This is a genomic window from Cryobacterium sp. N19, from assembly GCF_002929595.1.
Classification (GTDB): Bacteria; Actinomycetota; Actinomycetes; order Actinomycetales; family Microbacteriaceae; genus Cryobacterium; species Cryobacterium flavum.
On record NZ_PJJR01000044.1, the window covers coordinates 57,672 to 113,295 of the forward strand.

Sequence of the window (55,624 nt, forward strand, 5' to 3'; positions counted from 1 at the left end):
TCGTGGTTGATGATCGTATCCGGGATCCTGTCAATCCTGATCGGAGTCTTCCTGTTCCTCACCGACGGTACCGCGAGCCTCGGCGGAGTTTTGACCATCGGAGATCAGTTCGCTACCGAGGCCTGGGTACTCGATATGTCCTCACTCGTGACCAATTTGGGATTCGGGATCGCCGCGATCGTCGTGCTGGGCCTCATCGCGCTGGCCTACGCGGCTCGGAACCGTCGCACGCGCCGGCAGCGAATACCTCAAAAGCAAGAATGAGACGCGCTGCCGGAGCCGCAGCCGCCACGCTCGTTAGCGTTGTGTTGCTGGCCGCGTGTTCCGGACCTTAGTCGCAGCTCGGCGCTCATTGTGTCTCCGACGACGTCTCGCCCGCGGTCATGCTCAGCGCGCACGACGGTACTGTCAGTGTTGCCGAAGACGCGACGGGAGCGTCAGCGATCGAGTAGGGAAGTAATGGCACCGGCCTCATCGAGACGGCAGGCGTACTCACGGCTGTCGACACCACCACCGGAGAAATACACTGGGACGCGAACGCACTCTCACGCCCCACGGACGTCGAATCTTCCTCAGCGGTCTCGGGTGCCGTCAACGCATCTCAGGGCGGTATTGTCTTTCTGGACTGGGTCAACCCCGCGGGCGACACAGTCGTGAGCGCCCACAATCCGAGAACTGGCGCTATTCTCGCGGAATTTTCGGGGCATCTGGCCGGACCGTCAATCATTAACGAGTCATCAGAAAACCTCGCCGTGTCCTCCTTCCGTCCACCGGACGGGGCGACGATGCTCACCGCAATTGATCCGGACTCCGGAACGCTGTGGGAGCATGTTCTGGAGAGCGCCACTGCCCCGGTATCTGCCTCTGACAAAGTGATTACCTTCGTGGCGGGATGGGAAACGTTACGATCACCTCGTCCGACGGTCACCAGCAGCAACGCGGTCAGGAACGAATTCCGATGGCTGTTCTCCCTAACGGAACCGGGCTCTTTCCCACCCGGGACCCCTACGAGTACGTCCTGGCCATCCCTCAGCTCGACGGTCTTGAGGCTGACCGATAAAGACTAAAGATCACCGGGGTGAGAATGATGTGGTGACCGCGAAACGGTCGCCACGGACGACAGTCTCCCGCCATTCCACCGGACGTCCCGCCGCACGACCACACCGTTCAATGAAGAAAGCGGCAGTGCCGACCGGGCAGTCAAGAACTCGCGCCTGTTCGGCGGTAACGGTAATCGCTGTCAGGGTCTCCTGTCCGCCATCCAGCGTGATCCCACACCGGAGCGTCAGCTCCTGATAGAGAGCAGTGTTGCTGAAATCGACGTCGAGAAGACCGGCAGCGCGATCGGCAGGCAGCCAGGCGCTGTCAACGGCAAAGACATAGTCGTCAGCGAAACGACGGCGCTCAATATTGACCAGCGGAGCGTCGCCGGGCAGGTCGAGCCGGTCAGCAATCCGCGCGTCGACACGGATCTCGCACCGGATCAACTCGCTGTGCTGCCTCATCCCAGAGGCCTCAACTGCCGCAAACAAGCTGTAAACCGGCCCAAAGCGATGTTCTTCGCCGTGGTTGACGTGCACCACCGGGCGTTTACCCCGACTTGATGAAACCAGCCCCTCTCGACGCAGAGGGTTCAGCGCAAGTCGAACGGTACTCCGGCTCACCTGATATTCCGCGGTTAGTTGAATTTCACCGGGGAACGTGTCCGCGAATTCGCCCGAGGTTATCCGGTTGAGAATGTCGTCATGGACGCGCAACCAGAGTGGCTGGCCAGGCAATCTGGCCAGTCGTGCCCGGTCTGCTTCAGCCGCAGTTGACATGTGAGTTCCGCTTCTCCTCGGGCAATAGGTGCGCCAAAATGCAATTATCCCTTGCGTGCACTACGAGTGTGGGTCGTAACACCTATTCGACGTTGCTGCCACGAAATGCCGGTCAATATCGTGGGATTGGGTGGGGCGCTGGATGGGTGGACGTCACGGGCTTCGAGCTCTGCGTCGATCTCGTGCGGATCGAAAACAGGGCCAGTGCCGGGCCGCTTTCGCGGGTTGCCTGCCTTAGGGTCCGGTTTTGCAGCCCGCTGGTCGTCGGACTTTCCACAACCGGCTTCGGGCGCTTCGGATGGCCGCGCCCGTGGAATTAATTCCGCGATGTGATGGAAAAGTGATCTGGCACGACCTCCGAGTCCCGCGCCAACAATGCGAATTAGGAATTACGTGAACTACCCGCAGCCATTCGAACCCCTGAATCCCGTGAACACTGGGACTCAGGGGTTTTCCTTTGCCCTGTTCACGCTCACCGAAATGCGGTGCTTGCGGCAAATCCTCAGACTCGGGTCAGTCGATCCCCGTATCCTCATATCAGCAAGGGGAGTATTCCGACACGGTCGGCTCGTCATTACGGATGCTTGGTGCATCCCGGGCCACCGGTTCTCGTTCGCGGGAATGGAAAAGACCTTGACGTCGTATCAGCGTCAAGATTGGAGCCCCCTGATGAACGTGTCCCTGCTCATCTGGACCATCACTATCCTCGTCACGATCGCCTTCTTCGTATTCGAGTTCTTTGCACATGTGCGAACCCCGCACGAGCCGACGATCCGGGAGTCCGCCTGGTGGTCGGCCTTCTACATCGGCCTTGCGCTGATGTTCGGCGTCGGAATCGGCATCGTCTCGGGGTGGACCTTCAGCGGTGAGTACTTCGCCGGCTACCTGACCGAAAAGGCCCTCTCGATAGACAACCTCTTCGTGTTCTTGCTCGTCATGACGGCCTTCGCCGTCCCGCGCGCCTATCAGCAGAAGGTTCTACTGATCGGCATCGCGCTCGCACTTGTCATGCGCGGAGTCTTCATCGCGGTCGGCGCGACCCTGATCGCGAACTTCTCCTGGATCTTCTACCTCTTCGGAGCGCTGCTGCTGCTGCTGGCCTACCGCCAGGCCTTCACGCATAGCGAGTCGAACCCGGCCAACGGCCGTCTCATGCGGTTTGTCAGGCGTCACCTGTCCGTGACCGACGAGTATCACGGCGACAAACTCTCGGTCCTGAAGGACGGCCGCCGGTTTGTGACCCCCCTGCTGCTCGTGCTAGTCGCGATAGCCTTCGTCGACCTGATCTTCGCTGTCGACTCGATCCCAGCGATCTTCGGCCTCACCGACGAGGCGTACATCGTCTTTACCGCGAACGCCTTCGCCCTCATGGGTCTGCGCCAACTGTACTTCCTCATCGGCGGCCTGCTGCAGCGCCTGGTCTACCTGGCTCAGGGACTCGCGGTGATCCTCGCATTCATCGGAGTGAAGCTCGTGCTGCACGCGCTCAAGCTCAACGAGCTGTCGTTCATCAACGGCGGCCAACCGGTGCCCTGGGCCTTCGACATCCCGATCTGGTTCTCGTTAGTATTCATCGGCACCACGATTGCGGTGGCTACCGTCGCAAGTCTCGTGAAGACCAGAGGCCAGCGAGCCCCCGTCACCGAACCCGTTGCCGCCGAGGTGAGCGACCGTTGAGCACCTAGGCAGCTCGCAAAACCTGCCGGCGAGCCCGCTACCCCAACCTGTTGAGCACATCCGCCTTCTATTCGCTGGACTACGCCATGTGGGCAGCAGGCACGGTATGCCACCCTCAATAGCAGAGAAAATGTTTGGTCAGACGCAATGGGTTCGTGTGGGGACGGCGGCTGACCGGTCGGGTTGGTGGTGCTTCGCCACGACCGCACCCGCTTGCCGCCAATCTGACGGCGAGCCCGATGATTGGCATTCCAATGATGTTCTCCCGATCCCTGCACGGAGGTCGACATCGGCTCCGAACCAGCCTCCGTGTCTGGGTCATCGGTCGAAGATCTCGACCAACAATGGCGAGATAATCGCCAAAGCTGGGAGCTTGCCACGCTGATTGCACTATGTGCGTCGTTGCACTTAGTGTAAGCACGTGACGTTTCAGAACACCGCCCCCGACCGCCGTGCCGAACTCAAGGCACGGTACCGCCAGGCGATTCTGGATGCCGCTGACGCGCTCATCCGCGAACGTGGTAAACCGCAATTCAGCGTTGACGAGCTTGCCGAGCGCGCCGACGTCTCCAGGCGCACCGTCTTCAACCACTTTGCATCACTCGACGACGTGATCATGACCACCTGCACCCGGGTTCTCAGCGCCACCGTTGATGAATTTCGTGCAGCGACAGCATCGACTCCAGCAGGCGATGGCAGCCGCGAAGGCCTGTTCGACGAACTCACGACGGCCCTTCGCAACATCGATCTGCCGCCGGTCGTCGCGTATCTAGCGGGGGTACTCAACGCGGAGGGCGAGAACGGTCGATCCCAACACGGCATCAGCGATGTTTTCACGCGCACCACCGAACAGCTCTCGACCGAGATCGCCGCTCGTACGGGCGCAATGGACGAATTCGAAGTTGCGATTCTGGTCAGCTCGGTGATGAACGGCATCGCCATCGTATCCGCCCACTGGCTGGTCCGAACGGGCGGCGCACTCGACGCCTCGTCGCGCGCAGTGTGGAACGAACTGCTCGACCGCCTCATGGTCACCGTCCGCACCGGCTACGCACCTTCCAACTGAAGTACTCGACTTGCCTGCTCGACCCCACAGCTCGATTCCCGATGATGCGACGCGAGACGCCACTCCGGTCACCCGACCACAACCCGACCTGCAGAAAGAACTTGAGATTATGGCATCGCTTCTCTACCGACTCGGTCGGTTTTCCGCTCGCCGAGCGTGGTTAGTCATCGTTTCGTGGGTGGTCATTCTTGGCCTAGCTGTGGGTGCATTCGCCCTCTTCGGCGGAACCCTCACGTCGTCCGTCAGCATCCCGGGCACCGCGACTCAGAAGGTCAGCGACGAACTTGCCGCCAAGTTTCCCTCCGCCAGCGGCGGCCGTGGCACCGTCATCTTGACCACGACGGATGACTCCGCCTTCACGGACGCGCAAAAGACCGCAATCGGCGACCTGCTCACGCGCACGGTCGACCTGGCCGACGTGAAAGCGGCGACGAACCCGTTCGATACCCAGGCCCAGATCGACGATCAGACCCAGCAGGTCGTCGACGGTCGCCGGAAGATCGCTGCTGGAACGGCGCAGCTCGACGCGGGGCAGGCGCAGATCGACGCGGCGACGGCCCAGGCCAAGGCCGGTCAGACGCAGCTCGATGCCAGCCGCGCGCAGGCCGAGGCAGCGGGACAACTCGCCGCCGCCCAGTCGACGCTGGACGCGCAGCAGGCGCAGATCGATGCGGGCACAGCCGCGATTGCTGCCCAGCAGACGACACTCACGGCGAGCCGCACCGCACTCGCCTCCCAGAGCACCACGCTCGAGCAGGGAGCCGACCTGCTCGACCTGGCCTCCGGCATCCGTCAGGTATCGACCGACGCGACCACCGCGGTCGCGAGCGTGCAGTTCGACACCCCGCTCAACCTGGTTCCGGCCGAGTCGAAAGAAGCCGTGGTCGCTGAGATGACCGACGCGGGGATCGACGGCGTCACGGCTGAAGTCTCCAACGACATTGCCTCCAGCATTCCCGAGATTCTCGGTCCGGGCGAGATCGGCGGCGTGATCGTTGCGGCCATCGTGCTGTGGGTCATGCTCGGCACGCTGATCGGCGCGGGACTCCCGCTGCTGAATGCCCTCGTGGGCGTGGGCGTCGGAGTGCTCGCCTCGCTCGCTCTGTCGGGAACCGTCGAGATGCTCTCGGTCACACCTGTTCTGGGTGTGATGCTTGGGCTCGCGGTCGGCATCGACTACTCACTGTTCATACTCAACCGGCACCGAACCCAGCTGCGCAACGGCCTGCCAGTGCAGGAATCGATCGGGCTGGCCAACGGCACCTCCGGCAACGCGGTCGTGTTCGCCGGTGCCACCGTTCTGATCGCCCTGCTCGCACTCAACCTCACCGGTATCCCCTTCCTCGGCCTCATGGGCACGGTTGGCGCCGTCTGCGTCTTCGTCGCCATTCTCATTGCGATCACGTTGACGCCGGCGGTGCTGGGCCTGGTCGGCGCGAAGATTCTCACTAGGAAAGCCCGCGCCAAGGTCGGTCACGCCGAGCACCACGCCAAGGTTCCGTCCAAGCCCATGAATACGGTGCGAGCGGTCGTCACCGTGGTCGTGGGCATCATCGTGCTGCTCATCGTGGCTATGCCCGCGCTGTCCATGCGCCTCGGACTGCCCGCCGGCTCGTCGGAACCGCTGAGCTCGAGTGCGTACCAGGCCTACAAAATTGCTGACGAGAAGTTCGGTGCCGGCGTGAACGGCCCGCTGCTCGTGGTTGCAGACCTCGAAACCGCTATAACGGATGATGCGCTCCTCGCGGAACAGGTACGTATCGGAACCGCGCTGAAGGCGGAGAACGACGTGGTCGCGGTCGCGCCGATCGGAGCCTCCGATGATGACCTGCTGCTCGCGTTCCAAGTCATTCCGGCTGAGGGGCCGACCAGCGAATCGACCGAGCAACTCGTGCGGGACCTGCGCGGTCTGGACATCGACGGTGTCACCTCCCTCGGTGTGGCCGGCAATGCGTCGGGAAACATCGATGTGAGCGAGAAGCTGGCCGCAGCGCTTCCGCTGTACCTTCTCGTTGTCGTCGGGTTGTCGTTGATCATCCTGATCTTCGTGTTCCGGTCGATCCTGGTACCGATCACCGCGACTTTGGGTTTCGTGCTGTCGCTGTTCGCAGCGTTTGGCGCAATCACGGCGGTCTTCCAGTGGGGCTGGCTCGGGGCGGTGTTCGGCATCCACGACCCGGGGCCTATCCTGAGCTTCCTGCCCATCCTCGTCGTGGGTGTTCTGTTCGGGCTTGCCATGGACTACCAGCTGTTCCTGGTCAGCGGCATGAGGGAATCGTACGTGCACGGTGCCTCGTCGCGCTTGGCCGTGCAGCGCGGGGTTCATGCCGGGCGCACCGTGGTGATCGCGGCCGCGCTCATCATGGCCTCGGTCTTCTCCGGCTTCATCTTCTCGAACTCGGTGATGATTCAGTCGATCGGCTTCGGGCTCGGCATCGGCGTACTGCTCGACGCGTTCGTGGTGCGGCTGCTCATCATCCCGGCCGTAATGCACCTGCTCGGTGACGCGGCCTGGTGGCTGCCGAAGTGGCTCGACCGCATCCTGCCCAACGTGGATGTGGAGGGCGGGTCGCTCGAGCGAACGCACCCGGTGCCCCTGCCGAGCGAACCCGAGCGCGTCACGACACCGATCGTCTAGCCGGGCGGTCGGGCGACGGACCTGAGGTCTGTCGCCCGACCTGCACGGTGTCTAGAGGTCGACCTTGTCGTTCTCGCCCCCGTCATAGGGCTGGCCCGTGACTTTCGCCTTGACCAGGCTGATCACGGAGGCGATGCGCCCTCCAGGGGTGTCCCAATATTCCGCGCCGTCCGCGGTGAATTTGATGAGCACAATGTTGGGGTCCTCGGGACCCTCCGGGAACCACGCTTCGACCCACTGGTTCCACAATTCCGCCACCTTCTGCGAATCGTCGATCATTTCCGCGGTTCCCGAGAGGGAAACCCAGGTGTCGTTGGAGGCGAAAGACGCTCCCACGACCGGATCAGAACCGATCTCCGTCACGGTGTGCGAATCGCGGGTAGCGATAAACCACAGGTCACCGTCGAACTCGACCTCTTGTACCGTCATCGGGCGAGCCACGAGCTTGCCGCCCGGGCTCGTCGTGGTGAGCATGGCGAAACGAAACTCCTTGACCAGTTTTGCTACTTTCTGCACATCACGCGGGTCACTCATCGTTGCTCCTTCTTCATCGGTCGTGGCGCACCTGCGCCATCGGCGTCCACCGTACCCAGATTGTGAATTTGCGCGCGAGCGGGGGATGGTGAAGTAGTCGAGTGATCTGGCGGTCGGAGGCGATTCGCGGGGCAGGATAAAATGAAATTCACCTGCACGAGGAAGTGGTGGCGCAATCATTTGGAATCGGTCCCGGCGTCGTGCTGACGCTCACGAACACGTCAGTGAACCCGACGTGAACGCTGAGCTGCCCGACCTCGAGCGCACGGTTGACGAAGGCCTGCTGATCGCATTGTCGGCCGTACGAATGGCCGTGAAGAACGACATCATCGTGGGGGCACTGCGGGAGCACTTCGACTACGACTCCGGGCGGTACGCCGACAACGCCCGCAGCGAACTGCATCGGCTGGCTCGGCAGAACGAGGAGTATGCCCGGCGGGTCAGCCGAATGGGCCGCGACCTGGCAGCGATGAAGTGGCGCCTGAGCTTTACCGATGACCAACGCCACGATCTCAAGCAGTTTGCCCTGAGATTTCGCGTGCACGAACGGTTGACGCTCGCCCTCGACGCTGTTGCCGATGACAACGACCAGGTGGCCCGCATCGTGTCGAGTGCGCAGCGGTCAGCAAGCGAAGAGGTCAGCTCGGCGGTCTCGTCGAAGCTCATCGAGCTGGCCGTCGATCAGCGCGAGCCCGACTATGCCGAACATCGCGGCGAACGCCTGGAAGCGTTCGTGCTGATCAACCTCGCCATTCTGAGGGCCAAACACGACGCGGCGACCAGCCCGGAGTTCAACGAATACTAGTTGATCGCCTGGGCGACCAGCCGGTCGAACGTGGGCGTACTGACGACGACGAAGAGCACGACGTTGAAGAAGACCGTGACCCAAAACGCCTCGCGAAAGCTCTTCTTCTGGGTTTTGTGGCGCAGTACCTGCTGCGCCACGATGGCGCCGGGCCAACCGCCGATGAAACCCCAGAACAGCAGGGTGCGTTCCGACACCCGCCACCCGCCGAACCGCGCGCGACGCTTGTCGATCGCGTAGACGGCAAAACAAATCATGCTGGTGACCAGGTACGCCCCGGCCACCCAGAGCGGCCGGGGCCAATACACGGCGCCGACCAGATAGACGACGGCAAAAGCGGCAATCGCGAGGTAGCTCCCGCGTCCCGCAGCACGGCGGGAGCGGGTGATGGCCATGACCCCATGCTAGGTGCTACAGGTTCGGCAGAAACCGTTGTCAGACGCGCCGGCGCTCGCTGCGGGGGTCGGCTTCGACCCGGTCGACGACGTCGATGATCAGGGTCAGGCGATCTGATTCGGTATACCGCGGCGAGTTGCTCTCGACGATGCCGGTGCAGGCGAAGTGCAGCCAGTGCCGGCGCCGGCTCGACTGAACGGTTCCCGGCCACCCAGCGCCGTCATCGTGCGGGCGAACGGGGAGTCGACCTGGTCGAACAGGGCATACATTTCAATGCCGTGCGTGGCATCGAGCCCGAGCCCGAGCCCGAGCAGGTGCATGAGCCGCGGAGCGATGTCGAAGCGGTAGAAATGCACGGGGGCGAACCGAGAGTGCAACCCGGCGACGACGATGCTCGGATACCAGAAGGCATAGTCACCCCCGAAATCGGCGGCGGCGCGGCTGATCGGCAGGCCAGGATAGGCGGCCCGCATCTCGTCGTGGCTATCTTCGGGGGCGTGGTTGAACAGGGCCTGGATACGCCACGGCGAGCGGGGGAGCACGTTGGCCCGGCCGCGAAAAAACGCACCCTCGCGATCATTCGTGCCGATGATCAGCGGTACCCGGTGGGCGCGGCCGTCGCGAAAAGCGTCGAACGGATGCTCCGGCAGGAAGGTGCCGCCAAATGAGCGGATGTTCGCTCGCACCCACTCGAGGGCGGCCACCTGATCGCGCAACCCCAGATTGTTCTCAATCGGGCGGTCCGGCGTGGAATACCGGCTGAAGTCGAGGTATCTTAGGGCGCCGAGTCGGTAAATCAAACTCACGTAGACGACGCGGCCACTGCTCACGAAGCCCTCGCCCTGGCCAGGAAAATCCTGGGCAGAACCGGTGTTGTAGCCGCCGCCGTGCACGAACACCATGACGGAAATCGACAGCCGCTTGCGCCGGGGAACAGCGGGGGAGAGCACGTTCACCGTCAGGTAGTCCTCGCTGGAGCGCACGCGTGGGCTGGTTCCCTTGAACTGGCCGCGTTACGGCTGCGGGGCGACGTCGCCGTAGCGGGAGGCGTCCCGCACTCCCGGCCACGCGATGACGGGCTGCGGAGCGCGAAAGCGTCGATCACCGACCGGCGGAGCGGCATAGGGAATGCCGCGCCACGCCAGAACAGCACCTTCACGGATGCCGCGCACCATGCCGCCGGTGACGCGCACGTCGAGCGCGCTCGGCGCGGGTACAGGTGGAACCAGGGAAGACTCTGTCGAAAGTGTTTGGAGTGCCACTGGGTTCCCCGATCTGTTGAATTTTGCTGCTGACTCTTACCTATATTCCGGGTTCGGCTCAAACCCGAAGCGTTCGCCGCGGTCCCAGTCCTGGCGCAGGTTGCCGAAAGCCGGGATGCCGCCGTTCTTCTTCAAGATTGAGGCGAGGTGCATGAGGTTCCAGCTCATGAAGGTGGTGTTGCGGTTGGTGAAGTCGTTCTGCGGGCCGCCGGAGCCCTCGTCGAGATAGCTCGGGCCTGGGCCTATTTCGCCGATCCAGCCGCTGTCGGCGGCGGGAGGAATCGAGTAGCCAATGTGTTGCAGACTGTACAGCAGGTTCGACGAGCAGTGTTTCACGCCGTCTTCATTGCCGGTGATGATGGCGCCGCCGACCTTGCCATAGAAGATGTACTGGCCCTTGTCATTGAACTCGCCCGAGTGGGCGTAGAGCCGTTCCACGATGCGTTTGGTCACCGAGCCGTTGTCGCCGAGCCAGATTGGCCCGGCCAGAACGAGGATGTCGGCAGCCTGCACCGTCGTGAACAGCGACGGCCAGGCATCCGTTTGCCAGCCGTGGTCGGTCATGTCGGGGTAGACGCCGGTGGCAATGTCGTGGTCGATGGCGCGAATCAGGTAGACCTGCACGCCCTGCTCCCGCATGATGCGCGCGCTGAGGTCGACAATGCCCTGGGTGTTGCTGACCTCCGGGCTGCGCTTGAGGGTGCAGTTGATGAAGACTGCTCGCAGGCCGGAGTAGTCAAAGGATTCTCGTTCGGCGGGGCTCGTCTTGTTCACCCGGTTATTAAATCACTCGACTCGAAAGGATGACAGGGGTTGATTTTGGCGTCGCGGGCGCGCCACAACCGGGCGATTCTACCTGGTGGTCGAAGCGTCCGGCGGCCATGAGCGGATGCTGCTGGCTAGGCGGTGCCACCTCCACGCGCAATCAGGCCGCGTGCAATCAGGCCACGACCGGCCAGGCCAAGTTCGGCCAGGGCGAAAAGGAGGCCCAGCGCGAGGAATGGCAGTGGCGTTGTTCCCGTGCTCGCCAGGGTGGAACCGGCCAGCGTTGACCCGAACAGCGGCGTCAGTCGCAGCGCGGCGAGAGAAGAATTACCCGTGCCTCGTGCGGATGAATCGGTGCCGAGGAGCGTGAGCGGCACGACCTGAGTGCCACCGAGAAAGCTGTCGGTTCCCGTGGTGGTCGAAGCGACGGAGGCGGTAGCCCCGCCCGGGGTCGATGAAGCGTTCGTTGCCCCCTCGGACTTGGAACCGCCCCCCACGCTGATCGCGTTGCCCTGCACCGTGACCGGCGCGGCCAGATTCGCGAGAATCTGTGTGCCGCCGAGCGTGCTGTTTGAGCCGGTCGTGGTCGGCGCGACCAGGTCGGTTACGCCCCCCCTTTGTGGGTATCGATTTGGCCTCAGGTGAACACTTTCCCCGAAAAGCGCCATCGAATCTGAGTCATTCCCAGAAATCTCTTGAACATCGACAGCCCAATGGCGCTAAAAGATCGGCTGCCGGCACCCTGCTGCCCACCCGGATGGAACGGGAAGTCCTCGATAGCTGGTATAGTTTTCAAGTTGTCTCCGGGCGTTACAGTTCGCGAGATTGGCATGCGCTCGTAGCTCAACGGATAGAGCATCTGACTACGGATCAGAAGGTTGGGGGTTCGAATCCCTTCGGGCGCACAGGTAGCCCCCGTCTCATCAGGCCTTAGGCCTGTAAGGCGGGGTTTTTTCGTTTACACGCCTTGCAACGAGGGTTGGAATAGTACCCCGTCAAGGGTAGAGCGAAACTTCCTCAAACCGGCGGGTTCCTTCGCTGACGGGAGCTCAGCGAAGAACGTTCAAAATCTCACGAAACAGGTACTCCTCTGCAACGTGGTCATGTCATTGTCGATGACAAGGCCACATGTGCGTTCATTTATTGACGACATCGTCAAAATGCGGCACTCTTGGATACATGCCGGTTCGACCAACAAGGAACCCAGGGTCGCAGAGCGCCCTACGACTGTCGAACCAACAGCGAATCCTATCCAACTTGGTCTCCTCCGGACCCACGACGCAGGCCGATATCGCCCGCAATACGGGGCTCTCTAACGCCACGGTCTCGAACATCGTCAAAGTGCTCGTCGAGCGCGGACTGGTCTCGACGTCGCCCACGACGAGCTCCGGCAGGCGTGCCCAGCTGGTCAGCCTGAAGTCGACCGACGGCGCGGTCTCGGTCGGAATTGATTTCGGGCGCCGCCACGTGCGTATCATCGTGGCCACGGTCGATTACCGGGTGATCGGCGAGAAGGACGTCGAGATCCCGCTCGGCTACACGGCGGCCGAGGCGCTCGACATCGCAGCCAACCTGCTCACCTCCACGCTCCTGCAAGCTGGCGTGCAACGCTCGGCCGTGCTCGGCGTGGGCGTCGGCGTGCCCGGGCCCATCGATAGCCGCACGGGCACCGTCGTCAAAGGTGCCATCCTGCCCGAGTGGGTCGGCGTCACGGTCAGAATGGTGGAGGAGAGCTTCGAGCTGCCGGTGTACCTCGAGAACGACGCCAACCTCGGCGCCCTAGCCGAGTCCACCTGGGGTCCGCACGCCGGCACGCCCACCGTCGTCTTCATTAAGGTGGGCACCGGCATCGGCGCTGGCCTCATCTTCAACGGAAGACCGTTCCTTGGACACATCGGTCTGACCGGTGAAATCGGCCACACTCCCATCCATGAGCACGGACTCCTGTGCCGCTGTGGCAACCGCGGATGCCTTGAGACGGTGGCCTCGACGGCCATCATGATTGACATGCTCTCGCGTGCCCTCGATCGGCCGGTGCGCACGCGCGACATCGTGCGCCTCGTGCTCGCGGGCGACGAACGCGCCATCCGCGTGGTCGACGACGCCGGCTTCGCCGTCGGCCGGTCGATCGCTGCGATAGCCAACCTCGTCAACCCGCACACCATCATTGTCGGCGGTCCGCTGGCCGATCTGGGGGAGATGCTGCTGAGTCCGATCCGCCGCGGACTCCAGCGCTACGCCGTGCCGATGATCGTGGAGACCACGGAATTGGTGATGTCGTCGCTGGGCGAGCGAGCCGAGGCACTCGGCGGCGCGGCGCTCGTGCTGCAACACTCGGGGATTCACCCCACCCTAAGCTGATCGTTGCCATGTTTTTGTGTTCACAAGTTGACGACAACGGGCGTGGGGTTTAGATTCTAAAATGGGGCCACAATATCGTGGTCCTGCCAGACGAGGAGGTCAGACGTGGAGACGTCTCACAACAGTCACCCCACCATCCTGGAGATGCAGTCCATCACCAAGGAGTTCCCGGGCGTGAAGGCCCTCGACAAGGTGTCTCTCACCGTCAGAGCCCAAGAGATCCACGCGATCTGCGGCGAGAACGGTGCGGGCAAGTCCACGCTGATGAAGGTGCTCTCCGGCGTGTACCCCTTCGGAACCTACGACGGCGAGATCGTCTACGAGGGCTCGGTCGTGCGCTTCCGCGACATCAAGCAGAGCGAGGCCGCCGGCATCGTCATTATCCACCAAGAACTTGCGCTCATCCCTGAGCTCTCGATCACAGAGAACATCTTCCTTGGCAACGAGCCCGGCCGAGGCGGCATCATCAACTGGGTTGAGGCCCAGCGCCGTTCGGTCGAACTGCTCGCCCGTGTCGGACTCGATGACGACCCAGACACCCAGGTCAAGAACATCGGCGTCGGCAAGCAGCAGCTCGTCGAGATCGCCAAGGCTCTCAACAAGAACGTGAAGTTACTCATCCTCGACGAGCCCACCGCCGCGCTCAACGAAAACGACTCGCAGCACCTGCTCGACCTGATCCTCGGTCTTAAGGGTAAGGGCATTTCGTCGATCATGATCTCCCACAAGCTGAACGAGATCGAGCAGATCGCCGACCAGATCACGATCATCCGCGACGGTAAGTCGATCGAGACCCTCGACGTGAAGGCCGACGGCGTCGACGAAGATCGCATCATCCGGGGCATGGTCGGGCGTACGCTCGGGAATCGTTTTCCCGAGCACTCCGCCAAAATCGGTCAGGTCTTCTTCGAGGTGCGCAACTGGACGGTGCAGCATCCGCTCACCACCGAGCGTCTCGTCGTGAAGAATTCGAGCTTCACCGTGCGCCGCGGCGAGGTCGTCGGGTTCGCCGGGCTGATGGGTGCCGGCCGCACCGAGCTCGCGATGAGCTTGTTCGGCCGCTCCTACGGCAAGTTCCTCTCCGGCCAGGTCTTTAAGGACGGTGAGGAGATCAAGTTGCGCACCGTCTCCGAGGCGATCGGCCACGGCATTGCCTACGTGAGCGAAGACCGCAAGTCGCTCGGCCTCAACCTGCTCGACACCATCAAGCGCTCCATTGTGTCGGCCAAGCTCGGCAAAATCTCCCGCGGCATCGTGGTGAACGAGTTGCAGGAGACGCGGGTCTCTGAGGAGTATCGCAAGAGCCTGCGCATCAAAACCCCCACAGTCGAGGAGGGTGTCACCAAGCTGTCCGGCGGAAACCAGCAGAAGGTCGTGCTGGCGAAGTGGATGTTCACCGATCCAGACCTGCTGATCCTCGACGAGCCGACCCGCGGCATCGACGTGGGGGCCAAGGCCGAGATCTACCAGATCATCCGCGACCTCGCGGCGCGGGGCACTGGCATCATCATGATCTCGTCTGAGCTGCCCGAACTCCTCGGCGTCTCCGACCGCATTTACACGATCTTTGAAGGAAAAATCACCAACGAACTCCCGGTCGCCCAGGCCGATCCCGAAACCCTCATGCGCAGCATGACCTCGGACTCACAGAAAGTAGTCGCGTAATGAGCGCATCCGATACTGAGAAAAGCGGCCGATCCAACATCCGTGACCTGAAGAAACTGTTCGGCGGCGGTGGTTCCCTCAAGCAGTTCGGCATCCTCGGTGCCCTCGTCGTCATCATCATCATCTTCCAGATTTGGACGGGGGGTAAGACGCTGCAGCCCGGCAACATCATCAACATCGTGCAGCAGTACTCCTACATCCTGATCTTGGCGATTGGCATGGTGATGGTGATCATCGCCGGCCACATCGACCTCTCGGTCGGCTCGGTCGCGGCTTTTACCGGCATCATCGTTGCCCTCGCCATGCAGGACTGGAACTTCCCGTGGTGGGCCGGGATTATCCTCGGCATCGTTGTCGGTGCGCTGATCGGTGCCTGGCAGGGATTCTGGGTCGCCTATATCGGGGTCCCGGCGTTCATCGTGACACTGGCCGGCATGCTCATCTGGCGCGGTGGCAACCAGTTCATCGGCGACTCGGCCACTGTGCCCGTCGGCACGGGCTTCCAGGGCATTGGCAAGGGCTACCTCCCCGAGTTCGGGCCGAATTTCGGCGTCAACAATGCCACGATGCTCCTCGGCATTCTCGTCGTGTTGATCCTCATCGGCCTCGAGGTGCGTGGCCGCCGCACCCGCAATGTGATGGGCGCGAAATCCGATCCCGTCTGGCTCAGCGTGCTCCGCGTCCTCATCCTCGGCGGCGTCGTCCTGGTGGCCGCCTACCTGTTCGCCACCGGCCGCGTTGGCACGAGCTTCCCGGTTTCCGGCATCATCCTCGCCGTGCTGGTCGTGGCGTACTCGTTCCTCACGAACCGTACGACCATCGGACGCCACATCTACGCGGTCGGCGGCAACAAGCACGCGGCTGAGCTGTCGGGCGTCAATTCGAAGCGCGTCAACTTCTTCGTGATGATGAACATGTCGGTACTGGCCTCGCTGGCCGGCATGATCTTCGTCGCTCGCTCGCAGGCCTCCGGACCGTTCGACGGAACCGGTTGGGAGCTCGACGCGATCGCCGCGGTGTTCATTGGCGGCGCGGCGGTCTCCGGCGGTATCGGAACCGTCGCCGGCTCCATCATCGGTGGACTCGTGATGGCCGTGCTGTCGAACGGGCTGGCGCTCAAAGGCATCCAGTCCGACCTCGTGCAGATCATCAAGGGCCTCGTACTCCTGATCGCCGTCGGCGTCGACGTCTACAACAAGTCACAGGGACGTCCGTCGATCATCGGGCTGATGACGCGCAACAAGAGCGGCCAAGGGCTAACCGACAACTCCACCTCAGCGCAGGTCACGCCGGGCGGCGGAACGCCGGACACCGCGGTGCCGGCCGACCTCAAGAAATAATTCTCACCCACTGATTCAGACTTCCACCCTTCACCACCACACACAGAAAGAAAGACAACCTCATGAAGAAGATCCTTCTTGCTGCGACCGCCGTCATGGCAGTTGCAGCACTCGGCCTCACCGGCTGCTCCTCCGACACCGGACGCGGCAGCGCGGCAGGAACCGACGCGCCTGCCAGTGGCTTCAGCGCCGACTCCCTCATCGGCGTCGCACTTCCCGACAAGACCAGTGAGAACTGGGTCCTCGCCGGCAGCCTCTTCGAAAAGGGACTAGCCGACGCTGGCTTCAAGGGCGACGTGCAGTACGCCGGTGCCAGCAACGCGGTCGCCGACCAGCAGCAGCAGATCTCCACCATGGTTACCAACGGCGCCAAGGTCATCATTATCGGCGCCAAGGACGGCGCGCAGCTCAGCACCCAGGTGGCTGACGCCAAGGCCGCGGGCGTGACCGTTATCGCGTACGACCGCCTCATCCTGAACACCGACGACGTTGACTACTACGTCGCGTTTGACAACTTCAAGGTTGGGCAGCTCCAGGGACAGGCTCTCCTCGACGGCATGGCCGCCAAGTTCCCGGACAAGACCAGCTACAACGTGGAGCTCTTCTCAGGTTCCGCCGACGATTCGAACTCCGCGGTCTTCTTCAACGGCGCCATGGACGTACTCCAGCCGAAGATCGACGACGGAACCCTGAAGATCGTCTCCGGCCAGACTGACATTGGCCAGACGGCAACCGACGGTTGGAAGCCGGAGAATGCCCAGCGTCGCATGGACACCCTCATGCAGGGCACGTACCAGACCGAGTCCGTCGACGGCGTCCTCTCGCCGAACGACACCCTCGCCCGCGCCATCATCACCTCGGTGCAGGATGCCGGCCAGGCTGAGCTCCCCGTCGTGACTGGTCAGGACTCCGAGGCCGCCTCGATCCCGCTGATCATGTCCGGCGTACAGTACTCGACCATCTACAAGGACACCCGCGCGCTGGTCAAGGAAGCCATCGCCATGGCATCCGCTTTGCAGTCTGGCGACAAGCCCACCGTCAACGACACCAAGTCTTATGACAATGGCAACAAGATCGTCCCCGCTGACCTGCTCACGCCAGTCATCGTTACCGCGGCTAACGCTGTCGAGGCGTACGCGGAGAACCCCGAGCTGTCTCAGCTCACCAAGTAGCACCCGTTAGTTACGAAGAGACCGGTCGACCCCCCTCGGGGCTGGCCGGTCTCTCCCGTTAACGCCATCGCGCACTCGACGCTCTGTGGTTGCGGAAGTTTTTCGGGCGCAGCGGAATTTATCAAGGTGCATGAGGCCAGTGGGAGTTTAGGCGGCTAGTTCGAGCCCGTCGTTCTCGGCGGGTTTGTCGGCGGGTTTGTTGATCCATGCCGTCGCGGGAATGGTCAGAATCTTTGGTGCTTGGCTGGTGCTGAATCGCTCGGGGAAGCGTGCCCTGGCCGCGTCCAGGGTCGCTGCACGTTCGACGGCCTTCGCCTCGGCGAGGCCGTAGTGCACGTCGGCGGGCGTATTCAGGCCGATCCCGGAATGGCGGCGGTTCTCTGGGGGTTGCGGGGTTTCGAGAGACCTCGCGGTCACTTTTTTCCCAGATCGGAGGACAAATATGTGGTCGTCACGTGCGCGACTGATGTTGCGCACGTGGGCTTGGTGTGGTCAGGTTTGGCCTCTGCTGGTGTTGATTTGCGTCATGATTTCGCGATTGGCGCCGCGGGTAGCGGCGAGGTCCTGGTGGCGGTCGCTCGGGGCATCCCGACCAGGTCGGCCGCGACGCGAGTGGAGGTTCCTCGGCTGGCCAGTTCGCGGTAGGCGGTCAGTACGGCAACGCGCACGGTGTTTCGTCCCGCGAGCTCTTCGAAAGACTTTCGAGTAGCTCGTGCATTTTTGACATGATCTCCAACGCCACCCCCGTCATTTCCAGACGCTGCTCGGTCTTGCTCAGCTGGCGGCGCAGCCGGACGATTTCCGCCTGCTCCGGCGTTAACCGGCCAATCTTCTCACCGGGTTTCTTCCCCGCAAGAGCACCGGCGTCACGCAGCTTGCGCCACTCCGTGATCTGCGAGGTAGACAGCCCTTCGGTGCGCAGATAGGCGCCGCCCTTGTGGTTCTTGATAGCCGCGTCTTACGCGGCGAGGTGCGTCAGCTTCTGCGCTGGGCTGAACGACCTTCTCGAGGTCGGACCACCAGCTCGGGGTCCCATCCTGGGAGGTGATGAGGTCGATGTCGAGACTGATTTCGCCTCCGACTCGAACGAACGTTGCCCACCCGCCGATGAGGATGGATGGCTCGAGGTCGTGACCCAGCCGGTCGACGAGTGCGCGGATGACTCCGTGCTCGTCTTCGTAGAGGTTAGGCACTGGTGCGTTGCTCCCAATCGGCGTCGGCGAATAGTTTTGCTTTCAGCGCACGGGTGAACTCGGCCGCCTGCCATCCCGGTCTCGCCCACAGGTCGGCGTAGGTTTGCGCGAGGCTGGCGTATCCGGAGCGCCAGGTGCGTGCCGCGACCGGATCTTCGGAGAGGATGATGACCTCATCGCCCACAGGAAAGTCAGGCTGCGCAAGTGCTTGGGTGGTGTAGACGATCCGTCGGCCGAGATCGGCGACGGTGTTGCGGCCACCGAGGTAGTGCACAGCAGCTCTGCTGCCGCTCAGTGCGTAGTCGACCGTCACATCGTCCAAAAATTCTTGGGTAGCGGGCAGGGTTGTCGACACCATCGTGTCGGCTCGCAGGCTGCGATGGGCGGCGAAGGCTTCGAGAAGCTTTCCCGGGGAGACGACGGTGTATCCGCGACGCGAATTGGCGCGAACAGCTCCGATGTCGAGAAGTCGGCCCAGCGCCTGATGAGTGGTGGACGGCGCTACGGCAGCCGCGTCGGCGAGAGCGCCGATGCTGGCCCAGTCTCGTTGATCGTCCAGCGCGGCGTCGGCCAACGTGCGCCAGACTATCTCCACGTTCTTCGTCGCACCATCATTGCCTTTTTCATAAAAATACGGAAGGCAATATCCGTATTTACATGGAAGAGACCATGGGTCTTGGAATCCCGATGTTGGCGGGCGCACTGCTCGAATCCCGTATTTGCTACCGTAAGCGTGACGGCGGCTGGCGATGTCGCCGTCGCGGCAGCAGTGCCGCAATTGGCAACGGGAGTCCACAAAAGCCTGATCAAACCGCTAAACCTGAACGCTGCTGATCGGTATTCAATAGTGGAAAAAACCACGACCCTAGATCAGAAGGTTGGGGGTTCGAATCCCTTCGGGCGCACAGATTCAGCCCCGTTTGACGTTACGTCGAGCGGGGCTTTTTTGTGAGAATCCGGCCAGGCCGACGCAACCTACGTAGAATCGGTCTCGTGTCCCTTCCCCGCTTCCTGTTCGCTGACCAACTCGGCCCGCACTACGACGACGGCGGGCCGATTGTGCTGGTTGAGGCGTCTGCCGTTCTCGAGCGTCGCACGTATCACCGGGCCAAGGCGCACCTCATCTTGAGTGCGCTTCGCCACCGAGCCCGCGAGTTGGGCGATCGCGTCGAGTTCCTGCGGGCAGAGCACTATCGGGACGTTCTCGCCGGTCGCGAACTGGAGGTGATCAACCCCACGTCGTGGGGTGCGCGCGCCCTGGTCGCCGAATTGGGGGCATCCGTTTTGCCCAGCAGGGGGTTTGTGACGAGCGAGCAGGACTTTGCTCGCTGGGCTGACGGACGACCGGCATCCCGACTCGTGATGGAGCAGTTCTACCGACACGTGCGAGCGAAAACGGGCGTCCTAATGCGGGGACCGGAGCCGGAGGGCGGCCGCTTCAACTTCGATCACGACAATCGACAGGCGCCCCCGCGAAATGCGGTCGGTCTCGGCCTGCCCGACCCGTGGGCTCCGGTGGAGGATGACATCGACGACGACGTTCGTCGCGACCTCGACGAGCTCGTCAGGGACGGCCGAGTGCACCTGATCGGAGCGGATGGTCCGCGTCGTTTCGCGGCGACCCGCGCGGAAGCGCTCGCGGCGCTCGATGATTTCATTGACACCCGTTTGTCAGACTTTGGGCCCTTTGAGGACGCGTCGCTGACCGGAGACAGTACGATGGCACACTCGCGGCTGAGCGTGCCACTCAACCTGGGCCTCCTGCACCCGCAGGAGGTCATCGACGCTGTCGTCGCTGCCTACGGTGCCGGTGGCGTGCCGCTGGCGAGCGTTGAGGCGGTGGTGCGCCAGATCATGGGCTGGCGGGATTGGGTCTGGCACCTGTACTGGCACCTCGGTGAGAACTACGTTGCCCGGAGCAACTTCCTCGCCGCCCACGAGCCCCTGCCGCCAGCGTTCCTGCAGTTGGATGGTGCTGCCGTCGAAGCGCGGTGTTTGAGTCACGTGCTCGATGAAGTGTCCCGCACCGGGTGGGCGCATCATATTCAACGTCTGATGATTCTCGGCAACTGGTCGCTTCAGAGGGGATATGAGCCGTCGGCGCTGTCGGATTGGTTTATCAATGCTTTCGTCGACGGAACGCCGTGGGTTATGCCGGCAAACGTTGTGGGTATGTCCCAGCACGCGGACGGCGGAATAGTCGCCACGAAGCCTTACGCCTCGGGTGGCGCCTACATTGCGAAGATGACGGATTTCTGCGGCAGCTGTCGGTTCAATCCGAAAATCAGGCTGGGGCCACAGGCCTGCCCATTCACGGCTGGCTACTGGGCGTTCCTCGATCGCGTGGAACCGCGCATCCGGGGTAATCACCGCATGGCTCAGCCACTAGCCGGTCTGAGGCGGCTCGCGGACCGCGACGCGGTTGTCGCCCAGGAGCGTGCGCGCACCCGCTGGTAGGCCTACCCGGCGAAAGCGGTACTCGGCAGGTCGCGCTCGCCGGCGATGATCGCGTCGACCAAGCGACGGGCGACATTCGCTGGGCTGTATCCCGTGGGCAGCCGTGGCGCTGACCCCTGGATCGGCCGGGTCGCCAGTCCGGTTTCGGTATGCCCGGGTCGGGCATCGAGAAAGCGGATGCCGTCCCGCCGCAATTCCCGGCCCGCCGCCTTGCCGAATGCCGCGAGGGCGGCCTTCGACGCCGAGTACGCCGCCATGTTCGCAGTCGGACTCTCGCTCACCACGCCGCTGAGAGTGAGGAAGAACGGATCGCGATGCGCGCCGGAGGATTCGACCAGGGCGGGATAGGCGGCCCGAAGCAGGCGCATGGGTGCCGTCGCGTTGACCGCCAGAAGAGCATCGATCGTTTCGTCCGAGACCTCAGCCATCGGTCCGAAGGCGACGAGTCCGGCGGCGTTCACGATTCCGTCGAGGCGGCCATGAGCGGCCAGGGCCGCGGCCACGAGCTGGGCGGCCGTGCCCGGATCCCGCAGGTCGCCGGTGATGGGGGCTCCGGCGATTCCGGTCTCGCTGATGCGTTCCGGATGGCGACCGTGCAGGGTGAGCAGGGCGCCATCCGCGCTCAGGAGTCGCGCGATCTCACGGCCCAAACCGCCGGTGGCACCGATGACGAGAATGGATGAGCCGGCGAGAGAAGTCATAGTGTCAGAGTAGACGGGATGCTGTGTGGTTGCGCAAGATTAGGCTTTCCACCCCCAAGCTGGGATACGATCGGCAGACGTGAGCAAAACTCAACGAGTCTGTATTCGTTTTATCTTTCAAAGATCCGATACGTGCTTGCGCCTGAGTTTCTCACCGGGCAATGTTCGGGCGCCCGGTGAGGAAGGCATTCCTGCGAGGGACTGCCTCGGTGGGACGAGGGGTAGGGCCCTCGTTCCATCGCCCCACCTTTCGCCTAGCCCTGGCCCGCCCCGTCGTCGCTGGGACAATCGATGCGCAGCTTGTCGCACAGCACGGTCAGCTGCTCCAGCTCGGTTTCGCTGAGCGTCTCTCCGATCCGCTCGGCAATCGACCTCATGTGATCAACGGCGACCCGCCGAAACAGCGCGAGGCCGGCATCGGTCAGCTCGATGATGGCGCCGCGCCCGTCGGTCGGGTCGGTGTGCTTGTGCACATAGCCGCGCGAGACGAGGCGGTCCACGAGCCGGCTCACGCTCGGCTGCGTCAGCAGCACGTGCTGGTTCAGATCACGCAAGCGGATGCGCCGGTCCGGCTGCCGAGACAAGTTAAACATCACGTCGTACTCGTTGAGGGAGATTTCCTTGGAGGGAAAATTCGACGCCAGACTGCGCATGATGGCGACCTGGGCCCGAAACAGGGACTCCCACGCGCCCACCGCGATCGTTCGATCCACCACCTGCGCCTCCTTGCCTCGTTTACCACGTCGTTCTCCAAGAATAGAGACTCGAGCGGGGGCGCGGGCACCGTGCGGGCCGTGGGCCAGCATCTGCGAGGCCGGACAACAGTTAGGTTCTTGGCATGAAACTCGCAGGTGATTTTGTTGACGAAAGGTGGCGCCCGTTACCTATTCGTTATATGTTTTAGGTGCGTCAACCGTTTGCTGTGGCGGAAGACGTGAAATGTGATTGCAGGACACTCTTGGTGCAAGGGAAGAGGGTCAGTCGTAGCCTCTGCGACTGACCCTCAGTCCGTTAACGCGGCATCACGCGATGTCCGCCAGACCGGCTTAGAACAGGTCGGGGCTCGGCGTGGTCGACTGGCGGATGGCGACGTCCGCGTGGCGGTCGAAGCGATAGCCGACGCCGCGCACGGTGCGCACGATGTCTTCGTAGCGCCCGAGCTTGGAGCGCAGGCGACGAACGTGCACGTCGATGGTGCGCTCGTTCGGGGTGTCTTCTTCATCGGCGGAGTTCCAGAGCGCGGAGATGATCTCGGCCCGGTCGATGGTGCGGCCCTCGCGCAGTACGAGGTACTGCAGCAGTTCGAACTCCTTGTAGGTCAGCGCGGCCGTCTCGTTGTCGAGGATGACGCGCTTGCGGGAGATGTCGACGACTACACCGCTGCGAGCGCGGTCGAGCTCTTCGGGCTCTGCGCGGTGCGCAGCAAGTGCGGACGGGTCCTGCAACGCGAGACGCACGACGTCCACGTCGCGTCCGCCAGCACCCTCCGGTGCCAGTGCGACGGCGGCATAGGTTTCGGCGGAGGGAGCGATGCCGGCGGCCAGGGCCTTGAGCGCCTCAACGATACGGTTCAGGCTCGTGCCGGCTGCGGCCGCCTTGGCCTCGTCGATGCCGACGTAGAGCACGAAGCCGCGAGCCTCGGTGCCGGTCGGTACGGCGCGAATGCGCGGTGCGGCAACCGGCGGAGCCAGGGTCAGCTCGGGGCGGTTGAAGTGGGCGGGGCGAGTGGCGTGGATTTGTGCGAGAGACATGAGGGGTCCTTGACTGTTCGATCGAAGGGAGCTCGACGGATGCGCGAAAGCGCTGCTCCGTGGTGGCTCCGGATGGCCCGTGGGGCCGGAGGGGGAGTGCTTCAAACAAGCGCTCGGGGCGTCGGTCTGACGAATGAAATCAGTCAGGAACAGGACGCCTAGGGGGAAGTCTCGGTTAGCGGCACATTCGGCAACAGCGGATGGCGGGGGTGCCGGCCATCATCATGGCGGCAGTCCCGGGGGCCTCGAGGGAGGTCAGGGGGCGTGCGCTGGTTGTCATAACTGCGAGTAAAGCGGAATGTGACGCCGTGTGTCAATTTGGCGTCGCGGTAAGTCGCCGCATGACGCGCACCACGTTCGCGGGGCACCGCCCATTTAGGCGAATCCGTGCACAATCACGACTTTGTGAAATATTCCATGCTCAGGATCTACTCAATCAAAGATTATTGATGTGAACCGGGTCTGGCGTGTTGCCGGTCGCAGAACCTGCGCGCGCCGGCCGGGTCTCGTCGATCAGGAGGAAGGCCGGGGCGTCAGACCAGGCCGTACAACCGGTCGCCGGCATCGCCGAGGCCGGGCACGATATAGCCCTGCTCGTCGAGCTTCTCGTCCACGGCACCGAGCACAATCGTCACTTCGCGGCCGGCCAGGGCTTTCTCCACGGCGGCGAGCCCTTCCGGCGCGGCCAGGATGCAGATGGCCGTCACGTCGACCGCGCCGCGGTCGAATAGAAAGTTGATGGCGGCAATGAGCGAACCGCCGGTGGCGAGCATCGGGTCGAGAACGAAACACTGCCGATCCGAGAGATCGTCGGGCAGGCGCTCGGCGTAGGTCGTCGGCTGCAGAGTCTCTTCGTTGCGCGCCATGCCCAGAAAGCCAACCTCGGCGGTCGGCAGCAACTTGACCATGCCCTCGAGCATGCCGAGGCCGGCGCGCAGAATCGGCACGACGAGCGGTTTCGGGTCGCTGATGCGCACGCCTTGGGCGGCAGACACGGGGGTCTGCACGGTGACGGCCTCCACCCGCACGCCACGGGTGCCCTCGTAGGCGAGCAGCGTCATGAGCTCCTCGACGAGCGATCTGAACAGCGGTGACGGCGTGTTCTTATCGCGAAGCACGGTGAGCTTGTGCGTGATGAGCGGGTGGTCGGCAACATGGACTCGCATAGGCTCAATTCTACTAGAGGCAATCCCCCGGCTTAAGGTGACACATGCGTGCACAAGATCAACACGAAGAGTGGATGCTGCTCGCCCTCAGCGAGGCGCGCGCGGCGCTCTCCTCCGACGACGTACCGGTGGGAGCCGTCGTCATCGATGCTGCGGGCGTGGTAATCGGGCGCGGCCGCAACGAGCGGGAACTGCACCAGGACCCGACCCTGCACGCCGAGGTCGTCGCTATCCGGCAGGCCGCCGCGCACACCGGTGACTGGCACCTGACCGGCGCCACTCTGATCGTCACCCTCGAGCCCTGCGTGATGTGCGCGGGCGCGATCCTCGCCGCCCGGGTGCCCACGGTCGTGTTCGGCGCCTGGGACGCGAAGGCGGGCGCGGCCGGATCGGTCTACGACGTGCTGCGCGACCGCCGGCTCAACCATCGGGTTGAGGTGTTCGCCGGCGTCAATGACGCCGAGTGTGGCGAAGTTCTGCGCGAGTTTTTCGAGAACCCGGCCCGTCGGGCCGCGCGCTGAGGCCTACTCCAGGCCCTTGATCACAAAGGTGTCGGTGGGCGGATTGGCCAGGTTCGGGTCGAAGAAGATGTCGGGTTCGAGATAGATCGTGCGGGCCAGCGGCACCGCCGCGCGTATTCGGGTTTCAACGGCATTGATGTCGGTTGCGACGTCGGCGAACCGGTGCTCGCCGTCGAAGGCCAGCTTGGCGCCGACCAGAATCTCGTCCGGGCCGAGGTAGAGCGTCTTCAAATGGATGATGCGCTTGGTCTCCGGACCGTTCAGAATGGCCGCTTCTATGGCGTCGAAGTCCTTCTTGCTGGCGCCCTCGCCCACGAGCAAACTCTTGGTCTCAATCCCGAGAATGATCGCGACCAGAACGAGCAGTGCGCCAATCAGGAGAGTTCCCACGGCGTCCCAGAGCGGTTCATCGGTGAGGATGGTCAGGCCGACCCCCACAAAGGCGAAGGCGAGGCCGGTGAGAGCCGCGACATCTTCGAGCAGCACCACGGGCAGCTCTGGCGCCTTGGCGTGCCGAATGAACTGCACCCAGGACTGTGTGCCGCGGGTGTGATTCGACTCCCGAATCGCGGTGCGCAGCGAAAATCCTTCGAGCACCATTGCGATGGCGAGTACCAGAATCGGCAGCCAGGCATTTTCGAGCGGATGCGGATGCTGCAGCTTGTCGAAACCCTCATAGAGCGAGAAGACCCCGCCGATCGAGAATAGAATGATCGACACCACGAAAGCGTAGACGTAGCGTTCCCGGCCATAGCCAAACGGATGCTCCAGGTCGGCCCGCTTCTTCGCCTTGCGACCGCCGAGCAACAGGAGCAGCTGGTTCCCGGCATCCGCTACCGAGTGCACCCCCTCGGCGAGCATCGACGACGATCCGGAGAAGCCCCAGGCCACGAACTTGGTCACTGCGATGCCCAGATTTGCCGCGAATGCTGCCACGATTGCTTTGTTTCCGCCGGATGCGCTCATGAAAACATCTTAGAACCGCGCGTCTGCGGTCGAAGGCTGCGCCCGGGCTGGCCGTTTTGGGCGTCCCGGGGGCGCAAAAAAGTAGACTGGTCGGATGACTTCTTCCCAGAACGTGACTCTGCCCACGATCGCCTTCCTCGGCGCCGGTTCCATGGCCCGCGCCATTCTGGCCGGCCTGCTGAAGCCCGGTGTGACCGTCACGGGCGGCATCCGGGTCACCAACCGCACCGCGGTGAAGGCCGCTGAGCTGGCCGACACCGAGGGGGTCACCGCGTACGCGACCGAGGTCGACAAGGATGCGAACCTCAAGGCCATCGATGGCGCTCAGATCGTCATCATCGCCGTCAAGCCTTACATGGTCGCCGATCTGCTGGCCGAAATCGGCAGTTCCCTTGCACCCGGCACGCTCATTCTGAGTGTCGCGGCCGGCGTGACCATCGACACCTTTGAATCGCTCCTGCCCGAAACCGTGCACGTCATCCGCACCATGCCGAACACCCCGGCAGTGGTCGGCATGGCCGTCACCGGCATCAGCGCAGGCACCCGATCGAGCGACGCCGACCTGGAGCTCACCCGCGCCCTGTTCGCCACGGTCGGCGACGTGCTGGTCGTGCCCGAGAGCAAGCTCGACGCCCTCAGCACCATCTCCGGTTCCGGCCCGGCCTACGTGTTCTACCTGATCGAGCAGCTCACCGAAACGGCTATTAGCAAGGGCTTCACCCCCGAAGAGGCCGCCGTCATGGTCAACGGCACCTTCCTCGGCGCGAGCGCGCTGCTCGCCGTCTCCGACAAGTCGCCGAGCGAGCTGCGCCGCCAGGTGACCAGCCCGGCCGGCACCACCGAGCGTGCCGTCTGGGAACTCGAAAAGGGCGGCCTAAAGGAGCTCTTCGACGCCGCAACGGATGCCGCACTCGCCCGTGCGAAGGAACTCGCCGCCTCGTAGGCCTCCCGCTAGAGCCGTGCGCGCATTACAGCCCTGCGCGCCTTACAGCCCTTCCGCGATGGCCGCCGTCGCTTGCAGCCACGCTGCACGGGTGCGCGGTGCCAGGGCGTCAATGTTGAGCGGGCCGCCACCGACCAGTGAGGCGTCGTAGGGCACGTCGACGACCGTGCGGGTGAGTTGGCGAAAGTGGTCGTGCAGACGCTTCGACAGTTGCTCGTCAGCGGTTTTCGACGGCGAGGCGAGCACGGTGACCGCCTGGGCAACCTTGTCCGCGTGGCCCTTCTGTCGCAGGCCGTCGATCAGTGACGCCGCACCGTAACCGGTGTCCTCCCGAATGGTCGACACGATCACCAGCTGGTCGGCGGTATCGACCGCCGCCTCCCAGTTGCTGGCTCGCATGTTGTTGCCGGTGTCGATGACGAGAACCCGGTAGAAACGGCTCAGCGTCGTGTGCAGTTTGCGAAAAGCGTCGTCGTCGATGCTCGCTGCACCCGCCGGGTCGAGGTCGGAGGCGAGCGCGTCGAACTGTGCGTCGCCCTGCGAGCGCACATAGTTGTCGAGGTCGCCCACCCGGGAACGGGCATCGCCAAACCGGTCGAGGTCGCGCAGCAGGTCGACGGCGGTATTGGTGTGTCTGGCCGCTTGGGCGCGAACGCCGAGCGTGCCCATGGTTTCGTTGTTGTCCCAGGCGAGCGTGTAGCCGCCACGGTAGATGCCGAAGGTGGCCGCAATGAGAAGCGTCGCCGTGGTCTTGTGCGCTCCGCCTTTGGGGTTGAGCACCACGATGGTGCGCGGGCCGTTCAGGCTGCGCTGCACGGCCGCGATGGCGGTGCGCTGCCTGCGCTCGGTGGAACTCGGCGTGGGTGAGACCAGGCCGCCGCTGAGGCGGCGCACGGCGCCCTGCCAGCCGTGCTCGGCCGGTCCGGCTGGTGCCGGTGGCCGGGAGCTGAGAAAGTCGGCCAGGTTGGGCGCAACGGGTGACGCTGCGGGTGATGGCGGCGTGGCATCCGCTGGGGGCGCCAACAGCGACTCGAATAGCGCGCTCGCCGGCGCTGCGACGGGCGGCTGCAGCAGCGTGGCAAACGGCGTCGGTTTCTCGATGTCGCTCACAACGGGCAGGGGCGCAGTTTTCGCCGGCTTCGGGCGGCCGACCACGACGACCGGTCCGGCGGATTCGACTCTCCCGTTGGGATGCACGGTCAGCGGCCAGTCTCCCTGCTCGTCACTGACCTGCAGCAGAACCGACTTTCCGCGGCTCCGGGCAGTCTCGACCACGAGGCCGATGATCTCCTCGCGAACTCCGGCTTCATCGGTGCCGGTGACGCGGCGGCGGGAACCATCGATGGTCACCTCGCCCGTCGTGTCGGTCTGAACTGCGGCGACAATATCGGCCGGGGTGTTGGCAAGAGCGGGCACGTCGGGTGACATGGGTGAGCCTTTCCGTTCGCGCACACGTCGTCAGCGCGCAACCTCGGGTGAGCTGCTGCGAGAAATGTCCGTAAATAGGAGACTAGCCGGTCGTCTCCCCCAAATAGGGGGAGAGCTAGGAACCGAGCGCGGCGAACCGCTCGATATCGGCCTCGGCCCCGGACACGATGATGAGGTCGTGGTTGGAGACAACGGTCTCCGCTGTCGCGTAGGTAAACGGTTTTCCGGGGCTCTTGACGCCGACGACGGTCACGTTGTACTTGCGGCGCACCCCGGAATCAATGAGGTTGAGGCCGCGGATCGGCTTCGGCGGGTACATCTTCACCAGGGCGAAATCGTCGTCGAACTCGATGAAGTCGAGCATGCGACCCGACACCAGGTGGGCGACCCGTTCGCCGGCCTCGGCCTCGGGGTAGATGACGTGGTTGGCGCCGATGCGTTCAAGAATCTTGCCGTGCGACTTGGAGATGGCCTTGGCCCAGATCTGCTGGATCTTAAGGTCCACCAGGTTGGCCACGATGAGCACGCTGGCTTCCACCGATGAGCCGACGGCGCAGACCGCGATCGAGAAGTCCTGCGCGCCGATTTGTTGCAGGGCCTCGAGAGAACGGCCATCCGCTTGAACGGCATGAGTGACGCGCTCCGACCACTTGGATACGAGCGCCTCGCTCGTGTCGACGACGAGTACTTCGCGGCCCAGTCGGTCGAGCTGGCCGGCCGTGGCTGCGCCGAACCGTCCGAGCCCGATGATGAGCACGGGGGCGTCGTGTTTGATGCGATCAACCAACGATGGGTCTCTCTTCCGGGCGTTTGAACAGTTGCCTGCTGTGGCTTGCGGCCAGTGCTGCCGCGAGAGTCACTGTACCAACCCGGCCCATGAACATCGTCGCCGCCATGACGTAGACGCCCTCAGGCGGCAGGTCCGCTGTAAGTCCGGTGGACAGTCCGCAGGTCGCGAAGGCGCTGATCACGTCGAACAGCACGATGTCGAAGGGTTGCTTCGAGATGTGCAGAATCAGGATGCTGGCGACGGCGACGGTGGTCGCGCCCCACAGCACGACGCTGACCGAGAGGCGCAAAATGTCGCTCGGAATGCGCTTGCCAAACGCTTCCATCTCCTGCTTGCCGCGTGCTTCGGCAAAGGCGGCGAGAAAGAGGATGGCCAGGGTCGTCACCTTGATACCGCCAGCGGTCGACGCCGACCCGCCACCGATGAACATGAGCATGTCGCTGAGCAGCAGGCTCGACCCGTGCAGGTCGCTGATGTCGATGGTTGCGAAACCGCCCGAGCGCGTCATCACCGACATGAACAACGATTGAAAGATGGTGTCGCCGGCATTCAGCGACCCGAAGGTCTTCGGATTGTCGAACTCGAGAATGATGTAGAAGATCATGCCGAGGATCATCAGGGCGATCGTCGTGACCAGGGTGAGCTTGACGTGCACCGACCAGCGGCGCGGCCTGCGCCAGCCGCGCGCAAAGGCGTAGATCACCGGAAACCCGAGGCTGCCGAGGAACACACCGATCATGAGCGCGCCGAGAAACCAGTAGTCGCCGGCGAACTGGTCGAGTCCACCGGAGTTCGGGTTGAACCCGGTGTTGGTGAACGCCATCGCGGCGTAATAGAAGCTGTGCCACAGAGCTTCGCCGATCGCGACGCCATCAAGCAGCATGCGGGGAAAGAGCAGCGCTGCAACGCCGACCTCGATGACGAGTGCGCTGATCGCGACGGTCAACAGCAGGCTGCCGACCTCGCCGAGCCGAACGGTCTGGCCCTCGTTGACCGGGCCGGCATGGATGCGGGAGGGGTTGGAGTCGCTGGCCGCCATTAGCTTGGCGCGCAATCCGAGCCGCCGCGAGATGACCAGTCCCATCAGGGACGCGAGCGTCAGAACGCCGATGCCGCCGATGTTGACGCCGACGAACACGAGAATGTTGCCGAACGCTGACCAGTGCGTTGCCATGTCGACCGTGGTGAGGCCGGTGACGCAGATGACAGAGACCGCAGTGAACAGGGCGTCGTGCAGGGGCGTGATCGTGCGATCGGCCGAGGCGATCGGCAGCGAGAACAACACCGTGAACACCAGGATGAGCGCGGTGAACACCAGAATGGCGAAGCGCGATGGCGACTTGTGGGCGAGCGCATCCACGCCATCGCGGAGGCGCACCAAAATGGAGAGTGGGCGCGGAAAAAATGGTTCAGTTCCGGTTCGAGACAACACCTGGAACCCCCGATTGACCTGCGACTATTGCCAGTTTGAAATGGTACTACGCAGCGGTGGTGATTACCCAGCAGTAATGACTACCCTGAAGTTATGGCAGACATCTTTACCGTGGTGGCGGATTCGGCAAGGCGGGACATCCTGCGCATCCTCTTGGAGCGCGCTGTTCCCACGGGCGAAATTCGCGGTCCCTCCGGGGATGTTCGCGGCGAGCTGAGCGTGTCCGACATCGTCGGGCACCTCGGCCTGAGCCAGCCGACCGTCTCCAAACACCTCAAGGTATTGCGCGAAGCAGGCCTGGTCACCGTGCGTGAAGACGGGCAGCACCGGTTCTACCGGTTGGAGTATTCACCGCTCGAAGAGATCGAGGACTGGCTGATTCCGTTCCTCAGCGTCGACTTCGACCAGGCCGTCAAGAACGCCGATCTCGAGGCCGACGCTGGCCTGAAAGAAGAGCAGCGTGCGTTCGCTTCGGCGATCGGCAAGGCCTTCGCTGACGCTTCGCAAATGTCACACGTCGTCAAAGATGCCACCGCGAAGAAGTGGCGCAGAAACGGCTAGATCAGGCCCGATCCGCCCCCTGAGTAGTTGGAGCGGGTTTTGTCCGGTAGAATGGTGTTTTCGTGTCAGTCGCGGGCCCCGCGACTAAACCAATACTTGTGAGGTCCGTGTGGGTTCTGTAATTAAGAAGCGACGCAAGCGTATGGCGAAGAAGAAGCACCGCAAGCTGCTTCGCAAGACTCGCCACCAGCGTCGTAATAAAAAGTAGATCGACTTCGTAGTTTTTTAACTGCTCATCGAGCAAAGCGCTAGCCCCTCGGGACTGGCGCTTTTTGCTGTCTCCGACCGTTCCTTGGTCGATGCGCCACCGTGCCCGTCGTCTCGAGGTGCAAGTCACCCTAGGCTGGAACGATGGCCACCGCACACCTGACCCTGATCGGCAAGCCCGGTTGTCACCTCTGCGACGACGCACGCGACCTGGTCGGCAGTGTCGTCGCCAAGCTCGCTGGCGACCCTGGCGCGCCCACTATCACGTTCGAGGAACGTTCCATTCTCGATGACGCCGAACTGCACGAGCTGTACCTCGAGGACATCCCGGTGCTCCTCATCAACGGCAAAGTGCACAACTACTGGCGTATCGATCCCGTGCGCCTGCGTACCGCCCTACTGGAGGTCTCATGACCATTCGCCACATCGTCTGCTGGAAGCTCACCGCACTCACGCCCCGCAAGAAGGCCGATGATGCCGCAGGCATTGTGGCCGGCCTGGAGGCGCTGGTGGGTATCGTTCCCGAGATTCGGGCGTTGACGGTTGGGCCGGATGTTGCCGGTGACGAAAACTGGGACGTCGCGCTTATCGCCGACTTCGACGACCTCGAGGCCCTCGACCGCTACCAGAAGCACCCGGAGCACAAGAAGGTCGGCGCGTTCATTCGCACCGTCGTGGCTGATCGCCTGGCCGTGGACCTCGAGGTCTAGCCGGCGCCGATCTCTGTGACGGGGCGGGGGAATCCGCTGGCGTAGGCTAGGCCGGTAAATTTGCGACACGCCAGATGCTCGGACCGGCGTGTCGCAAATTTTACCGGCATTACGTACCGGCCCGGCGGGGTTACTACGGCTCGAGGCGGGTCGGGCCGCGGAACAGGTAGGTGACTTCGCGAATGCTCGCCTGGTGCAGCATGAGCATCAGCACGCGGGCCAGGCCCATGCCGAAACCGCCGTGCGACGGCACGCCGTAGCGGAAGAAGTCGAGGTAGCCCTCGATCTCCTTCGGGTCGAGGCCCTTCTCGATCGCCTGCGCTTCGAGCACCTCGATGCGGTGCTCGCGCTGGGCGCCGGTGGAGATCTCGGTGCCGTTGAAGATGAGGTCGTAGCTCTTGGTGATCGACGCGTCTCCGTCGTGACGCATGTGATAGAACGGACGGATGCTCGAGGCGTAGTCGGTGAGGAAGACGAACTCGTGCCCATACTTCTCAGCCACGTAGGCGGCGATCTGGCGCTCGCCCTCCGGGTCCATGTCGTCGTCGTCGCGGGGAACCTCGTAGCCGCGGCTCTTCACAATCTCCTTGGCCTCGGCCAGCGGGATGCGCGGGAACGGGGTGCTCGGAACGGTCACCTCGACGTCGAACAGGGCGAGCACCTCGTTGCCGTGCTTGGCCTTGACAGCGGTGAACCCGGCGACCATGAGGTCTTCGTGCAGTTGCATGACGTCGTCGTGGCTGTCGATCCAGCTGATCTCCGAGTCAACGCTGGTGAACTCGGTGGCGTGGCGGCTGGTGAACGAGGGGTCAGCGCGGAACGCCGGGCCAACCTCGAAGATCTTGCCGAAGCCGGCCGACTGGGCCATCTGCTTGAAGAACTGTGGGCTCTGCGCCAGATACGCCTTGGTGTCGAAGTAGCCGACCTCGAACAGCTCGGCGCGGGACTCGCTCGCACTCGCCATGAGCTTGGGGGTGTGCAGTTCGATGAAGTCGTGCTCGATCCAGTAGGTGCGCAGCGCGTGCTCGAACGTGGTCTGGATGCGGAAGATGAGGTTCTGCTTCGGGTTGCGCAGGTCGAGGAAGCGCCAGTCCATGCGCTTGTCGAGGCTCGAGTCGGCCGCGATCGGCGTCTCGGGAATGGCGGCGGACACCACGGTGAGGGTGGCCAACTTGATCTCGATGCCGCCGAGCTTCACCCGCTCGTCGTGCTTGAGCGTCCCGGTGACGGTGACGAAGGTGCCCTGGGCTAACCCTGAGATGCTGGTAGCCGGCTCGTCGGCAACGACGACGCCATCGGCATCCGTTGTACGGGGATTGACCAGCTGCACGGCGCCGGATTCGTCGCGGAGGACGACGAATTGCACCTTTTTCTGGTCTCGAACGGTATCGACCCAGCCGGACACCGATACGGGGCCGTCGTCGAGAGCGGACAGGTTCTTGATTAATACGCGCGAAGTCACTGTTCGAGCTTAGCCGGAGCCGCTCGCGGAGACCCGCCGAGGAGCGCCCGGTAGAGTGTGGTTCGGGAGGGACGGTTCATGACGCAGAGCAAACTTGAGGTCGATACCGGGGCCGTTCGCGGCCTCGCCGAGAATTTCGACGCCGTTCGTCGCGGCCTCAGCGATGCCAGCGCAGTCAGCGCGGAGTTGGGCGCCATGGTCGGCCATGCTCATTTGGCGAGCGTGATCGACGATTTCTCTTCGAAGTGGGATGACCGTCGCAACGAACTGACCGAGCAGCTCACGCAGATGCATACGATGGGGCAATCCATCGCGGACGGCTTCGAATCGGTGGATTCCGAACTCGCTCGAGCGTTGACTGAAACTCCTCCGTCGTGAGCGGTTACGATCCGCTCCCGGGCGACCCGACCAGCGTGCGCTCAGCGGCGACCAGGTACACACTGACAGCGGATGCCGTGCGCGAATCGGCCGCCGAACTGCGCCGGCTCATTGCCTCTGATGACCTGGGCCGGAGCGAGGCCGTATCGGCACTCGTGGAGCTGTCCGGCGACGTCGCCGGCCGGCTGGAAAAGCTGCACGGCCGCTATGAAACGGCGGGCTCGTCTCTCTCCGCCTACGCCGATTCCCTGGAAACGGCCCAGACAATGGCGCGGCAGGCGATCGATGCGCGTGATTACGCGGCGGGCGAAGCCGCGACCGCTCAGTCCTGGGCCGACCACTATTCCGACGCGGCGAGCGAAGCAACCGACCCGGCAGACCAGATCGATGCCCAGCGACTCGCACTCGCTCACGAGTCGGTCGTTGACGATCTGACCGTTCAACTCGCAGCCACCCTGCAGAACTATCACGATGCGGTTGCACTGCGCGATACTGCCGCGGCCGTCGCTGCGGAGCGAATCGCTACCGCTATCGATCAGGATGGCCTCAATGACTCCCTCTGGGATAATTTCAGCGGGTGGGTCGCGGAAAACGCTGCCGTCCTGACGAGCATCAAGAATATTCTGGGTTACCTCGCCGCCGGGCTGGCTATTCTCAGCCTGTTCTTTCCGCTATTAATCCCGTTTGCCCTGGCCATCGCCGGCGCAACGGCCCTGCTGAGCCTCGTGCTCGCCAGCACCGGACAAATCTCCTGGATCGAGTTCGGCCTGGACGCGCTCACGTTCGCGAGCCTGGGTGTCGCTGCCATCGCCGGCGTTGCACTCAAGGGAACGATGGCCGCCTTGAAGTCCACGCGAGTGGCCCATCTCACCGGTTTGGGGACCAGCAAGAACCCCCTGCGGTCTGTCACCGCGAGCTTCAATGGGGTGCTCCCGAGCAAGGTCGGTACCGCGAACAAGGTGGTCTGGTATCGAGAAGTATTTTCGACCAAGGGAGTAGCCAACGCCAAGGCATCGCGGGTATTGAACAATGCCCGAGCTGGTGCCGGTGGCCCGGGCGATGATCTGCTCGTTGGTCTCGGCAAGGTCAATATCGGGTTTCAGCGCGTGGAATTGGCCATCCCCTCCCTGCTCAAGGGGGCGAATTTGGCCCTCGATCAGCTCGGACTCCCGGCGCAGGTACTCAACCCCGTTATGCCCGACGCCATTGATAACGTCCTCAACGCGGGTGCCTCCCTCGACGATTGGTACAAGCAGGTCAACGACCAGGCAACATGGAGAGTGGGATCGTCATGGTGAAGCCGGGTTGGCAGAAGCGGGCACTCCGTGTCTCGGACCGCGTGTTCTTCGGGTCCCTGGTGTTTTTCGTCATTGTCTGTATGGGGCCAGCGCTCGTCATCGCGGTGCTCGGGCTCCTGACCGGCTCGACGCCGACCGAGGAACAGGGCGGGTTCTTCGGCTGGAGCGCCGAGTATCCGGCGTTCAACCCCCAATCGTGGACGCTGTTCATCCCGGCAGCCGGAATGCTGTTCCTCTCTATTTGGACCATCCCGCTGCCACTGCAACGGTTTCCCAAACCGGGGCGCGCCACGTTCGCCTGGTTTGCCTTCGTGGCCTTCCTGTTCTCCATTCCGTTGGGCACCGCCTATTTCGGCGCTCCCGGCATCCATAACGAAGGCACGCTGGCGTTGTTTGTCTACCTCGTGGCGTGGCTGCTCTTCGTCGTACGCGACATCCTGGGCTGGGTGCATCTCGTTCCGCTGGCCTGGCGTGACGGCCCATCGGTGCGCACTCGCCGCGCAGGGAAGCCAGCGTCGGCGGATGCCTGAATCCGTTTCGCCGCAGCCAGCTGCAATATCGGCGCCGCGTGTTCGATGCGCCTACCGACTCGTACTTCCCCCGGGCTGGGTTCTGATTCCGGTAGGCGACTCGGCGGATGCTGCCATTACGAATCTGGTCGACCGACAATTTGCCGGCCTGCCCACTGACACGTACGGCCCGCAGAAGAAACGACTCGGGGCCGGCCTGCGCACCATCGCGGCAGAAGCGCGCCGAGCCGGTGGGCTTGACCTCGTGTTTCCACTGGCGATGCCGTGGCTGGTTCCAGTTTCAGCAGGAATCGTGATGAGCGAGGTGCGCACCGACGCTCCGTCAGACACTGCCGTCGCCCTTTTGGCGGAACGAATGCAGCCCAGTGGACCGAACGCGACGGTCGCCCGCACCAGAGCCGGGCGCTGCGTGCGAGAAATTGTTGATCTGCCGCGTGCGCCGGACGGAAACGGTCGCCTCACAGTGGCCGCCGTGCGTACGGTGCACTACAGCTGGCCGGTCCCCGGCGCACCGGGGAGCTTCCTGGTGTCAGCGCTCACGGTCTCCGGAGCGCCGATCGCGGAGTTCGAACCAATAGTCGAAGCGCTCACCGAGCTCTTCGACGTCATGATGGAATCGGTGGTTTGGGCATGACAGCAACCATTCGGGTCGACTTTGATCGTGACCTCTGGCTCTACGTTCCCGAGGAATGGCCCTGGAACCAATTCGCGCACCTCGACGACTGGGCCGGCACAATCACGGGACTGTTGACGGATGCCCACACCCTCGATGCGGCCACCGCGCGCTGGATCGACGAATCCTTGCACTCGATTGCGAACGATTGCCCAGAAACCGAGTCGCGCTTTGTCTACCTGGCGAACCCGGCGGAGTACGTCTTCTTTGTGAGCGTGCTGTACCCCGCCAGCTCAGCCGAGCTGACCCTCGACGACCTCGCGGCGGTGCACGACCCCGCCGCGACGAGCCCCGTCACGGCGACCACGTTTTCGTCGGAGCTGCTCGGTGACGGGGTGCGCACCATCCGCTACGCCGACGTGGGGGAGCCCGATCATGACATTGCCGCGATTGCGCAGTATGCGTGGAAGGGTGACGACCTGGACGTGGTGGTGATCGCCGCCAATTTCAACATTGCGCTGATGACCGAGTTGCTGCCGATCGTGGATGACCTCGCTCGGAGCATCAGCATTCTTGACGCCTGAGCGCTCTCACGGCGGTTTCAAGGCTGGTCCCTCCGTAGACTAGTCGGGTGGTAGCCAGTCAAGTGCATCTCGTGCGTCACGGTGAGGTTTATAACCCCGAACGCGTGCTCTACGGACGGCTGCCGAACTACCGGCTCTCCGAGCTGGGCGTGCTCATGGCGGCCACCGCCGCCGACGAACTGGTCGAACGCGGCCGCGCGGTCGTGCGCGTCATCGCCTCGCCGCTGCAGCGCGCGCAGGAATCGGCCGCCCCGGTCGCGACAGCTTTTTCGCTGTCGATCGACACCGACGAACGCATCATTGAACCGACCAACGTCTTTGAAGGCAAGCGGATGCGCGGCCAGGGCGGCGCGCTCCGCGACCCGCGCAACTGGCCGGCCCTGATCAACCCCCTGAAGCCGAGCTGGGGCGAACCGTTCCGCGCCGTCTCCGAGCGGATGCTTGCGGCGATCGACGAGGCCTGGAACTCGGTCGACGAGGGCGACGTCGTGCTGGTCAGCCACCAGCTGCCGATCTGGATGGTGCACCGCTCCCTCGCCCATGAGCGGCTCGCCCATGACCCGCGTCAACGCCGCTGCGACCTGTCGAGCATCACCACCCTCTCCTGGCACGGCGATCACTTCGCCGAAACCGCCTACGCCAGCCCGGCACTGGCCCTTCTCGACCCGAGCAACGATGTGGGTGCCGTATGAACCGCCGCAGCCTTCCACTGATCGCACTCGCGGCCGCCGCGTTGCTCCTCGCCGGCTGCTCTTCTGACCCGCTCGCCGACCAGTACCGGGAGGGCTCGAGCAAGGGCTTCATCGCCGGCGACGGCAGCGTCACCGAGATCGCCCTCGCCGATCGCGGTGACGCTATCAACTTCTCCGGCGTGACCGAGACGGGCGAGACCGTGACGAGTGCTGACAAGCTCGGCGAAGTTCTCGTCGTCAACTTTTGGTACGCGAGCTGCGCGCCGTGCCGCGCCGAGGCATCCGACCTGCAAAGCCTGAACGCCCAGTTCGAAAACGACGGGGCAAGCTTTCTCGGCGTCAACGTGCGCGACCAGGCGCCGAACGCCATCGCCTTCAACGACACCTACAGCGTGACCTACCCCTCGGTGCTCGACGTCGATACCGGAGCCATGCAGCTCGCCTTCAGCGGCAGTATCCCGCCCAACGCGGTACCCACCACCCTCGTGCTCGATGCCGAAGGCCGGGTCGCTGCGCGCATTCTCGGCCAGGTCACCTCGCCGTCCATTCTGGAAACCCTGATTCGGGACACGATCGCGGAGACTGGCACGACCGAGTGAACAATCCCTTCGGAGAGATCGTCTTCAGCGGTCAGCTGCTCTTCGCCATTCCCATCGCACTGCTTGCCGGGCTGGTGTCCTTCGCCTCGCCGTGCATTCTGCCGCTCGTACCCGGGTACCTCGCCTATATCGGTGGTTTCACCGATGGACGTACCGGCGCGTCCAAGCGTGACCGGCGCGGCCGCACCCGGCTGCTCGCCGGCGTGGGCCTGTTCGTGCTCGGCTTCACCGTGGTGTTCGTGCTCACCGGAGTCGTGTTCGGTGCCGCCGGGTTCTGGCTCAACTCCTATCGCGACCTGATCACCCGCATTGCCGGTGTCGTGGTCATTTTGCTCGGTCTGGTCTTCGTCGGGCAGTTCGGTGCCATGCAACGCACCATCAAGACCAACTGGCGCCCGAAGATGGGCCTGGCCGGAGCGCCGGTGCTCGGCGCGGTCTTCGCGGTCGGCTGGACGCCGTGCACCGGCCCCACCCTCACCGCCATCAACTCGCTCAGCCTCGGCACCGGATCGCCCTGGCAGGGCGGCCTGCTCGCGCTGTTCTATTCTCTCGGCCTCGGAATTCCGTTCCTATTGATCGCTCTCGGACTCAACTGGGCCACCGGATCGGTCGCATTCCTGAAACGGCATATTCGTGCCATCAACCTGTTCGGCGGGATTCTGCTCGTCGTCATCGGAGTACTCATGGTGAGCGGCATCTGGAACACCTGGCTCCTCGATTTGCAAGGGGTGATTGGCAACTTTGTCCCGGCCATCTGACCACTACGATTCCCGCCCGCAGACACAGGGGCCCGGCGTCGTGCAGCCCAAACTCGGCCTGACCGGCTGGTTGCGCTGGTTCTGGCGTCAGCTCACGAGCATGCGCACCGCGCTGTTCCTGCTGCTGATGCTCGCCATCGCGGCCATTCCAGGGTCGCTCGTGCCGCAGCGTAGCTCCGACCCGAACGGCGTCACCCAGTACTTCGCCGACAACCCCGACCTCGCGCCGAACCTTGACAAGCTGCAGGCCTTCGACGTCTACACGTCGGCCTGGTTCTCGGCGATCTACCTGCTGCTGTTCATCTCGCTCATCGGCTGCGTCATTCCGCGCACCAAGCACCACTTTCAGGCCCTGCGCGCCAAGCCGCCGACCACGCCGGCCCGGCTCTCCCGACTATCGGGTTTCACCGAACGAGACGCGCCGGCGCAAGCGGATGCCGCCACCGCCATCACCCACGCCCGCACGGTCCTGAAATCCAGCGGCTACCGCGTCGCCCGCTTCGATTCCGACACCGAATCATCCGTTTCGGCCGAGCGTGGGTACCTACGGGAAACCGGCAACCTCGTTTTTCACGCGGCGCTCGTGGGCATTCTGGTGACCGTCGGCTTCGGTGGCGGCTACGGCTTCGCCGGCCAGCGCGTGCTGGTTGAAGGCCAGACCTTCGTGAACACCCTGCTCGCCTACGACTCCTTCAACCCTGGGCGCTTCTTCGATGACACCACCCTCGACCCGTACACGCTGAGCCTCGACGACTTCTCGGTCTCCTACGAACAGCAGAACCTGCAGGCCTACGGGCAGCCGATCGACTTCACCGCCGACGTCACTGTCACCCCCAAGGGCGAGGCTCCAGAGCCCGGCGTCGTCAAGGTCAACGGACCGCTGCGCACCAACGGCACCAGTATTTACCTGCTCGGCAACGGGTACGCACCGACCATTCAGGTCACGGCCCCCGACGGCACCGTCGTGTTTTCCGATTCGGTGCCGTTCCTGCCGCAGGACGCCAACCTCACCTCGCTGGGCATCGTGAAGGTTCCCGACGGCCTGGCCGAACAGCTCGGCATGATTGGCTTCTTCTATCCCACCCAGGACAAAGCGGCGTCGGGAGCGAACTTCTCCAGCTACCCCGATCTCGAATATCCGCTGCTGACCCTCAACGTGTACACCGGCGACCTCGGTCTCGATGCCGGTGTGCCGACATCCGTCTATTCGCTCGTCACCGACACTCTGACCCAGCAAACCGGCGGCAAAACCGGAGTTGAATCGATCGAACTCAAGCCGGGCGCCTCAGCCGAGTTGCCGAACGGCCTCGGCACGGTCAGCTTCGTCGACAATGACCCGGCCGCGTCGGCCGCCGGTGACTTCACCAAGTCGGTTTCGCGCTTTGCCAGCTTCGATATCCACTACGACCCGACGCAGATCTGGCTCATCTCCTTCTCCACGCTCGTATTGTTCGGCCTGTTCACCGGGTTGCTCGTGCCGCGCCGCCGAGTCTGGGTGAAGGCAACGACCCGCGCCGACGGCACCGTGCAGCTCGAGTACGCCGGCCTCGCCCGCGGCGACGACCCGGCCCTCGAGGCCGCCGTCACGGCCGTAGCCGACCGGCACCTGAAACTGCTCAACTCCCACCAAACCGTCGCCACCACCCCCGAATCGACTTAGGCTTACATCGTGAATCTGACTGACTCCGCACTGCTCAATTCGTACTCGCTCTACGCGCTGTATTCGGCGATGGCCGTCTACGCCCTCGCCTTCATCGCCTTCGCGATCGACCTGGCCCGCCGGTCCAGTGCCGTCGGTGCGATCGAAGAGGCCGATTCGATCGAAGCGGATGCCGCCTCATCAGCGGGTTCCGCCGCCTCCGTCGGCAGCACCCGAACCCTCGAGCGACCGGCGCTGAAGCGGCCCGTACTGAGCCGGATCAGCGCCCGCATGGACAATGACGCCGCGCTGCCATACGGCCGGTCGTCGAGCCTTCGCGTGGGCGTCGCCCTGACCGTGCTGGCTTGGGCGTTGCACCTCGCGGCCACCATCATGCGAGGCTTCGCCGCTGACCGGGTGCCGTGGGCGAACATGTACGAGTTCGCCATGACCGGAACCCTGCTCATCATGACGGTGTTCCTGATCGTGCTGGTCCGTTCCGACCTGCGTTTTCTCGGAACCTTCGTTACCGGGCTCGTGCTCGTACTGCTCGGCATCGCTGCCCTGCAGTTCTACGTGGAGGTCGCTCCGCTGCCGCCGGCTCTGCAGTCAGCGTGGCTCGTGATCCACGTCTTCGTGGCGTCACTCGGCACCGGAATGTTCGCCTTGGGCTTCGCCCTGTCGGCCGTGCAACTGTTGCAGTCCCGGCGGGAGAACCACGTACTGGAGGGGGCGGCCGCGCCTCGCGGGCCGATCGCATCCGCTCTGCGCCTTCGTTTTCTGGCCACGCTGCCGTCGTCGGCAACGTTGGAGAACCTGGCCTACCGCATCAACATCATCGGCTTCATCCTGTGGACCTTCACCCTCATGGCCGGCTCGATCTGGGCCGAGAAGGCCTGGGGTCGGTACTGGGGCTGGGACACCAAAGAGGTGTGGACGTTCATTATCTGGGTCATCTACGCCGGCTATATTCACGCCCGCGCGACCCGCGGCTGGCGCGGATCACGCTCAGCCTGGCTGGCGATCATCGGTTTCTCCGCCGTCATGTTCAACTTCGGCATCGTCAACGTGTTCTTCAAGGGCCTGCACGCCTATTCGGGCCTGTAGCCGTTAACGACGCGAAAGCGGAAAAACGTTGCTTCGGTCGGTCTGAAGCAACGTTTTTCCGCTTTCGCAGGAAGAATCCCGGGCTACTCGGCGGCGATCAACGCGTGGGTGCGCGCTAAGCGCGCTAGCCACCAGTCGCGGCGCTCGGGGCTGGCCGCGTGCTGCGCCAGCAGCGCGGCATCAGGCACGACCCGGCGCACCGGGACGGCGCCATTGACCGGCAGCAGCGGCTCGGTCGTAACGTCTTCGGCCAGCAACGACGCCGTGCCGAGACCGCAGTCGAAGTAAAGCCCCGGAACGGATGCTGCCAGGTGCGCGCCCATCGACAGTCCGATCGACGTGTCGAGGGCGCTGGAGACGACGACCGGCAGTCCGGTCTGGCCGATGATGGACAGCGCTGCACGGATGCCGCCGAGCGGCTGCGCCTTGATCACCAGAATGTCGGCGGCGCCGGCCCTGGCTACGGCAAGCGGGTCGCCGCTCTTGCGCACGCTCTCGTCGGCGGCGATCGGCACGCTCAGATAGGTCGTGCGGTGACGGATATCGGCGAGCTCCGGCACGGTCATGCAGGGCTGCTCGACGTACTCGAGGTCGAAAGCGCTCAGCGCATGAATGGCGTGTTCGGCTTCGTCGACGTTCCACAGCCCGTTCGCATCGATGCGGATGCGCCCCTCAGGGCCGAGCACGCGGCGCACCTCGGCTACCCGGGCGACGTCGTCCGCGAGGGTCTGATCGGGGCTGGCGACTTTGACCTTCGCGGTGCGGCAGCCGGGAAAACGGGCGAGTACCTCGGCCACCTTCTCGGCCGGAACGGCGGGCACGGTGGCGTTGACCGGAATGCTCGTGCGCAGCGCGTGGGGAGTGCCCTGCCAGCCGAAGTCGATCGCGGCCCGCAACCAGTTGGCGGCCTCGGCATCGTCATACTCGACGAATGGCGAGAACTCGGTCCAGCCTTCCGGGCCTTCTAACAGCAGTGCTTCCCGGCTGTCCAACCCGCGAAACCGGTCGAACAGTTTCAGTGAGACGACGTGTGCGGAACCGAGAAGCTCTTCCAGGGGGGGGACCGTGGCATCCAGTAAGGTCATCATGGTTCCAGTGTGTCAGCCTCCGGCTGGATAGACGGCCAGAGCGGGGCGCTAATCCTGTTCGTGCAGCTCATCACCGTCGTGATCGTGATCGACACCGTTCGGCTTGACGTTGACCATCGCCACGGCGATGCCGGGCGCGATAAGCAAATAGGCGTCTTCGAACCGGCCTTCACCGCTGTTCACGCGCAACCAGTACGGGAGCCCGGCGCCCAGGGCGCCGTCGATCTCCACCTGGACTGCTTCAATGGAACGGCCGCCGATCGAATACGGTTTGCCGCCATAGACAATGTCGATGCGGTTCATGGTTCGTCCTTCACTGAACTCGATTGTGCAGCCGACGTTTGTGCGCCTCCAGAGCGGGGTTCCGGAACGATCTGCAATCCGGCGGAAGAATTGGCCGTGGCCATGAGTACTTCGATCCAGTCGCGGTTCAGGGTGGGTGAGCGACTGCCGAAGTATTTGTAGGCGATGGGGATGCCGGGGTGCAGCCAGATCGTGCTGCGGCCGTCGCCAGCCTGCGGGTCGTCGCGCCAACTGAAGTAGAACGATTCCCCACGGCGCAGCTTTGCGCCGATGACAACCTGAATATGCGCCAGTACCCGATCGTCGAAGTCCGCGGTGAGGGTGGAGTCGTAGGTCAGCTTTCCCATGTCTCGCTCCTGCTCGCGTGCAATCGGTGCGGTCGGCGCCTTAGTCCCTCAGGTAGTGCTCCAGCCGCGGTACATGCAACAGGGCCAGGGCGCGCTTCTCAATTTGCCGCACCCGCTCCCGAGTTACTCCCTCGATATGGGCGATCTGGTCGAGGGTGCGCGGCTCGTTGCCGTCGAGGCCGAACCGGGCCCTCAGAATGGAACGCTCCCGCGGCGGCAGCGTGTCGAGAAAATAGCGGATGTCTGCCGCCCGCAGGGTCAGAGTGGCGTGTTCGTCGGGCTGGGGGAGGTCATCGTCAATGATGAGCTCGGCCATGTCCCCGGCGCCATCGCCGACGGGGGTGTGCAGGGAGATCGGTTCGTTGTCATATTGCAGCAGTCGAAGCACGTCGCGCACGGGAAGCTGGGCGGCCTCGCCGATTTCGCGTGCTGTGGGGTCGCGGTCGAGCACGCTGGTCAGGTCGCGCCGGATGCGCTTGATCTTGTTGAGTTTCTCGGCGGTGTGCACCGGGATGCGGATCATGCGCGACTTGTCGGCCATGCCCCGGTGAATGGCTTGGCGGATCCACCAGGTGGCGTAGGTAGAGAACTTGTAGCCGGTCATGAAATCGTACTTTTCGACGGCGCGAACGAGCCCCATATTGCCGTCCTGCACGAGGTCCATGATGGGCACACCGCGACCGGAGTAGTGCTTGGCAATGCTCACGACCAAACGCAGGTTGGCCTCGATGAACTGATTCTTGGCACGGCGCCCGTCATGCACGAGCCAGGCGAGTTCGCGCTCGTCGGCCGAATCGCGCGTACCGACACCCTGCAGCAGCCGAGCCTCGGCGAACAGCCCGACCTCGATGCGGCGAGCCAGATCGACTTCCTGCTCGGCGTTGAGCAGGCTCCCCTTGCCTATGCGCCGCAGGTAATCGCCGAAGGCATCCGTTGAGGCGGCGTTGTAATTACCCGGGGAGACGGTGCGACGAGGCGTGGCGGTCGTGGTGCGTGATTCCTGAACGGTGTTTGTCATGGCTCTGTGCCCCCACATTTGCTCGTGCTGCCGTTCGTGCTTTTCATGGCGACCTCCCCGTACTTTCCAAGTCATTAGTACACCCCCGAACGGGGTGGATGACAAGGGGTTGACTTCTTGTTTGGTCCACAGTACCTGAGGTTTTTTCGTCTTCTCAACCCCTAATCTTACGAGTTGCAAAATTTGAGATGTCGGCAGCCTCGCCGCGTAGGCTGACACCATGAGCGAACAGGTGTCCGAACCCTTCTCAGCGGGCTTCCGGGCCGTGACAGCGCACTCGTGAGGGCGCTGCGGGCGCTGGCGCCGGAGCATCCGCTCGACTTTCTGACCGTGTTGCGAGCTGCGCTCGCCGGCAGCGGGCCGGCTGTGCTGCCGGTGCCGGTGGGCAGTGCCGCGGTCACTCTCAGCGACGTGCCGAAGCGAGTCGCCGTCGTCATCGAGACCTCGGGATCGACCGGGGCACCCAAACGCGTCATGCTCGCCACCAACGCCTTGCTCGCCGGCGCCGCTGCCTCGGCCGTTGCCCTTGGCGGAGCCGGCCAGTGGCTGCTCGCCCTACCCGCGCACTACATCGCCGGGGTACAGGTGCTCGTGCGCTCAATTGCATCCGAAACCAGCCCCGTCGTGTTGCCGCCTGGTCACTTCGATCCGCAGCAATTTCAGCGGCTGGCCGAGACCATGACCGAGCCGCTGCGCTACACTGCGCTGGTTCCGGTGCAGCTGGCGCGCCTGCTCGACGCAGCGGATGACCCGGCCCTGTTGGCCGTGCTGCGTCGCTTCACCGCGATTCTGGTCGGCGGGCAGGCGATTCGACCCGATCTGATCGCCCGGGCGGCCGAGCAAGACGTGCGGGTCGTGCGCACCTACGGTTCATCAGAGACCGCTGGAGGCTGCATCTACAACGGTGTGCCGATTGGCGACACCCTCGTGCGGGTCGTGGACGGGCAGCTTGAACTGTCCGGTTCGGTGCTCGCCGAGGGGTACCTCGATGATGACCCGCGCACCACTGACCGGTTTCAGCTGGAGCACGGCGTGCGCTGGTATCGCACCGGCGATCTCGGCGAAATCGTCGACGGACGCGTCACGGTGCTCGGTCGGGCCGACAATGTGATCATTTCCGGCGGGGAAAAGGTGTCCCTGGATGCCGTCGAACGCGTCGTGCGCTCATGCCCGGGTTTCGAACAGGCCGTTGCGATCGGTGTTGACCACGAGAAGTGGGGCCAGGTGCCGGTCGTGGTGGTGGCCGGGGAGGCTGCGGATGATGCCGGGGTGGCGGCATCCGTTGTGGCGGCGCTGGGGCGCGCGGCCAGGCCAGCGCGCATCGTGCGGGTGGCGGAAATTCCGATGCTGACCTCGGGCAAGCCCGACCGCAGAGCGCTGACCGCGCAGCTGCCCGCTTTGCACGTGAGTGGCCAGTAGCATGGGGGCGTGGCACAAGGAGCTCGGCCGGTCAGGCCCAAACAACAACGATTGAACCCCCAGGCGACACTGGCTGGCGCTGATCTTCGCGCTCCAAAGACCGGTAAGGCCGCGGGCAGCGGCAAATCGGGCCACCCGGCGTATAAGAACGGACCGCCCCGCAAGGGGCCGGCGAAGGTGAAGCCGGCGACGGCCTCTGACTGGATCTCCGGTGCCCGCCTGCGCACCCTGCCGCTCGCCATCGCTCCTGTTTTGCTGGGCACCGGCGCCGCCATCGTCGCGAGTGGCCCTGGTGTCTATCACCCGGTGCGTGCGCTCCTCGCGCTCGCCGTGGCCCTGCTGCTGCAGATCGGCGTCAACTACGCCAACGACTACTCCGACGGTATTCGCGGCACCGACGCCTTTCGCGTGGGGCCATCCCGGCTCACCGGCGGCGGTGTCGCCAACCCGCGCACCGTGCTGCGCGTCGCGCTGGTCTGCTTCGGCCTCGCGGCCGTGGCCGGCCTGACGCTCGTCATTCTGACCCAGTACTGGTGGCTGCTGCTGGTGGGAGTCGTCGCCCTCGCCGCCGCCTGGTTCTATACCGGCGGCAAGAAGCCGTACGGCTATCTCGGCCTCGGCGAACTATTCGTGTTCGTCTTCTTCGGCCTCGTCGCCACCGCTGGCACGACCTACGTGCAGGTCGGCGACTTCACCACCGAGAGCGTGCTCGGCGGCGTCGCCATCGGGCTGATCGCCTGCGCCGTGCTCATGGTCAACAACCTGCGCGACATCGTGCCCGACAAGGCCGCCGGCAAGCGCACCCTTGCCGTGCGCATCGGCAGTAGGGCCTCCCGGGTCGTGTTCTGCGTCTTCCTGCTGCTGCCGTTCGTGATCTCCGGACTGTTCAGCCTGGTCTACCCGCTCGGAATCTTCACGTTCTTCGTTCTGCTGCTGGCCCTGCCCGCCTGCCTCATCACCATCACCGCGACGTCGGCAAAGGAACTCATCCTCGCCCTCAAACTGACGAGCCTCGCGGCGCTGGCCTACGGGCTGCTACTGGGACTTGCTTTCGCGTTCTGAGTTGGCCTGCACGGGGTTGGACTGCTGCTCAGCGGCGTTCAACGCCGAGTCCTCGATCTCGGAATCCGGGTTCACCGGCTCCTTGTCGGGGTGCCGCGCTTTGTAGAGGTCGCGCGCAACGCTCTCACGCGATTTGCCGAGCAACAGGTACGACAGGCACAGCCCGATCAAGGCGGCGATTACAGCGGATGCCCAGGGCCAGAATCCCAGAGACAGCAGAATCGCCAGTGGAACGGCAAACATTAAGACGCGCAACACGGAGTAGTACAGCCAGGGGGCCACGGATTTCATGGATCTAGCTTAGAATGCCGCGGCTGAGTGGGCGCACATGTCTCTCACGGTCAAACGGCTTACAATCTAGTTATGCCCAAGCTCTTGATCGGACTAGGACTAGCCCTGGTCATCCTCACCGTCTACACCCTCGTGGAGTGTGCTGTGTTCGACCGCAAGCGCATTCGCGGCTTGCCGCGCTGGGTCTGGATTTTCGTCATCGTGCTGGTGCCGCTGATTGGCCCGCTGCTCTGGCTGCTCGTCGGCCACGGCCGCGCCACCCCGACCACGCGGTCCTTTCGTTCCGTTGCCCCGGATGACGATTTAGAGTTCCTGCGTGGTCTTAACAACGGCGGCAGCGTGAAGACGGACAGCGGCGAGAACCGTCCGTTCAACGAAAAAGACCAGCAAGAGCGCATCCGTCGCATGGAGCAGGACCTCGCGGACCTCGACAAGAACGACCCGACGCCGGGCAAGGGTGGCACCGCTGGTACGGCCGGCGTTGACCCGACGAAGAAGAAGAACGAACCGGGCGAGGGCGAACAGCCTGGCCGTCGGGATGCCTGAGCGGTCCACCCGCAACCCCCGTAGCCCGGCGACCGATTTCAGCGTCGCCCTCCTGAACGAATTCGTTCGGCTCGGCGTGCGTGACCTCGTGCTGTGCCCCGGCGCTCGCTCGCAGGCGCTCGCCCTGGCCGCGGCTGAGCTGGAACGGGCCGGGAGCATCCGCTTGCACGTGCGCACCGACGAACGCAGCGCCGGATTTTTGAGCGTCGGCCTCGCCCTCGAGACCGGTCTGCCCGCCCTCGTCGTGGTGACCTCGGGAACCGCCGTCGCGAACCTGCACCCGGCCGTGCTCGAAGCCCACCATGCCGGAGTGCCGATGATTCTGCTGACGGCCGACCGCCCGGCCGAGCTGCGCGGCATCCGCTCAAACCAGACCACCGTGCAGGCTGGCCTGTTCGGGGTTGCCACCCGGCTGTGCCTCGACGTTCCGGCACCGGTCGGCGAACCCGATGAGGCCACCATCGCCGTGGCGCTCGCCCGGCAGGCGATGGATGCTGCCACCGGCGTTGTCAACGCAGCTCCCGGCCCCGCCCAGCTCAACCTGGCCTTTCGCGAGCCGCTGTCGGCTGCGGTGCCGGTCGGACTGCCGATGATTCCCGCTGGGGCCGCGGCTGAGCCTGCCGCCGGGCCGGACGCGCTGCCCGACGGGCCGGCCATGCTGCTCGCTCCGGGGCCGCGCACCGTGGTCGTGGCCGGCGACGGCGCCGGGCCCGCGGCCGAAGAGCTGGCGCACGCCGGCGGCTGGCCGCTGCTGGCCGAAGTCTCGAGCGGCGCCCGATTCGGGCCGAACCTGATCGTGCACTACCGCGAGCTGCTCGCCGCTGTCGACCTCGGCGGCGAGGTGGAACGGGTGATCGTCTTCGGGCACCCTACCCTCAGCCGGGAGATTCCGGCCCTGATCATGCGCGACGGCGTCGAGACCATCGTCGTCGCCCCGACCGGCCTCGAATGGTACAACCCGGGCCACGCTGCACGCGCCTTCACCCGCTCGGTCGGAGCGGATGCCGCCTGCACTGCGGTCGCACGCACACCGGCCGGCCGCGAATGGCTCGGCCGGTGGGTCAGGACCAGCCGTGCCCTCGCCGAGGCGGCGGCTGGCGAAGGCCGGGTGCCGATCGACAAGCGCGGCATCACCCGTGCCGAACTGGCCGTCTTGCATGCGCCGCTCACCCGGGCGCTGCTCGTCGACGCGGTGTGGCGGGCATCCTGGCCGCATGACCGGCTCGTGCTCGGAGCGTCCCGGCTTATTCGCGAGGCCGACAAGCGCGTGCCAGGCAAGAAGATCACCGTGCGCGCCAACCGGGGTCTGGCTGGCATCGATGGCACCATTGCCACCGCGCTCGGTGTGGCGCTGGCCAGCCAGGCCGAACCGGAACCGCGCTCGGCGGGCGTGACCCGGGCTCTGCTGGGCGACCTCACTTTTCTGCACGACGTCGGATCGCTGCTGCTGGCCCCGGGCGAAGCCGAGCCCCGGCTGCAGGTCATCGTCGGCGTCGATGGTGGCGGCAGCATCTTCGACGGCCTCGAGGTAGCCGCGACGGCTCCCGCTGAGGCGATGGAGCGGGTCTTGTATACCCCGCGGAAGGTGGACCTGAAGTCGCTCGCCGCTGCCTACGGCTGGGACTACGAGTTCGCCGCGACTAGAGCCGACCTGGAGCGCGCCCTCACCGGTGCCCCCACCCGTCCCACGATCCTCGAGGTGCCTCTCCTTCGCTAGCGGCGCCGCTATCTCCACTCTCGCGAGGTTGGGGCGAGTTATCCACAGATTTGTGGCGAGCGGATGCTCAGGCGGCCGCTTGGTACCGTTGAAGACACACGGATGCCGGGAGGACCAGATGACCGATTCGCCCCAGGGGCCTCCGCAGACCGGCGGCCTCCCTGAGTACGCGCCCGGGCAGACACCCGGACAAACACCACACCCACCGACACGTCGTGGCGGCCTCGCTCTGGCGGCGCTCATCGTGGGCATCAGCGCCTTCGTCATCGGCTGGATTCCGATTCTAGGACTGTTGCTGGGTGTCGCTGGCATCATCCTCGGAATCCTGGCAATGCGCAGGCCGGGCGGCAGATCGTTCGGGCTCGCGGGCCTGATCGGATCTTCCCTGGCCGTGCTGGCCAACGTGCTCGTGACCATTGTGGTCGTGGTCGCGCTGGTGAATTCGGGTATCGGCACGGCTGTGCTCACCGATGCCCAGCCCGTCATCACGCCCTGCTATTCCTTCAACGGGCCGGGCGACTTTCTCAGCAACCAATCCGCTGAGAAGACGGATGCCTGTATCACCACCCTGGAACTCTGGGGTGAACGCGATGCCGACGGCGTCATCCACAAGACCGGCGTGGGCAGCATCCTCGGGAGCGTACTGGTGGAGCCGGTGGCGGTGGCCAGCACCGACGACTGGGTGCCCGGCGGCAGCCTCGACGACATGGTCGAGTTTCTGAATCAGAGCTACTTTCCCCAAGCCGGCGAGGTAACGAGCCTGAAAGAAGCCGTCACCCTCGACGGCGTCGACGCCAACCTCACCCGCATGATCAGCACCGCTGAGAACACCCGCACCAAGGCGTTCCTCACCGTCTTCGCCCCGGACATATACCAGTCAGCCGGGGAGCCGGTGAAGTTCTTCCTGATCTCCTTCGTCATTCCCGAAGACAACGGGGAGGAGATCATCGCCGCCGCCATCGATTCCTGGCGCTGGAAGTAGCCGCGAGAGCGGGTGGGCTGCTGCTTCAGGAACTCCGAGGCAACCGTTCACCCGCTTTCAGGCGCCGGCCGGGCGGCCATGAAGGTGGCGGAGGCGGTGAGTCCGCCCGAACCGCGCGGCGTCAACGTTGCGGTGGCATGGCTCGCTTTGGCCAGCTGCGCAACGATGGCAAGGCCGAGTCCGCTGCCGGTGCTGTCGGAGCGGGCCCGCCAGAACCGGTCGAACGCGCGCGAGCACTCCTCGATGCTCAGGCCGGGACCCTCATCGAGCACCTCGAGCTGCACCGTTTCCGTCAGGGGCGCCGCGTGCGAACGACCGGCGCGGTCCGGCCGCGCAGCGGACTTGTTCTCAGTGACGCGGACGACGATCACACTGTTGCCGGGGCTGACCGAGAGGGCGTTGTCGAGGTAGTTGTCGAGAATCTGTTCCGCGGCGGTGGCCACCGCCGACACGAGCGCAGTGGCCGGGCCGTCGAAGCGAATTGTGACCCCGGATTCCTGGGCGAGCGGATGCCATTGCTCGACCCGTTCACGAGCAATCTCCGCGAGGTCGACGGCCACGAGTGTCGTCGGTTGACCCTCCGTACGGCTGAGCAGCAACAAGCCTTCGACGATGGTGCCGAGCCGGTCGGCTTCTGCTTCGGCGGCGGCCAGACGATCAGATGCCCCCGCCGGGTCGGTAGCCATCAGACTGCCGGCTCGTTCCAACTTGAGGCGCAGGGCGGTGAGCGGCGTGCGCAGCTGGTGCGAGGCATCCGCCGCGAACCGTCGTTGTTCCTGCAGCAGCGTGTCGAGCCGTTCGGCCATCTCGTTGAAGGAGCGTGAGAGCGACCGAACCTCCGGGGCGCCGCTGGTCTCGTCGGCGCGGGCGCTGAGGTCGCCGTTCGAGAGCCGCCCAGTAGCGTCTTTCAGGAGCTTGAGCCGGCGAGTGACTGAGCTGGAGAAGATGTAGCCGACAATGCCGGCGAGGAGCACCGTCGTCAGGGCAACGATGCCGAGCAGCCGCAGCTGATCGTTGACGGCATCGTTGATCACCTGCTCCGGGTAGGTCAACCGCACCGCGCCGAAGACCCGGTCACCGCTGAATACGGGCACGGTGACGTAGAGCAGCTGGAGTTCAAGCGTGTCGGAGTATCGGCTGCCCGACATGATTTGCCCGCCGAGGGCACCCATGATTTCTGGCCGTGAGGCGTAGTCGTTGCCGATGCTGGACTGGTCATCGTCGCTCGTGGCGATTGCCGTTCCGGCCGGGTTCACGATGACTACTCGGGCGCCGCCGGCTCCGCGATAGGTTCGGGCAAGGGTCGCCAGTGCGGCGTCGTCGGCGGTCACTGCCGATTCCAGGGCCTCTTCGCTGCGCCCGGCGAGCACAAACGCGTCGCGCTCGAGCGAGGTGATGATGCGGTCACGTTCAACGCTGCGCAGGTAGTTGCTCAGCGGTACGTCCTGCACGAGCAGCATGAGGAGCGTGACGGAAATGAAGGCCGCCATGAGCCGCCACTTCATCGGTTCGGCTCGGCGAGGGTCGGCTGCTCAAAACGAAATCCGACACCGCGCACGGACTGGATCCACCGGGGATCGCCCAGTTTTTTACGAATGGCTGCAATGTGGGCGTCGAGCGTTTTGGTCGTTCCGTACCAGTTGGTGTCCCAGACGTCATGCAGGATGTCGGCCCGACGCAGCGCGGCCCCGGGCTCATCGGACAGGTAGACGAGCAGATCGAATTCCTTCGCCGTGAGATGCACGGGCTCGTCGGCGAGGAGTACCCGCTGGGCGCGGGTATCGATGACGAGCGGGCCGAAGCGGCGCTCGGTGGCGGGCGGGGCGTCCGTTTCGGGGCTGGCCGTGCGCCTCGACACCGCGCGAATACGAGCGACCAACTCGCGCATGCCAAACGGTTTGACCACATAGTCGTCGGCACCGATTTCGAGTGCGATCACGCGGTCCATTTCATCGTCGCGGGCGCTCACGACGATGATCGGGGTCTGTTCCTTCGAGCGGATGGCGCGGCACACGTCGGTGCCGTCCATATCCGGCAGGCCAAGGTCGAGCAACACGATGTCTGGGCGAAACGTGGCGAGGGCGGCTAGCCCGGCCCCGCCGGTAGCGACGCGCAAGGTCTCGAAGTTGGCGTAGTTGAGTCCGTCGATCAGACCGTCGGCAACGGCGGCGTCATCCTCGATCACTAGAACTCGCATTACCCTAGTCTGGCGGCCCCGCAGGTCGTGGCCCGCCGAGGCCGGTCCGGGTCGGATTTCTTGGACAAACCTTGGATCTTCGCCGGGCCGGCGTTTACCGACGATTTCGTAGTCTCAAACCATGAAATCAAAAATGATCATGGTGCTCTCGGTCATCGGGGTACTCGGAACGGCCGGCGCGGCGATGGCCGTCAACTCGGACACCCTGACCCTTGCGCCCGTCGGGCTGGTCGGCCAGGCGACCACCGTTCTCAAACCGGTTTCCACGCCGACGACTTCGCCGCTGCCTGCGCCCACCGCGGGTCCGATGGCGGAACCCAGCGGGACTCCGTCGCCAGAGGTGCCGGGACCGGCCGGCTCGAATGCCGGGGCGGAACCAGCCGCGGAATCCTCCGGGGAAGCAACGACCCCGTCACCGGCGGCAGTGCCAGCGCCGAGTGCACCCGTCGACGCGACGTCGGGCGGATCGGGTGCCACCGGGACCTACAACGACGACGACGAGGACGACGCCGGCGGCTCCTCGGAGTACGACGACGACAGCGATGGGGGCAGCGATGACGATGACTAAGCGTCGTCGGCCGGCCCGTCACGCTCGAAACATCACCGGGGCGGCGAGCGCGCTTGCGCTCGTAGGCATGGTCGCCGGATTTCAGATCAGCGCGGCAGCCAGTGACGCGACGCTCAGCACAGCGGGCACCTCGCCGACCGACGTGGCTACGGTCCTGCCGGCGGTGGCGCCCATCGACCCCGCTTCCGCCGCACCGGCCGTGCCGGCACCCGAGCTGGCGGCTCCGGCGCCAGCCCCGGCGGCTCCGGCAGCACCGATCCAGGCAGCCGCAGCGCCAGCAGCCGCAGCGCCCGTCGTGCCGGCTCCCGCGTCGGCACCTCCCGCGTCGGTACCGGCCCCGGCCCCAGCTCCGGCCCCCGTCGCGGCCTCGTCTGGCGGGTCAGGTGGCTGACGTGGCGCCCGACTCCATCGCCCGCGACGCCGTTCGCGCCGTCTTCACCGGAACGGGAACCTGGCCGGGAGCGCTGTCACGTCGGCAGCCGCTTATGGGCGGGAGCGCAGGAATCACGCTGGTCGGGGCATCCGCTACCCTGCTGGATGCGACCTTCGAGCTCGCCGATTGCGTCGAGCAGCTCTGGAGTCGATTCGTGCCCGACAGCGATATCACCCGGTTGAATTGGTCGGAGGGGCGTCAAATCAAGGTCGACCAGCTAACGGTGCGTCTCATTCGTGCCATGCAATCGGGCGCTGAACTGACCGGCGGCGACTACGATTCCACGCTGTTGCCCGACCTGCTTGAGGCCGGCTATTCAGCGTCGACCGTTGATCCAAGCAGGGTCACCTACGTGCCTTTGACGGCCCGTTCGCCAGGTGACCTGGCCGGTATCCAGATCAATGGAACGACAGTGCGGATGCCGCGCGGCACGACACTGGATGCCGGCGGTATCGGCAAAGGGCTCGCCGCGGACTTGGTCTGCGAGCTGGCGATGAACGAGGGCGCCTGGGGCGCACTCGCCGAGATTGGAGGGGATATTGCGGTCTCCGGACAGGGTGCAGACGGCCAGGCCTGGCGGCTCGGAGTCGAAGACCCTTTTGACCCCGCCGGTTACTGTGCCATCATTCGCCTCGGCACCGGCGCGCTGGCGACATCGAGCCAGCGTAAACGACGCTTCACGACGACAGCCGGCGAGCACCACCATATCCTCGACCCGCGCACCCATGACAGTGCGGCCACGAACATTCAAACAGTGTCGGTGATCGCCGCTACCGGCGCCCGCGCCGAAACCCTCACCAAGCCCGGATTTCTCAGGCCCACCGCCGACTACCTGGCCTGGCTTCCCACGGTCGGCGCGGCCGGCCTTGTCGTCGATCACATGGGTGCCCCCACCGCCTCCGAGAACTGGAACCGGTACCAATGAACGATCCACACCTCTGGTGGTATATCTCCCGCGCGAGCGCCATGATCGCCTGGGCACTCATGACCGCCTCCGTGCTCTGGGGCATCCTGCTGTCCACCCGCGTCATGCGGCGAATAGACAACCCCGCCTGGCTGCAGGACCTGCACGGTTATCTGGGTGGCTCGTCTCTGGTCATGGTCGGCCTGCACATGGTGTCGCTCATGATCGATTCCTGGCTGTCGTTCACCCCGTCTGAGGTGCTCGTGCCGTTCGCGACGGCGTTCAGACCACTGCCGGTCGCCCTCGGTATCCTCGCCTTCTACCTGCTCGTGGCCGTGCAGGGGTCCTCCCTCATGCTCAAGCGACTGCCGCGAAAGTTCTGGAAGGGCCTGCACTACGCCAGCTATGCAGCCCTGCTGCTCATCTCCTTTCACGCTGGTTTCACCGGAACCGACGTCGGCACGCTCTGGTACAAAATTGTCTCGATCGCACTGATCTCGGTCGCTGCGATCGCCGTAATCCTGCGCATCGTCGCCGGCAAGCGCGGCGGCACACCCCGGCGAACGGATGCCGCCCCCTCCGCGGCCCCGCTGCAATCGACCCTCCGCACCATGGTCGTGGCCAGCGCGACGGCCGTCGCAGACGGTGTCGTCGGCATCCGCTTGGAACTGCCGGACTGGGGTGTTCTGCCCATCTGGCAGCCGGGATCGCACGTCACCCTGCACCTGCCGAACGGCCTGCAGAATCAGTATTCGCTCTGCG

The 55,624-nt window shown here is 64.4% G+C and carries 59 protein-coding genes, 1 tRNA gene and 1 pseudogene (2 of these 61 only partly in view); 37 read left to right on the forward strand and 24 right to left on the reverse strand.

The window, feature by feature from the left end; all coding sequences use genetic code 11:
- On the forward strand, positions 1-264 hold the 3' portion of the coding sequence (locus CXY78_RS03575; protein WP_104088130.1) for a cytochrome c biogenesis CcdA family protein. It extends 576 nt beyond the left edge of the window; only the last 264 of its 840 coding nucleotides appear in the window; the start codon falls outside the window, past its left edge; the stop codon is at positions 262-264.
- A 628-nt stretch (positions 265-892) separates the two neighbouring features.
- Positions 893-1,060, forward strand: a complete 168-nt coding sequence (locus tag CXY78_RS20945; protein ID WP_158252784.1) for a hypothetical protein — start codon at positions 893-895, stop codon at positions 1,058-1,060.
- 10 nt (positions 1,061-1,070) lie between these two features.
- On the opposite strand, the gene CXY78_RS03580 is transcribed toward CXY78_RS20945, so the two are convergent.
- Complete coding sequence (locus CXY78_RS03580) at positions 1,071-1,820, reverse strand: GntR family transcriptional regulator (RefSeq protein ID WP_092338716.1); 750 nt, start codon at positions 1,818-1,820, stop codon at positions 1,071-1,073.
- A 669-nt stretch (positions 1,821-2,489) separates the two neighbouring features.
- Here CXY78_RS03580 and CXY78_RS03585 point away from each other — a divergent pair.
- The 3 genes from CXY78_RS03585 (at position 2,490) to CXY78_RS03595 (ending at position 7,201) form a co-directional block, all read left to right on the forward strand.
- Positions 2,490-3,497: a TerC/Alx family metal homeostasis membrane protein gene (locus tag CXY78_RS03585; RefSeq protein ID WP_092338718.1), complete on the forward strand. Its 1,008-nt coding sequence runs from the start codon at positions 2,490-2,492 to the stop codon at positions 3,495-3,497.
- Between the two features lie 421 nt (positions 3,498-3,918).
- Entirely contained in the window at positions 3,919-4,563 is a 645-nt protein-coding gene (locus CXY78_RS03590; protein WP_104088132.1) for a TetR/AcrR family transcriptional regulator, read from the forward strand.
- Positions 4,564-4,741: 178 nt separating this feature from the next.
- A complete protein-coding gene (locus CXY78_RS03595; protein ID WP_369827234.1) occupies positions 4,742-7,201 on the forward strand; it encodes an MMPL family transporter in 2,460 nt (819 codons plus the stop codon).
- A gap of 51 nt (positions 7,202-7,252) precedes the next feature.
- Here the strand turns inward: CXY78_RS03595 and CXY78_RS03600 are convergent, their stop codons facing one another.
- Positions 7,253-7,735 (reverse strand): pyridoxamine 5'-phosphate oxidase family protein, encoded by a 483-nt coding sequence (locus CXY78_RS03600; protein WP_104088136.1) that lies wholly within the window; start codon positions 7,733-7,735, stop codon positions 7,253-7,255.
- 235 nt (positions 7,736-7,970) lie between these two features.
- Between CXY78_RS03600 and CXY78_RS03605 the strand changes: the two genes are divergently transcribed.
- Complete coding sequence (locus tag CXY78_RS03605; RefSeq protein ID WP_104088137.1) at positions 7,971-8,540, forward strand: hypothetical protein; 570 nt, start codon at positions 7,971-7,973, stop codon at positions 8,538-8,540.
- Here CXY78_RS03605 and CXY78_RS03610 read toward each other — a convergent pair.
- The 4 genes and pseudogenes from CXY78_RS03610 to CXY78_RS03625 form a co-directional block, all read right to left on the reverse strand.
- Entirely contained in the window at positions 8,537-8,935 is a 399-nt protein-coding gene (locus tag CXY78_RS03610) for a DUF1294 domain-containing protein (protein ID WP_092338726.1), read from the reverse strand. The two genes, CXY78_RS03605 and CXY78_RS03610, sit on opposite strands and share 4 nt — an antisense overlap.
- A gap of 105 nt (positions 8,936-9,040) precedes the next feature.
- Positions 9,041-10,111, reverse strand: a pseudogene (locus CXY78_RS22040) (carboxylesterase family protein).
- A gap of 123 nt (positions 10,112-10,234) precedes the next feature.
- Complete coding sequence (locus tag CXY78_RS03620) at positions 10,235-10,972, reverse strand: flavodoxin family protein (protein ID WP_104088139.1); 738 nt, start codon at positions 10,970-10,972, stop codon at positions 10,235-10,237.
- A gap of 125 nt (positions 10,973-11,097) precedes the next feature.
- Positions 11,098-11,631 carry a hypothetical protein gene (locus CXY78_RS03625; protein WP_104088140.1) on the reverse strand — a complete coding sequence of 178 codons (534 nt, stop codon included), beginning with the start codon at positions 11,629-11,631 and terminating at the stop codon, positions 11,098-11,100.
- Positions 11,632-11,795: 164 nt separating this feature from the next.
- On the opposite strand from CXY78_RS03625, the gene CXY78_RS03630 reads away from it, so the two are divergent.
- The 5 genes from CXY78_RS03630 to CXY78_RS03650 all read left to right on the forward strand — a co-directional run bounded on the left by CXY78_RS03630 (position 11,796) and on the right by CXY78_RS03650 (position 17,501).
- A tRNA-Arg gene (locus CXY78_RS03630) sits at positions 11,796-11,868 on the forward strand.
- A gap of 274 nt (positions 11,869-12,142) precedes the next feature.
- The gene (locus tag CXY78_RS03635; RefSeq protein WP_092338732.1) at positions 12,143-13,324 is read left to right on the forward strand and encodes an ROK family transcriptional regulator; all 1,182 of its coding nucleotides are present in this window, start codon (positions 12,143-12,145) and stop codon (positions 13,322-13,324) included.
- Between the two features lie 144 nt (positions 13,325-13,468).
- Positions 13,469-14,989: a multiple monosaccharide ABC transporter ATP-binding protein gene (gene mmsA, locus CXY78_RS03640; protein WP_092338734.1), complete on the forward strand. Its 1,521-nt coding sequence runs from the start codon at positions 13,469-13,471 to the stop codon at positions 14,987-14,989.
- Positions 14,989-16,329: a multiple monosaccharide ABC transporter permease gene (gene mmsB, locus CXY78_RS03645; protein ID WP_369827235.1), complete on the forward strand. Its 1,341-nt coding sequence runs from the start codon at positions 14,989-14,991 to the stop codon at positions 16,327-16,329. Before mmsA ends, mmsB begins: the two co-directional genes overlap by 1 nt.
- 62 nt (positions 16,330-16,391) lie before the next feature.
- Positions 16,392-17,501, forward strand: coding sequence for a sugar-binding protein (locus CXY78_RS03650; protein ID WP_092338736.1), 1,110 nt, complete (start codon positions 16,392-16,394; stop codon positions 17,499-17,501).
- A gap of 147 nt (positions 17,502-17,648) precedes the next feature.
- Here the strand turns inward: CXY78_RS03650 and CXY78_RS03655 are convergent, their stop codons facing one another.
- Positions 17,649-17,918: a hypothetical protein gene (locus tag CXY78_RS03655; protein ID WP_092338738.1), complete on the reverse strand. Its 270-nt coding sequence runs from the start codon at positions 17,916-17,918 to the stop codon at positions 17,649-17,651.
- A gap of 768 nt (positions 17,919-18,686) precedes the next feature.
- The gene (locus CXY78_RS03665) at positions 18,687-19,289 is read right to left on the reverse strand and encodes a hypothetical protein (RefSeq protein ID WP_104088144.1); all 603 of its coding nucleotides are present in this window, start codon (positions 19,287-19,289) and stop codon (positions 18,687-18,689) included.
- A 398-nt stretch (positions 19,290-19,687) separates the two neighbouring features.
- Between CXY78_RS03665 and CXY78_RS03670 the strand changes: the two genes are divergently transcribed.
- Entirely contained in the window at positions 19,688-21,151 is a 1,464-nt protein-coding gene (locus CXY78_RS03670; protein WP_092338744.1) for a cryptochrome/photolyase family protein, read from the forward strand.
- A gap of 2 nt (positions 21,152-21,153) precedes the next feature.
- Here CXY78_RS03670 and CXY78_RS03675 read toward each other — a convergent pair whose 3' ends face one another.
- The 4 genes from CXY78_RS03675 to upp form a co-directional block, all read right to left on the reverse strand.
- Positions 21,154-21,852, reverse strand: coding sequence for an SDR family oxidoreductase (locus tag CXY78_RS03675; protein WP_092338746.1), 699 nt, complete (start codon positions 21,850-21,852; stop codon positions 21,154-21,156).
- Between the two features lie 254 nt (positions 21,853-22,106).
- Positions 22,107-22,568 (reverse strand): MarR family winged helix-turn-helix transcriptional regulator, encoded by a 462-nt coding sequence (locus tag CXY78_RS03680; RefSeq protein WP_369827236.1) that lies wholly within the window; start codon positions 22,566-22,568, stop codon positions 22,107-22,109.
- Positions 22,569-22,898: 330 nt separating this feature from the next.
- Complete coding sequence (locus tag CXY78_RS03685; protein WP_092340501.1) at positions 22,899-23,603, reverse strand: winged helix-turn-helix domain-containing protein; 705 nt, start codon at positions 23,601-23,603, stop codon at positions 22,899-22,901.
- Between the two features lie 533 nt (positions 23,604-24,136).
- On the reverse strand, positions 24,137-24,769 hold the full coding sequence (upp, locus tag CXY78_RS03690; RefSeq protein WP_092340500.1) for a uracil phosphoribosyltransferase: 633 nt from the start codon (positions 24,767-24,769) through the stop codon (positions 24,137-24,139).
- Between the two features lie 44 nt (positions 24,770-24,813).
- Here upp and tadA point away from each other — a divergent pair, with 44 nt between their 5' ends.
- Positions 24,814-25,290, forward strand: coding sequence for a tRNA adenosine(34) deaminase TadA (tadA, locus tag CXY78_RS03695; protein WP_233197251.1), 477 nt, complete (start codon positions 24,814-24,816; stop codon positions 25,288-25,290).
- Between the two features lie 3 nt (positions 25,291-25,293).
- Here tadA and CXY78_RS03700 read toward each other — a convergent pair whose 3' ends face one another.
- Positions 25,294-26,256, reverse strand: a complete 963-nt coding sequence (locus CXY78_RS03700) for a cation diffusion facilitator family transporter (RefSeq protein ID WP_092340498.1) — start codon at positions 26,254-26,256, stop codon at positions 25,294-25,296.
- 94 nt (positions 26,257-26,350) lie between these two features.
- On the opposite strand from CXY78_RS03700, the gene proC reads away from it, so the two are divergent.
- Positions 26,351-27,199: a pyrroline-5-carboxylate reductase gene (gene proC / locus CXY78_RS03705; protein WP_104088147.1), complete on the forward strand. Its 849-nt coding sequence runs from the start codon at positions 26,351-26,353 to the stop codon at positions 27,197-27,199.
- A gap of 42 nt (positions 27,200-27,241) precedes the next feature.
- Here proC and CXY78_RS03710 read toward each other — a convergent pair whose 3' ends face one another.
- The 3 genes from CXY78_RS03710 to CXY78_RS03720 form a co-directional block, all read right to left on the reverse strand.
- On the reverse strand, positions 27,242-28,627 hold the full coding sequence (locus tag CXY78_RS03710; protein ID WP_167552431.1) for a cobalamin biosynthesis protein CobQ: 1,386 nt from the start codon (positions 28,625-28,627) through the stop codon (positions 27,242-27,244).
- Between the two features lie 115 nt (positions 28,628-28,742).
- The gene (locus CXY78_RS03715) at positions 28,743-29,414 is read right to left on the reverse strand and encodes a TrkA family potassium uptake protein (protein WP_092340496.1); all 672 of its coding nucleotides are present in this window, start codon (positions 29,412-29,414) and stop codon (positions 28,743-28,745) included.
- A complete protein-coding gene (locus tag CXY78_RS03720) occupies positions 29,407-30,795 on the reverse strand; it encodes a TrkH family potassium uptake protein (protein ID WP_369827237.1) in 1,389 nt (462 codons plus the stop codon). Before CXY78_RS03720 ends, CXY78_RS03715 begins: the two co-directional genes overlap by 8 nt.
- A 147-nt stretch (positions 30,796-30,942) precedes the next feature.
- On the opposite strand from CXY78_RS03720, the gene CXY78_RS03725 reads away from it, so the two are divergent.
- The 4 genes from CXY78_RS03725 (at position 30,943) to CXY78_RS03740 (ending at position 32,327) form a co-directional block, all read left to right on the forward strand.
- Positions 30,943-31,410: a helix-turn-helix transcriptional regulator gene (locus CXY78_RS03725; RefSeq protein ID WP_092340494.1), complete on the forward strand. Its 468-nt coding sequence runs from the start codon at positions 30,943-30,945 to the stop codon at positions 31,408-31,410.
- 109 nt (positions 31,411-31,519) lie between these two features.
- Entirely contained in the window at positions 31,520-31,618 is a 99-nt protein-coding gene (locus CXY78_RS03730; RefSeq protein WP_003792170.1) for a 30S ribosomal protein bS22, read from the forward strand.
- A gap of 143 nt (positions 31,619-31,761) precedes the next feature.
- A complete protein-coding gene (locus tag CXY78_RS03735; protein ID WP_092340493.1) occupies positions 31,762-32,031 on the forward strand; it encodes a glutaredoxin family protein in 270 nt (89 codons plus the stop codon).
- On the forward strand, positions 32,028-32,327 hold the full coding sequence (locus CXY78_RS03740; protein WP_104088148.1) for a Dabb family protein: 300 nt from the start codon (positions 32,028-32,030) through the stop codon (positions 32,325-32,327). The genes CXY78_RS03735 and CXY78_RS03740 overlap by 4 nt, the downstream gene beginning before the upstream one ends.
- 133 nt (positions 32,328-32,460) lie before the next feature.
- On the opposite strand, the gene aspS is transcribed toward CXY78_RS03740, so the two are convergent.
- Positions 32,461-33,789: an aspartate--tRNA(Asn) ligase gene (gene aspS / locus CXY78_RS03745; protein WP_104088150.1), complete on the reverse strand. Its 1,329-nt coding sequence runs from the start codon at positions 33,787-33,789 to the stop codon at positions 32,461-32,463.
- Positions 33,790-33,867: 78 nt separating this feature from the next.
- Here aspS and CXY78_RS03750 point away from each other — a divergent pair, with 78 nt between their 5' ends.
- From CXY78_RS03750 to ccsB, 10 genes are all read left to right on the forward strand, one after another.
- Positions 33,868-34,167 carry a hypothetical protein gene (locus tag CXY78_RS03750; protein WP_104088152.1) on the forward strand — a complete coding sequence of 100 codons (300 nt, stop codon included), beginning with the start codon at positions 33,868-33,870 and terminating at the stop codon, positions 34,165-34,167.
- Positions 34,164-35,465, forward strand: a complete 1,302-nt coding sequence (locus CXY78_RS03755; protein WP_104088154.1) for a hypothetical protein — start codon at positions 34,164-34,166, stop codon at positions 35,463-35,465. The genes CXY78_RS03750 and CXY78_RS03755 overlap by 4 nt, the downstream gene beginning before the upstream one ends.
- Positions 35,459-35,995: a hypothetical protein gene (locus CXY78_RS03760; RefSeq protein ID WP_104088155.1), complete on the forward strand. Its 537-nt coding sequence runs from the start codon at positions 35,459-35,461 to the stop codon at positions 35,993-35,995. Before CXY78_RS03755 ends, CXY78_RS03760 begins: the two co-directional genes overlap by 7 nt.
- Positions 35,988-36,629, forward strand: a complete 642-nt coding sequence (locus CXY78_RS03765; protein WP_092340487.1) for a hypothetical protein — start codon at positions 35,988-35,990, stop codon at positions 36,627-36,629. Before CXY78_RS03760 ends, CXY78_RS03765 begins: the two co-directional genes overlap by 8 nt.
- On the forward strand, positions 36,626-37,192 hold the full coding sequence (locus CXY78_RS03770) for a hypothetical protein (RefSeq protein ID WP_092340486.1): 567 nt from the start codon (positions 36,626-36,628) through the stop codon (positions 37,190-37,192). The genes CXY78_RS03765 and CXY78_RS03770 overlap by 4 nt, the downstream gene beginning before the upstream one ends.
- 47 nt (positions 37,193-37,239) lie before the next feature.
- Positions 37,240-37,884 carry a histidine phosphatase family protein gene (locus tag CXY78_RS03775; protein ID WP_092340485.1) on the forward strand — a complete coding sequence of 215 codons (645 nt, stop codon included), beginning with the start codon at positions 37,240-37,242 and terminating at the stop codon, positions 37,882-37,884.
- Positions 37,881-38,483, forward strand: a complete 603-nt coding sequence (locus tag CXY78_RS03780; protein ID WP_092340484.1) for a TlpA disulfide reductase family protein — start codon at positions 37,881-37,883, stop codon at positions 38,481-38,483. Before CXY78_RS03775 ends, CXY78_RS03780 begins: the two co-directional genes overlap by 4 nt.
- Positions 38,480-39,241: a cytochrome c biogenesis CcdA family protein gene (locus CXY78_RS03785; RefSeq protein ID WP_092340483.1), complete on the forward strand. Its 762-nt coding sequence runs from the start codon at positions 38,480-38,482 to the stop codon at positions 39,239-39,241. The genes CXY78_RS03780 and CXY78_RS03785 overlap by 4 nt, the downstream gene beginning before the upstream one ends.
- Positions 39,225-40,901, forward strand: a complete 1,677-nt coding sequence (locus CXY78_RS03790) for a cytochrome c biogenesis protein ResB (RefSeq protein ID WP_092340482.1) — start codon at positions 39,225-39,227, stop codon at positions 40,899-40,901. Before CXY78_RS03785 ends, CXY78_RS03790 begins: the two co-directional genes overlap by 17 nt.
- A gap of 69 nt (positions 40,902-40,970) precedes the next feature.
- Positions 40,971-41,987 (forward strand): c-type cytochrome biogenesis protein CcsB, encoded by a 1,017-nt coding sequence (ccsB, locus tag CXY78_RS03795; RefSeq protein WP_092340536.1) that lies wholly within the window; start codon positions 40,971-40,973, stop codon positions 41,985-41,987.
- Between the two features lie 83 nt (positions 41,988-42,070).
- Here the strand turns inward: ccsB and CXY78_RS03800 are convergent, their stop codons facing one another.
- Genes CXY78_RS03800 through CXY78_RS03815 form a run of 4 tightly spaced genes read right to left on the reverse strand, consistent with a single transcriptional unit; the run spans position 42,071 to position 44,743 of the window.
- Entirely contained in the window at positions 42,071-43,075 is a 1,005-nt protein-coding gene (locus CXY78_RS03800) for an o-succinylbenzoate synthase (RefSeq protein WP_104088157.1), read from the reverse strand.
- 48 nt (positions 43,076-43,123) lie between these two features.
- Positions 43,124-43,378 (reverse strand): hypothetical protein, encoded by a 255-nt coding sequence (locus CXY78_RS03805; protein ID WP_092340481.1) that lies wholly within the window; start codon positions 43,376-43,378, stop codon positions 43,124-43,126.
- Positions 43,375-43,725 carry an ATP-dependent DNA ligase gene (locus CXY78_RS03810; protein WP_092340480.1) on the reverse strand — a complete coding sequence of 117 codons (351 nt, stop codon included), beginning with the start codon at positions 43,723-43,725 and terminating at the stop codon, positions 43,375-43,377. Before CXY78_RS03810 ends, CXY78_RS03805 begins: the two co-directional genes overlap by 4 nt.
- Before the next feature lie 40 nt (positions 43,726-43,765).
- A complete protein-coding gene (locus tag CXY78_RS03815; RefSeq protein WP_158252785.1) occupies positions 43,766-44,743 on the reverse strand; it encodes an RNA polymerase sigma factor RpoD/SigA in 978 nt (325 codons plus the stop codon).
- 279 nt (positions 44,744-45,022) lie between these two features.
- On the opposite strand from CXY78_RS03815, the gene CXY78_RS03820 reads away from it, so the two are divergent.
- Entirely contained in the window at positions 45,023-46,162 is a 1,140-nt protein-coding gene (locus CXY78_RS03820) for an AMP-binding protein (protein WP_233206075.1), read from the forward strand.
- 69 nt (positions 46,163-46,231) lie between these two features.
- The gene (locus tag CXY78_RS03825) at positions 46,232-47,224 is read left to right on the forward strand and encodes a 1,4-dihydroxy-2-naphthoate polyprenyltransferase (RefSeq protein ID WP_369827242.1); all 993 of its coding nucleotides are present in this window, start codon (positions 46,232-46,234) and stop codon (positions 47,222-47,224) included.
- Here CXY78_RS03825 and CXY78_RS03830 read toward each other — a convergent pair.
- Positions 47,198-47,515 (reverse strand): DUF4229 domain-containing protein, encoded by a 318-nt coding sequence (locus CXY78_RS03830; RefSeq protein ID WP_092340478.1) that lies wholly within the window; start codon positions 47,513-47,515, stop codon positions 47,198-47,200. The genes CXY78_RS03825 and CXY78_RS03830 overlap by 27 nt on opposite strands.
- Positions 47,516-47,587: 72 nt before the next feature.
- Between CXY78_RS03830 and CXY78_RS03835 the strand changes: the two genes are divergently transcribed.
- The 3 genes from CXY78_RS03835 to CXY78_RS03845 all read left to right on the forward strand — a co-directional run bounded on the left by CXY78_RS03835 (position 47,588) and on the right by CXY78_RS03845 (position 50,760).
- Positions 47,588-48,061: a PLD nuclease N-terminal domain-containing protein gene (locus CXY78_RS03835; RefSeq protein WP_092340477.1), complete on the forward strand. Its 474-nt coding sequence runs from the start codon at positions 47,588-47,590 to the stop codon at positions 48,059-48,061.
- The gene (gene menD / locus CXY78_RS03840; protein WP_104088159.1) at positions 48,054-49,778 is read left to right on the forward strand and encodes a 2-succinyl-5-enolpyruvyl-6-hydroxy-3-cyclohexene-1-carboxylic-acid synthase; all 1,725 of its coding nucleotides are present in this window, start codon (positions 48,054-48,056) and stop codon (positions 49,776-49,778) included. The genes CXY78_RS03835 and menD overlap by 8 nt, the downstream gene beginning before the upstream one ends.
- Before the next feature lie 118 nt (positions 49,779-49,896).
- Complete coding sequence (locus tag CXY78_RS03845; RefSeq protein ID WP_104088160.1) at positions 49,897-50,760, forward strand: DUF4190 domain-containing protein; 864 nt, start codon at positions 49,897-49,899, stop codon at positions 50,758-50,760.
- A gap of 47 nt (positions 50,761-50,807) precedes the next feature.
- Here the strand turns inward: CXY78_RS03845 and CXY78_RS03850 are convergent, their stop codons facing one another.
- Both CXY78_RS03850 and CXY78_RS03855 read right to left on the reverse strand, forming a co-directional pair.
- Positions 50,808-52,250, reverse strand: a complete 1,443-nt coding sequence (locus CXY78_RS03850) for a HAMP domain-containing sensor histidine kinase (protein ID WP_233197253.1) — start codon at positions 52,248-52,250, stop codon at positions 50,808-50,810.
- An 11-nt stretch (positions 52,251-52,261) separates the two neighbouring features.
- On the reverse strand, positions 52,262-52,957 hold the full coding sequence (locus tag CXY78_RS03855; RefSeq protein ID WP_104088163.1) for a response regulator transcription factor: 696 nt from the start codon (positions 52,955-52,957) through the stop codon (positions 52,262-52,264).
- A 121-nt stretch (positions 52,958-53,078) separates the two neighbouring features.
- On the opposite strand from CXY78_RS03855, the gene CXY78_RS03860 reads away from it, so the two are divergent.
- The 4 genes in view from CXY78_RS03860 to CXY78_RS03875 are tightly spaced (at most 1 nt apart) and all read left to right on the forward strand, a layout consistent with a single transcriptional unit that may run on beyond the window.
- Positions 53,079-53,525, forward strand: coding sequence for a hypothetical protein (locus tag CXY78_RS03860; RefSeq protein WP_140425485.1), 447 nt, complete (start codon positions 53,079-53,081; stop codon positions 53,523-53,525).
- Positions 53,512-53,916: a hypothetical protein gene (locus CXY78_RS21195; protein WP_199181890.1), complete on the forward strand. Its 405-nt coding sequence runs from the start codon at positions 53,512-53,514 to the stop codon at positions 53,914-53,916. Before CXY78_RS03860 ends, CXY78_RS21195 begins: the two co-directional genes overlap by 14 nt.
- A gap of 1 nt (position 53,917) precedes the next feature.
- Positions 53,918-54,883 (forward strand): FAD:protein FMN transferase, encoded by a 966-nt coding sequence (locus CXY78_RS03870; protein WP_158253263.1) that lies wholly within the window; start codon positions 53,918-53,920, stop codon positions 54,881-54,883.
- Positions 54,880-55,624, forward strand: partial view of a 2Fe-2S iron-sulfur cluster-binding protein gene (locus tag CXY78_RS03875; protein ID WP_104088168.1) — the 5' end (the start) only. Its footprint extends 773 nt past the window's final position; 745 of the gene's 1,518 nt are visible here — the first part of the coding sequence; it begins with the start codon at positions 54,880-54,882; the stop codon falls past the right edge of the window. The genes CXY78_RS03870 and CXY78_RS03875 overlap by 4 nt, the downstream gene beginning before the upstream one ends.

What these genes read in the sequence shown, in the direction of transcription:
- CXY78_RS03765 (WP_092340487.1), top strand. Translation starts at nt 35,988, where the DNA reads ATGCCTGAATCCGTTTCGCCGCAGCCAGCTGCAATATCGGCGCCGCGT.
- CXY78_RS03675 (WP_092338746.1), bottom strand. Translation starts at nt 21,852, where the DNA reads ATGACTTCTCTCGCCGGCTCATCCATTCTCGTCATCGGTGCCACCGGC.
- CXY78_RS03830 (WP_092340478.1), bottom strand. Translation starts at nt 47,515, where the DNA reads ATGAAATCCGTGGCCCCCTGGCTGTACTACTCCGTGTTGCGCGTCTTA.
- CXY78_RS03650 (WP_092338736.1), top strand. Translation starts at nt 16,392, where the DNA reads ATGAAGAAGATCCTTCTTGCTGCGACCGCCGTCATGGCAGTTGCAGCA.
- upp (WP_092340500.1), bottom strand. Translation starts at nt 24,769, where the DNA reads ATGCGAGTCCATGTTGCCGACCACCCGCTCATCACGCACAAGCTCACC.
- mmsA (WP_092338734.1), top strand. Translation starts at nt 13,469, where the DNA reads ATGCAGTCCATCACCAAGGAGTTCCCGGGCGTGAAGGCCCTCGACAAG.
- proC (WP_104088147.1), top strand. Translation starts at nt 26,351, where the DNA reads ATGACTTCTTCCCAGAACGTGACTCTGCCCACGATCGCCTTCCTCGGC.
- CXY78_RS03835 (WP_092340477.1), top strand. Translation starts at nt 47,588, where the DNA reads ATGCCCAAGCTCTTGATCGGACTAGGACTAGCCCTGGTCATCCTCACC.
- ccsB (WP_092340536.1), top strand. Translation starts at nt 40,971, where the DNA reads ATGGCCGTCTACGCCCTCGCCTTCATCGCCTTCGCGATCGACCTGGCC.
- CXY78_RS03850 (WP_233197253.1), bottom strand. Translation starts at nt 52,250, where the DNA reads ATGGCGGCCTTCATTTCCGTCACGCTCCTCATGCTGCTCGTGCAGGAC.
- mmsB (WP_369827235.1), top strand. Translation starts at nt 14,989, where the DNA reads ATGAGCGCATCCGATACTGAGAAAAGCGGCCGATCCAACATCCGTGAC.
- CXY78_RS03860 (WP_140425485.1), top strand. Translation starts at nt 53,079, where the DNA reads ATGAAATCAAAAATGATCATGGTGCTCTCGGTCATCGGGGTACTCGGA.
- CXY78_RS03580 (WP_092338716.1), bottom strand. Translation starts at nt 1,820, where the DNA reads ATGTCAACTGCGGCTGAAGCAGACCGGGCACGACTGGCCAGATTGCCT.
- CXY78_RS03700 (WP_092340498.1), bottom strand. Translation starts at nt 26,256, where the DNA reads ATGAGCGCATCCGGCGGAAACAAAGCAATCGTGGCAGCATTCGCGGCA.
- tadA (WP_233197251.1), top strand. Translation starts at nt 24,814, where the DNA reads ATGCGTGCACAAGATCAACACGAAGAGTGGATGCTGCTCGCCCTCAGC.
- CXY78_RS03635 (WP_092338732.1), top strand. Translation starts at nt 12,143, where the DNA reads ATGCCGGTTCGACCAACAAGGAACCCAGGGTCGCAGAGCGCCCTACGA.
- CXY78_RS21195 (WP_199181890.1), top strand. Translation starts at nt 53,512, where the DNA reads ATGACGATGACTAAGCGTCGTCGGCCGGCCCGTCACGCTCGAAACATC.
- CXY78_RS03735 (WP_092340493.1), top strand. Translation starts at nt 31,762, where the DNA reads ATGGCCACCGCACACCTGACCCTGATCGGCAAGCCCGGTTGTCACCTC.
- CXY78_RS03845 (WP_104088160.1), top strand. Translation starts at nt 49,897, where the DNA reads ATGACCGATTCGCCCCAGGGGCCTCCGCAGACCGGCGGCCTCCCTGAG.
- CXY78_RS03815 (WP_158252785.1), bottom strand. Translation starts at nt 44,743, where the DNA reads ATGACAAACACCGTTCAGGAATCACGCACCACGACCGCCACGCCTCGT.
- CXY78_RS03610 (WP_092338726.1), bottom strand. Translation starts at nt 8,935, where the DNA reads ATGGCCATCACCCGCTCCCGCCGTGCTGCGGGACGCGGGAGCTACCTC.
- CXY78_RS03625 (WP_104088140.1), bottom strand. Translation starts at nt 11,631, where the DNA reads ATGGCGCTTTTCGGGGAAAGTGTTCACCTGAGGCCAAATCGATACCCA.
- CXY78_RS03770 (WP_092340486.1), top strand. Translation starts at nt 36,626, where the DNA reads ATGACAGCAACCATTCGGGTCGACTTTGATCGTGACCTCTGGCTCTAC.
- CXY78_RS03805 (WP_092340481.1), bottom strand. Translation starts at nt 43,378, where the DNA reads ATGAACCGCATCGACATTGTCTATGGCGGCAAACCGTATTCGATCGGC.
- CXY78_RS03710 (WP_167552431.1), bottom strand. Translation starts at nt 28,627, where the DNA reads ATGTCACCCGACGTGCCCGCTCTTGCCAACACCCCGGCCGATATTGTC.
- CXY78_RS03725 (WP_092340494.1), top strand. Translation starts at nt 30,943, where the DNA reads ATGGCAGACATCTTTACCGTGGTGGCGGATTCGGCAAGGCGGGACATC.
- CXY78_RS03760 (WP_104088155.1), top strand. Translation starts at nt 35,459, where the DNA reads ATGGTGAAGCCGGGTTGGCAGAAGCGGGCACTCCGTGTCTCGGACCGC.
- CXY78_RS03740 (WP_104088148.1), top strand. Translation starts at nt 32,028, where the DNA reads ATGACCATTCGCCACATCGTCTGCTGGAAGCTCACCGCACTCACGCCC.
- CXY78_RS03800 (WP_104088157.1), bottom strand. Translation starts at nt 43,075, where the DNA reads ATGATGACCTTACTGGATGCCACGGTCCCCCCCCTGGAAGAGCTTCTC.
- CXY78_RS03810 (WP_092340480.1), bottom strand. Translation starts at nt 43,725, where the DNA reads ATGGGAAAGCTGACCTACGACTCCACCCTCACCGCGGACTTCGACGAT.
- CXY78_RS03750 (WP_104088152.1), top strand. Translation starts at nt 33,868, where the DNA reads ATGACGCAGAGCAAACTTGAGGTCGATACCGGGGCCGTTCGCGGCCTC.
- CXY78_RS03685 (WP_092340501.1), bottom strand. Translation starts at nt 23,603, where the DNA reads ATGTCTCTCGCACAAATCCACGCCACTCGCCCCGCCCACTTCAACCGC.
- CXY78_RS03855 (WP_104088163.1), bottom strand. Translation starts at nt 52,957, where the DNA reads ATGCGAGTTCTAGTGATCGAGGATGACGCCGCCGTTGCCGACGGTCTG.
- menD (WP_104088159.1), top strand. Translation starts at nt 48,054, where the DNA reads ATGCCTGAGCGGTCCACCCGCAACCCCCGTAGCCCGGCGACCGATTTC.
- CXY78_RS03780 (WP_092340484.1), top strand. Translation starts at nt 37,881, where the DNA reads ATGAACCGCCGCAGCCTTCCACTGATCGCACTCGCGGCCGCCGCGTTG.
- CXY78_RS20945 (WP_158252784.1), top strand. Translation starts at nt 893, where the DNA reads ATGGGAAACGTTACGATCACCTCGTCCGACGGTCACCAGCAGCAACGC.
- CXY78_RS03600 (WP_104088136.1), bottom strand. Translation starts at nt 7,735, where the DNA reads ATGAGTGACCCGCGTGATGTGCAGAAAGTAGCAAAACTGGTCAAGGAG.
- CXY78_RS03585 (WP_092338718.1), top strand. Translation starts at nt 2,490, where the DNA reads ATGAACGTGTCCCTGCTCATCTGGACCATCACTATCCTCGTCACGATC.